We start from the raw sequence: 57,671 nt of genomic DNA on the forward strand, positions 1-57,671 counted from the left end.
CTCCTTCGGAGAATGCAAAGAGATGCGCAGAAAAAAAACAACCCGACAATTGCTTGTCGGGTTGCTGATATAAAATAGCACTCAAAAAATTAATAACGATAATGTTCAGCTTTGAACGGACCTACTTTAGAGATGCCGAGGTATTCAGCTTGCTCGTCAGTTAATTCATCCAGTTCAGCACCTACTTTAGCAAGGTGTAAACGAGCTACTTTTTCATCTAAGTGCTTAGGTAACACATACACTTTGTTCTCATAGTTCTTATGGTTATTCCACAATTCAATTTGAGCCAGTGTTTGGTTAGAGAAAGAGTTACTCATGACGAAAGAAGGGTGTCCGGTTGCACAACCAAGGTTCACCAAACGACCTTCAGCCAGAATGATTACATCTTTGCCATCAATATTATACAAATCAACCTGTGGCTTGATGGTATCTTTTGTATGACCGTAGTTGTTGTTCAACCAAGCGATATCAATTTCAATATCAAAGTGACCGATGTTACAAACGATCGCTTTGTCTTTCATCAAACGGAAATGCTTTTCAGTCAAGAGGTCGCGACAACCTGAAGCAGTTACAACGATATCCGCTTCTTTCACTGCATCAATCATTTTCTTTACTTCAAAGCCATCCATTGCAGCTTGTAAAGCACAGATCGGATCGATCTCTGTAACAATCACGCGACAACCAGCACCACGCAGCGACAATGCAGAACCTTTACCCACATCACCATAACCACCTACAACTGCCACTTTACCTGCCATCATCACATCAGTAGCACGACGAATCGCATCTACCAATGATTCTTGACAACCGTATTTGTTATCGAATTTAGATTTGGTAACAGAATCGTTTACGTTGATCGCAGGAATCGGTAAAGTACCTTTTGCCATACGCTCATACAAACGGTGAACACCGGTAGTAGTTTCTTCAGATAAACCTTTGATGTGCTGAATCAACTCAGGATATTTATCAAAAACGATATTGGTCAAATCACCACCATCATCCAAGATCATATTCAATGGACGATCAGCACCGCCAAAGAATAAAGTTTGCTCAATACACCAATCAGCTTCTTCCAAAGTCTGACCTTTCCATGCAAATACACCAATACCTGCAGCAGCTATAGCAGCAGCAGCCTGATCCTGTGTAGAGAAGATATTACAAGAACTCCATTTCACTTCAGCACCCAACGCCACCAATGTTTCAATCAAAACAGCAGTTTGGATGGTCATGTGCAGACATCCTGCGATACGAGCACCTTTCAAGGGCTGTGAAGCACCGTACTCAGCACGCAATGCCATCAAACCGGGCATTTCAGCCTCAGCCAGGCGAATTTCTTTACGGCCCCAGTCTGCCAGACTGATATCGGCCACTTTATACTTCAGGTTGAAGTCGATAGAAGATGTTAATGTAGACATATAGTGTTTTTATGAAGTGCAAATCTATATTTATAGCTGAATATTCTATATTATTAAATAAAATCAGGATAAAATAGATAAAAATGTAACTTTGAAAGAATAAAACATATAAATTATATGGCTAAACCTCGTCAAACAGCCGAATCCACTATGAGTCCATTGGTATTGGACGATAAGGATCTTGCCATACTCCGCATTCTCCAGCAAAATGCCCGGGCTACGGTAAAGGAAATATCTGATAAAGTATTATTGAGTACAACGCCTGTTCATGAGCGAATCAAGAGAATGGAAGAGCAGGGGGTGATCAGACAGTACGCTACTTTATTGGATCATTCCAAAGTCAAAAAAGGACTGATGGTGATCTGCTACGTTTCACTCAAACAACACAACCGCAATGCAGGAGAACGCTTTATCAAAAGTATTTTAGAAATGCATGAAGTGATCGAGTGCTATAATATTTCAGGTGAATTTGATTTCATGTTGAAAGTAGTAGCCGAGAATATGGATGACTACTACAATTTCCACGTGAATAAATTAAGTCAGGCAGAGAACTTAGGTCATGTGCAAAGTGTGTTTGTGATGGGAGTGATTAAACAAACGCATGTGTTGGTGTATTGAGCTGTGAGCTTCGAGCCACAAGCTGCAAATGGCGAATGGGTCATTGCAAATGGTAGTACAGTTTTATTACCCAATACTCCCAACCAGATCACCTGACTACCCAATTAACTAGTACCCATCTCGCCTCAGGCGAGACCAACTCTTTCGTTAAATTGGAGGTAGCCCCAGTTCTTTTAGAAACTGGTTATGCGTATTTCTAGCCTCTTCAATTTTCTGATCAAGATCCTTCAGCTTTTTATTAACCTCATGCAAGTCAATAACTTCCTCGTCAACAGAAGTGCTTACATAGCGGGAAATATTCAGGTTGAATTCGTTCTTTTCTATTTCATCCATTGAAACTCGACGGGAGTAGCGGGTTTCTTCTTTTCGGTCTTTGTAGGTGTCAACAATTTTATCAATATGCTCGGGCAGTAAACTATTTTGTCGTTTGCCCTTTTCATAATGGTCTACCGCATTAATGAATAAAACATCATCAAACTTTTTACATTTCTTCAATACCAGGATACAGACAGGAATACCGGTTGAGAAAAATAAATTGGCAGGTAATCCAATCACCGTGTCAATGTTTCCGTCTTTCAATAATTTGGTTCTGATACGTTCTTCGGCACCACCTCTGAATAAAACACCATGTGGTAAAATAATGGCCATGGCACCTTCTTTGCTGAGGAAATGAAAACCGTGTAAGAGAAAAGCAAAATCTGCAGCCGATTTTGGTGCCAGCCCATAACTCTTGAAACGAAAATCCTGCGCCATGGCTTCAGAAGGTTCCCAACGATAGCTAAAAGGAGGGTTGGCTACGATGGCATCAAATTCTAGCTTTTTAGCCGGATTCATTTCATTCAACAACTCCCAGTCATTCACTAAAGTATCTCCATGGTGAATATCAAACTCGGTATCCCTTACGCCATGCAGCAGCATATTCATGCGAGCGAGGTTGTAAGTGGTAATATTTTTTTCCTGACCAAAGATTTTACCGATGGTTCCACCGGCATCGGTTATTTTCTTGCGAACATTGAGCAATAGGGAACCGGAGCCACAAGTAAAGTCGAGCACTTTATCTATTTTTTTCTTTTTCCCTTTGCTTGGGTCCTGACTGTCGAGCGTAACAATCGCCGATAAAATGCCGGAAATTTGTTGAGGCGTATAAAACTCTCCGGCTTTTTTTCCTGAACCAGCCGCAAACTGTCCTATTAAGTATTCATAGGCATCACCTAAAATATCGGATGAAGTAGAGAATTGAGCGATGCCTTCGGCTATTTTCTGAATAATGATACAGAGTTTTTTATTGCGCTCAGGATAGTTTCTACCCAGCTTTTCTGAGTCGAGATTGATTTCAGAAAACAACCCTTGAAAAGCCCTGTCGAAGGACTGGGTTTCTATGTATTTAAAACCATCTTGTAAGGTTTTAAGTAATTCATCATTTTGCTCTCTAGCCAGTTCTGCTATGCTGTTCCAGGAAAATCTAGGTTCAATGACATAATGTATTTTTCTGCGCATTTGCATTTCAAACTCGGGTACATCATGTTGATTTTGCTCGTACCAGACTGCTAATGCCGTTTTTTTATTGGCTTTATCCGGTTCAGGATAATCTTTACCCAATTCTTTTTTGGCTGCTATTTCGTAGTTATCAGATAAATAACGAAGGAACAGAAAGGATAACATGTAATCGCGAAAATCATCGGCATTCATGGCACCGCGTAAATCGTCGGCTATGGTCCAAAGTGTTTTACCTAATTGAGTTTGATCTTGCGCTGTCATAATAATGTTTATTGATCAGTTGCTTTAGTCTCCTTTTCAACAAGAAGTGCCGGTAACTGAAACTGATATTTTTTCAGGAACTCTTGTAAAATTCGTTTAAAAAGTTCTTTATTATCCATATTCATTTCAACAGGTTCGTATAAGGAGTATTTGCCATGACTTAACAGGTTTAGTGCCCGAGCAAAAAGTATATCGTCTTCTAAACCCTTAATGCATTCCGAAAAATCATTCATGCCAAAAAAGGAAGATGTTTTTTCAAGAATGGTACGTAGAATATTGAAATGGTAAGTGTAAATTTGATCTGATTCAGCAGATTGTTTCAATTCACTCAATAATGCCACATGGTGAAAGAATGGGGTATCGTCTGTTTTCTGAAGCGTATAGTTGCCAGCGATCGTTTTATGCAAGAAGTAACGCGAATGGTTGTGTTTCTTCAGTTCATTGCACATTACATTAAAGAATAAGCTATGGTGTGAGGATAGGATAGTTTTTACTTTGCCAACACCCGTTTTTAGCAGTTGAGCTAAATGACTGGCCACTGCAATGGCATTGTTTTCATCCAGAGAAGAAATAGGGTCGTCTATGTACACATATTTCACCCAATCATAGGCATTGGCACCTTCAATACTCAGTTCGCAAATGGACAAGAATACACACCAGATAAAAATATTCTCTTCACCACGTGATATTTTTATATTGTCTACAATGGTCGACTTTTCTACCTGTTGACCGGCTTCCCATTTTTTCTCTAAGACTGTTCTTTTAAACTGTACTTCTAATTTATTGTAATCGATATCAAAACTAAAATCGGCATAACGCTCCAAGTGAGTGGAAATTCTTTCTTCCAAAGCTAGTTCTTTGAAACCATTGAAAAAATTGGATGCGCTATTTAATTTCAGTATCCGTGTTTGATCTTTGTCTAAATCGTTATCCCAACTAAACAGGTCTTCTGTAAATGCGTTGAAATATAAAGTATCGCGTTGGTCATCTCCCCCTTTTTTACCTCTTTCTTTAAACTCCATAGAGAGTCTGGTTTTGCCCGTGCCGTTGAAGGCATATACCAATACAAAATCACCGGTTCTCAGGTCGTCACGAAAACGGTCTACCAATTTAGGCAGGGAGGGGTAGCTTACTATTTTAGGCGTGCCACTCATGTATTTATTTCAGATGTATTGGGGAATAAACCTTGTAGTAAGCCTTTTTTGTGGAGTTTTAAGAATCCTACTTTTTGTTTTTGAGATAGTATCATTTCGTCAAGTGATGATAATGAAGATGCAATCTTTTGTTGCTCTGTAATTGATGGTAGATAAATACAAAACTTTGAGATGTCATCTTTAGTAAAACCTTTAATTGCCATACCTTGACTATATCCAATAAGAACACTAGTTTTTGATTTAAGATAGTATGCTATGAAAAATACATCACTTTTTTGTGGAGTAAAACTTGTGAAATCTTGACTTGTGCAAATTTGATTTTTAGAAACAGCCAATTTCCCAACTCCTACCCGTGAAACAAGTAAGATACTATTCACTGGAACTAGCTTAGTAGCAGATTTTTGTAATGCCTCATTAGAAATAAATCGACTTATTTTTATCAAATGAATCGATTCTTCATCTATATCTGAGCTTGATATCCATGGGATATCACCAGTCCAAAAGGATTCGATGTCTCTGCTCGGTGTTCCGCCTCCAGTAAAATTTCCGATTTCCCCTAAACTAGTATCTTCCCACTCTCCATTATCCTCAAACTCCTGAAACCTCAACCTAGGCACAGTCTCCCCCTCAGCAGGAAATAAATTTTGTAACAAACCTTTTTTATGTGCTTGTAGTATTTCCAGTTTTTGGGTTTCGGCGGTTATTATATCATCTAATGATGAAAGGCAGGCGGCGATTTTTTGTTGTTCTTTTTTTGATTGAGGAAAATGAATCTTCATATTCCTTAAGTCGGAGTTGTACAATCTACTTATTACTCCTCCATCAGATGTTTGCCATTTCAAAGTTGAATAGCAGTAAAATAAAAACTTATTAAGCATTAATGTTTCATCATTACCTATCCATACAATATTTGAATCTTGAAAATAGGCAGGAGAGCCATCATAAACCACCAATCTTCCGATTGTTCCAGAAGCCGATATTAGAATTTCCCCAATCTTAGGAAACGCATACTTTATTTTATACTTTTTGTATGTTTCTTCTGAAATGAAAGAATCCGCCAATCCGCCAAATGTTCCAATTTTATAAAATGGAACTCCGTTAGACGAATTATTAGTTGTTTCTTCTTTAAAAATGCGTTTACACATTAAAGGCTCACCAATAACACCTAGTTTGTCTGCATTCCATACAGTGTCTTTCATAAACTCAGGAAAGCGAAGTCTTGGTAAAATTTTATCTTTATTGTCTTTACTCATACGCATTCAATCCCGATATTTCTCGCCCGGTAACTTGTTTTTTTAATAAAGGACTTAGTTCTTCCATTAAAGAGAGCTCTCTTTTTGTTCTTTCTTTCCAGCCCAGCTCTAATGGTGCAAACAATTCACTTAAAGCAGCACCATCAAATATCATTCTGTTTAAAATAGTATCCGAAAAATCTTGTAACTTTTTTGTTTCCAGTCCATACTTTTCTGCGATAGTAGCCAGTGTTTTGGTTGTTTTTTCTGCTTTAAATTGTTGGTAACCTTGACTAATTTCTTTCTCTGTTAAAGGCTTTCCTTCTTCAAGCGTGTTAATATATTCAACCATATCGTCTTTTTCCTCCATCAGGTTGGCATGTGAGCTCAATATGCCAATCAACTGGTTCCGGCTCATTTTCTGTTTGCTGGGTTTATTTTGGGTGTAATTCGCAATCAAACCCATAATATAGTCGTAATCAATGATGGCAGAAGCAAACAACACGAATTCAAACTCTAGCTGTTGCACAGCGTCGTCACTATTTTTCTGTTGTATTTCCTTTAATTGTTTAGCTGTTTCCAAGTATGAGCTTCTGAAAGAGCGTAACTGGTCTTCCGATAAAAGTTCGTTGATCTGTTGCTTTTGTTCTTCACTCAGATCGGTGTATTGGTCTAACTGTGTTTTTAATCTTTGTACTTCTTTAAACCGGTTAATAAATTCTATACGGGCTGTATCGCCTTTGAGATTATACACAGCTTCCGGTTCGCTGGCTAGGTTGCTATGTTCCATAAATGCATCCATGGCCATCACGGCTTTCTTGTATAGCTCAATCACTTTTGGTGCAGGATCTACCAGCCATATTTCTTTGGCGCCTACGGCATTGTCTTTGCCTGAAAATATGGCAATGGCATTGTCTACATCGTCTTGCTGACTCTTGAAATCAAGGATATTGCCATAAGGTTTGGTATCGTTCAAGACCCGATTAGTACGGCTAAAAGCCTGAATGAGGCCATGATATTTAAGGTTCTTGTCTACATATAAAGTATTCAGGTATTTGGAGTCGAAACCGGTCAGTAACATGTCCACCACAATCACGATATCAATTTTGTTGGCATGTGGGTAATCGGCATTACTAAATCGCTGAAATTTAATGCGTTGCTGTATATCCTGATAATACAGGTCAAATTCATTGATACTGTGGTTGGTGCCGTATTGTTGGTTATAATCAGCAATGATCTGTTGTAGTGCTTTTTTCTTTTCTTCAGGAGCGGTTTCGTTATCTACTTTCTCTTGTTGCAGGTCTTCTTGTAATTGCAATACATCTTTATTGCCTTCGGCAGGAGGGGAGAAAACGCAAGTAATATTTAATGGAATATAGTTTTCATTCGTTTCTTTTTCTTTTTGTTGTAACTCTTTAAATTCTTTATAGTATTCTATCGCGTCATTGATGGAAGAGGTGGCGAGTATGGCATTAAACTTCCTGTTATTGGTAGCTGAATCATGTTTGTTAAAAATGGCATTGATAACAGCTGTTTTATGCAGGAGTCCTCCGTTGGGGGAAGTAGCAGTTGGCTTAAAATAGTCAATATGAAATCGCAATACATTCTTATCATCAATGGCATGCGTGATGGTATAGGCATGTAACTGTTTTTGGAAAATTTTTTCTGTTGTTACATAGGATCCAATTGTACCATCAAATTGTTTATAGGTAGCATTCTCATCAAAAATCGGTGTGCCCGTAAAGCCAAATAACTGTGCATTCGGGAAGAATTCTTTGATGGCTTTATGATTTTCTCCAAATTGTGAACGATGGCACTCGTCAAAAATGAATACAATACGTTTACTTCTCAAGGGTTCAAGTCGTTCTTTGTAATTGTTCTTATTGGTGGCATCTAATGCCAGTCCTAATTTTTGAATGGTGGTAACAATTACTTTGTTGGCATGATCCTCTGAAAGCATGCGCCTCACCAATGTTTCGGTATTGGTATTTTCTTCTACACAACCTTCTTGGAATTTATTGAATTCTTCACGTGTTTGTCGGTCAAGGTCTTTACGGTCAACCACAAACAAACATTTTTCAATATCCGGATTGTCTTTCAGTAGGGTAGAGGCTTTAAAAGAAGTCAATGTTTTACCGCTTCCCGTTGTGTGCCAGATATAGCCATTACCTCTGTTTTGTTGTATGCAGTCTACGATGGCTTTTACCGCATAGATCTGGTAAGGCCGCATCACCAGTAATTTTTGTTCGCTTGCCACCAATACCATGTATTTGCTGATCATCTGACTCAGGGTGCATTTGCTCAGAAATTTTTCAGCAAAATCATCTAAGAAGTTAATTTTTTGATTGTCTTCACTTGCCAATTTGTAAATGGGTAAAAACTGTTCATCTGCATTAAAACTAAAATGGGTATTGTTATTATTGGCAAAATAATAGGTATTGGAACGGTTACTTACAATAAATAACTGCATAAAGCAAAGCAGCGAATTGGTATAACCATTACCCGGATCCGTTTTATAGTCTACAATCTGCTGCATAGCCCTGCGTGGACTTACTTCCAGACTTTTCAATTCGATTTGAACTATGGGGATGCCATTAATGAGCAGTATTACATCATATCGGTGATGACTGTTATGGGTATTGATGCGAAGTTGATTGATTACTTCAAAATCATTTTTGCACCAATCTTTGATATTTACCAGACTATAGTGGAGAGGGGTATCATCTTCACGTGTAAAAGTGTTGATTTCACGCAGGCGTTTGGAAGAAGCAAAAACATCTGTATTGATGATCTCGTCTTTTAGTCTGGCGAATTCAGCATCTGTTAAATTGACGCGGTTCAGCGTCTGAAATTTTTGACGAAAGTTTTGTTCAAGGGATTCTCTATCACGTATATCGTTCCTATACGTATACTTTAAATCCAATAGCTTGGCTATTAATCCTTCCTCAATTTGTAGTTCCTTGGTCATTGAATGATTTCTGTCCATTCAAAGTTATTGTTTTTTTGTTCCCTTTATCTCAATATACGCCTGACGTGGAGTAAATACTAAATTTTTTTAAGGGTTTGAAAATGGAGGGAGTCGAAGGGTAATTAAACAGACGCATGTGTTGGTGTATTGAGCTGTGAGCTTAGAGCCGCATGCTGCAAGCTTCTAGCTGTGCGTTGATCAATGTAGAATAAGAAATTTCTTTTGTTGGGGGGTAAGTCGTTATATAGGTTCTTATAAATTTTGCTTTAAGTGTTGTATCAAAAAGCAGGAATAGTCTTACAACCCTCTATTTTGCGGATGAAAAAAACACCGTTGTATGCTTTTTGCCAGGGATAAGATTGGTTTCTATGTTGACTCATTGGTAAAGAACCTTTCATACTGAACGAAACAGGGAATTTCATCTTTTGATTTAGGTCAGTCCAATCAATAAAAGCATAATTCCAATGTTTAGGTAGCCAATTTTCGAAACTATTTTTAACAGGTTCTTCCGCTATAGTTGTATAATCAGGTCTGGTAGTCCAAACTGATGTTGCTTCTGCTGAAGTGAATCCTAATGCATAATAACTGTGTGGATTGTATTGAGGATCGCCCAATAAATGCCCTAACATATTTTCAGTATCAGCTCTATTATTTGTTTGATCAATCCTTTTAACGATATGCGCGTTGTGGGCCCAGATGATTATTTTCTCGTTAGGATATTTTTCATTAGCCAACCACATAATATTTTCAAACATTTGCGTATCTCTTATACTGAAATTTCGACGTTGTTCTTTCAATAAGTACGGAAGTATGTTTCTGTATGCTGCGAGTACATTATCAACTAAAACTTTCTCATCACTTGTCAATTGCTTTTTTTTCTGCGAACTGTATAAGTTTTCTAATGCAAGTTTACCTTTCTGACAAGCCTCGGGGTCGGCTTTTTGACCATTGAAAAATATGGCATGTAGGTTGTCTGCTACCTTTACTGACCATTCTTTTTCTATCTGAGTTTCTGTAATTTTTGATAAGGCGCTTTCAAGTTTTGGCTTAAGTTGAGTAAATGAGAAAGGAGTTTGTAATTGACAATCCATCCCAGCAATTACTAAAGGAGATTTTGTTGATTGGCTTTCCCAGATATAGTTGTATAAAAATGGGGCAGCTTTATCGCACCAAGACCACATGCCTGCAAGATTCTGGTAAAGAAATCTTCTGAGACTATCCTTGGTTTTGTCAACTTTTTCGAATCCGTATGTAAGACCGAAATAGTCTGATTCAAAAACTAAAACATTGAATCCCTTTTTCTCATGAAGATATTTTATGATTCTTCCTTTTGCTTCAAAAGTAGTGCCATCCCCATGCATTTGTTCTCCTAATGCTACAATTCGGGCATTTCCAATAGCATTGCCCAATACCTCCAGGTCATCAAAATTGGAACTGTCAATATGAATGGAAGTGATTTGGCGAGAAGTTTCCTGTACATATCTCTTGATTTCTTTTTGAGATGATGCAGTAGTTTGGCAAAAAAGTACCAGAAAAGCAATGAGTGAAAAAGTTATAAGAAAAGGTATCCGCATATTTTGAGATTAATGATGAATCATTAATTCCATAATAAAGTCATCCATAAAAAATCCATTGCCAATATCCAATTTCACTTCTTCAGCAATGGTGAATCCCATGCGTGTGTAGAAGTCTTTGGCAGCGTTCTGCTTATTGACTTGTAAGAAGAGTCGGGTATGATTTTTTTCTTTTGTGTATGCAATGACTTTTTGTAAGAGTGCTTTTCCTGCTCCTGATTTTTGAATGGTGGGAAGGATGTAGAGTTTATTCAGTTTACATCCTTGATTGCCTTCTTCTGAAACAGAAGCAAACCCAATCGGTTGATCATTGAGTTCTGCAAGATAAAACTGATGTCCCTTTTGCATTTGTTCCAACAATGCATCATCGCTGTAGATCATGTCTAACATGTAACGTATCTGTTCCTGCGATATGATTTTGCCATACGCTTCAGGCCAAGTGTTTTCCGCTAATGATCTAATGACACTTCTATCATTTGAATCGGCTTCTCTGATATGTAAATTGGCTGACATGTTACAGGTTCTTCAAACTCTCTTCAATGTTTTGAATACGCGCTTCTGCATCTGCTAATTTCTTTTGTTCGAGTGCCACTACTTCCGGTTTCGCATTTTGAACAAATCTCTCATTGCTAAGCTTTTTTAATACGCTTTCTCGAAACCTAATCTGATAAGCCAAATCTTTTTCTAATTCTTTCTTGTATTCGTCATTGTTTCCAATAATTTTTTCTATACAGAATTTCATATCACCTTTTAGAAAGAATGAATATGTCTTTGTGGTGTCTATTCCTTTATCATAAAAGAATCGTACATTTTCTTGTCTTTCAATTAGTGCTTCAATTCTTTTAATCGAGCCTTCTTGTTCTAAGGAACAAAAAGTGAGAAGCTCTACCGGCTCACTTTTTTTAATTTGTTGTTGAACTCTTACGCCACGAATAAAATTTTGTAAGTCTTGTGCAAAAAGACCAAGGTCAATTAATGTAATGTCAGGTAAGGGAGCACTTTTTATTTGTTTGATGCACAAGTCTTCTTTTTGCCCACGCAGTAAATGATAAATCTCTTCTGTAATGAATGGCATATAAGGATGCAATAATTGCATCATCTCTTCAAAATAGATAAGGGTTTTTTCGTACACCACTGGATCAACCGGTTGCTCAAATCCGGGTTTCGCCCATTCAAGATACCAACTGCAGAAATCATCCCATATCAATGAATACAAAACTTTCAAGGCTTCACTTAATCGGAATTGCTGCATCAGTGTTTCCACTTCTACTTTGGCTTGTTGTAAGCGCGATTCGAACCAATCGGTAGCGAAGGAGGAAGAAGGCTGTGAGTTGTGAGCTGTGAGTTGCGCGCTTTTTTCTATTCTGGTTTCCCAGCTTTTGATGAGTTTGAGTGCGTTCCAGAGTTTGTTGTTGAAATTGCGACCTTGTTCTAGGGAAGCTTCATCAAATAAAATATCATTACCCGCAGGAGAGGAGATCATGATACCAAATCTTACAGCATCGGCTCCATATTGATCAATGAGTGCTAGGAGATCAGGAGAGTTGCCTAAACTCTTACTCATTTTTCTTCCTTGCTTATCCCTCACAATACCCGTAAAGTATACATGCTTGAAAGGAATTTCTTTCATGTATTCTTCACCCGCCATGATCATACGCGCTACCCAGAAGAAAATAATCTCAGGGGCTGTTACCAATGTATTGGTTGGATAATAATATTTTACTTCTGCATTACCCGGATTGGACAATCCCTTGAACACTTCAAAAGGCCATAACCAACTGGAGAACCAAGTGTCCAAACAATCATCATCCTGTCGAATATCTTCCAATCTCAAATCTGCGATCTGTGATCTGAGATTTTCAAATGCTTCTTCTCTCGTAGTTGCTACCGCATAAGTGCCATCAGGAGCATACCATGCAGGGATACGATGTCCCCACCATAGTTGGCGACTGATACACCAATCTTTAATATTCTCCATCCAATGGCGATAGAGATTTTTGAATTTGGCAGGATGGAATTCAATTTCCCCTTCCATCACTGCTTTCAATGCCGGCTCAGATATCTTTTTCATATCTACCCACCACTGTAAACTCAGTCGAGGTTCTACTACGGCATCAGTTCGTTCACTGTATCCAATCTGATTGGTATAATCTTCAACTTTAACGATATGTCCTTTTGCTTCTAGTTCGGGAACAATTTTCTTACGTACTTCAAAACGATCTTCACCAATATATAACTGCGCAGCTTCACTTAGGGTACCATCATCATTCATCGTTTCAATGACTTCCAGGTTGTATTTCTGTCCAAGCTGATAATCATTCATATCATGTGCAGGCGTTACTTTTAAAGCGCCGGTTCCAAATTCTGTGGTCACATAATCATCAGCAATGATGGGAATTCGTCTTCCAATTAATGGAACAACCGCATACTTGCCATGTAAGTGTTGGTAGCGATCATCATTCGGATTCACACAAATAGCAGTATCCCCTAAAATAGTCTCAGGTCTAACCGTGGCGATGGTAATAAACTCTTTTTCTTTGGTACTACTGTCATCTGTCAACTCCAAACTGTCAACTACTTCATATCGAACATAATACAACTTGCTCTGAACTTCTTTATAAATTACCTCTTCATCACTCAAAGCAGTTTTTGCTTTGACATCCCAGTTGATCATGCGTTTACCACGATAAATCCAACCTTTTTTATGGAGGTCTACAAACACATTGATCACAGAACGATAGTAATCTTCATCCATGGTGAAAGAAGTACGGTTCCAATCTAAACTGCAGCCCATTTTTTTCAACTGCTGCAAAATGATGCCACCATATTTTTCTTTCCATTCCCAAGCATATTGTAGAAACTCATCTCGACCAATAGCAGATTTGGCAATACCTCTCTCGCGCAACATAGCTACTACCTTAGCCTCTGTCGCAATAGAAGCATGGTCGGTACCGGGTACCCAACAGGCATTTTTACCCTGCATACGGGCGCGACGAACCAGAATATCCTGAATGGTATTGTTGAGGCAATGTCCCATATGAAGCACTCCGGTAACATTGGGTGGAGGTATTACAACAGTGAAAGACTCCCTTTCGTCGGGTGTACTGTTGAAATAACCTTTACTTAGCCAATGTTGGTACCATCTGGCTTCAATATCTCCCGGGATATAATTCTTACTCAATTCCATTCCTGAACTCATTTTTAAGGCTGGCAAAACTACGAAAATAGTGGGGGAGTAAGAGGGGTTAAAAAAAACCACGCATTGCGTGGTTCATATATACAATACAAGGGGATTTCCTTACCAGATAAATACGGCTTCATTCCATTCCAATAAGGAGATAGCTGCCGGCTGTTGTTGTTCTGATTTTTCTTCCTTGGGTGCTTTTTTAAGCTGTTCCAACGCATTACGTTGCTTTAGAGACATAGAAGTACAACAGCTTGCTACTTTCTTTCCTGCTGTTTTGCAGAAATTGCGAACTTGGTGGGTACTGCAAGCAGTAAAAGCCATCAAGAGACAAATCAAAACAATATTCTTCATGTCAGTTGTTTTCTGGAACAAAGCTAACCTGCTCATGCAAACCATTAGGTTAACCATTGTTAATTATACCTAACGTTCTTTTATGAATTAGGTTACAGTTTTACCGCATTTTTTTCTGACTTATTAGTCTATGTAAGGGCAAAAACATTACAGTCTGCTGTATCAAAGCAGAAAAATCCAGAAAACAAAGGGGTGCAGCGAAAAAGCGCGTTTTTAGGAGCGACCCTTCCATTCGAGATAAGACAATACAACAACAGTAATCAGGATAATGGCTACGATGGCAGCATTACGTGCATTTTCACTAATGTGAAATTGTGATTTTGTGTTTGACATGGCAGGTAGATTTGGTACGTAAAAAAATTTTTACGGTCTTCCAGAGGATATTTTATATCGTTCAGAAGAAATCCAAGCTGTCAATAAAACCGGGGCTGTCGGGGGTGAATTGAATCTTTGTTTGTAAGATATGGTTTAATTCACGAATTTACAAGCCTTATTGTATGCAATTTGCTATTGTGGATATCGAGACAACGGGCGGTTTTCCGGAACAACATGGAATGACCGAGATCGCTATCGTATTACACAATGGTACCGAAGTGGAGGGTAAATATGAGACCCTGATCAATCCCCACCAAGAAATTCCACCCTATATCGCCAATATGACCGGTATTTCAGATGCCATGGTTGCCAAAGCGCCCTCATTTGAAACGGTTGCACAAGAAATTTATAACCTTTTATCCGGTCGGATATTTGTAGCGCATAACGTGAATTTTGATTATTCTTTTGTGAAGTATCATTTACAAAAAGCAGGTTATCAGTTACATGTGCCAAAATTATGTACGATCCGACTCAGCCGGAAAGTGTTTCCGGGGTTTCGAAAATATGGATTGGGGCATCTTTGCAGAGAACTGGATATTCCCATCACCAATCGTCATCGGGCAGGGGGAGATGCGCTGGCCACTGCGCAGATATTGGACATGGTGATACAGAACAATGGGGAACGTTTGATCAAAGAAATGCTGAAAAAAGACAATCATGGTCAAACCCTACCCGCACACTTGCCGGAAAAGCAGGTAATGGGCTTACCGCAAAAACCCGGTGTGTATTATTTCCATGATCAAAAGGATAAAGTACTCTATGTTGGTAAAGCCAAAAATCTCAAAAAAAGAGTGATCAGTCACTTTACCGGATTGGACATCAGTAAAAAAAGACAAGAACTTTTACGAACTGTCTATCGAATATCTTATGTGGAATGTCCAACAGAATTCATCGCATCCTTATTTGAAAGTGTTGAGATCAAAAGGCTTTGGCCGATTCATAATAAAAGTCAAAAAAGATTCGAACAAGTTTGGGGTATTTATCAGTTTGAAGATAATAGGGGTTATATCAGATTGGGGATTGATAAAAAAAGAAAACATTTGCAACCCATTGCTTGCTTCGCTTTACTGGCAGATGCACATCGTATGTTATGGAAACTGGTAAAAATGCATGATTTGCATCCAGCTTTGTGTTTCCTGGATCTTACCACACAACATGAATGGTCTGATGTGCAAGAATATAATCAACGTGTACGCACAGCACTTCAATGGGTCGCCGACCAGAAAGAAACGTTTGTGATTCGTGATCAATCTGCATATGTATTAGTCGAAAATGGTATTTTTTATGGAATGGGAACTCCATCTGCAGACATCGGAATTCATGAATTAGATACGTTGAAAGAGCATTTGACCATGTATCCTGAAAATGAAGCCATCCGTTCCATGATCCGTAATTATACGGAACGCTATCCCTCCAAAGTCATTCGCATCGCATAGATCTTCTGTGTTCTTCAGTGAACTCAGTGGCAATTAATTGCCGCTGTAGACAACTAAGAATACAGAAATATAGAGTGGCTACATTTTTTTGGTCATTATTACCTTCTTTGATTTTGATGTAACCATTGGTATTGAAACCTTTATACTTATATTCGTAACCCCTTATATGTATTCAAAACTGGAAGTACATGCTGGAAAATGAAGATTTCAGAAGGGTTTTTATGGCTATGCCCATGCCTTCCTTATTATTACGTGCAGATAGTCCGGTATTTACGATCATTGATGTAAATGAAGCTTATTTACAAGCAACAGGTAGTAGTGCTACTGATCTCTTGCACAAAGGCGTTTTTGAAGCTTTTCCGGATAATCCTGATCTGGAAGATGCGAATGGCGTGAGTAATCTTAGAACATCACTTGATCTAGTAGTCTGTACAGGATCTGCCCATAAAATGCCGGTTCAACGATTTGATATACCTATACGTGGAGGAAATGAATTTGTACTAAAATATTGCCTTACCCATAATGTACCTGTACTAGACCATGAGGGTAAAACATATTTTATCATTCACTCTGTTATAGATGTAACAGCCGAAATTGAGAACCGGGATAAAAATGAAATTGCAGAAAGAGATCTGAACAAAGCCAAGGATTTATTATTGCAGGCGGAGGATATTACACAAATTGGAAGTTGGGAATTGGATCTTTCTAATAATGAATTGTATTGGTCTGAAGGGGTATTCCGTATTTGCGGGTATGAACCGGGAGAAATGCAAATCAACTTTGCAACAGGATTAAGTGTCATTCATCCTGATGATCAGGAGATGGCCTTACAAGCAATGCAGCACACTATTGAACACGGAGATACTTATGAAATCATTAAAAGATTTATTCGCAAAGATGGTAGTATTCGCATCATTAACTCACGTGCAAAAATCATCTTAAATGAAAGAGGGGAAAAAGTAAAACTGGCCGGGGTATTCCAGGATATTACAGAAAGAAAAAAGACACAACAAGCTTTAGAAGACGCTTATCAGGAAAAGCACATGATTCTCGAGAGTATTGGAGATGGTTTTTTTGCAGTAGATAAGGAATGGAAAGTTCATTATTGGAATCAATCAGCTGAGCGAATTCTTGGACTGTCGCGAACAGAAGTGCTTGGAAAACATATCTATTCAATTTATCCGGAACAACAATATGCTACTTTTTATACCAACTGTGTTATTGCAGAGCGTGATCAAGTAACCATGCATTTTGAAGAATACGTGGAACCTCTAGGTATATGGATTGATGTGAGTGTGTATCCTTCTCCTTCAGGATTATTGGTTTATTTCAGAGATGTAACAGAACGAAAAGAGATTCAAAAGCAATTTGAATCAGTCGTTAATAATATGCCCGGTATAACTTATCGTTGTTTATTGGATGATAAGTGGAGTATGCTTTTTATTAGTAATGGCGTAGAAGCGATTACAGGATATCCGGCTGCCGATTTTGTGATAAACAAGACACGTACATTTTCAAGTATCATCCATCCGGATGATTTGAATGCTACTTTTATTATCGCAGAACCATTATCAAAAGGAGAAGTATTTAGTATTCAATATCGGATCATTTGTGCTGATGGTGATATAAAGTGGGTAGAAGATAAAGGAAGAGGTGTATACAATAATAGTCATCAATTAATATATATTGATGGAGTGATCATGGATATTACAGAACAAAAACAATACCAGGAAACCTTGCTACGACTCAATGAAGAGTTGAATAAACGAGCGCAAGATCTGGCTATTTCCAATGCAGAACTCGAGCAGTTTGCTTATGTGGCATCTCATGATCTGCAGGAGCCCCTTCGAATGATCACCGGATTTTTATCGCAGTTGGAAAAGAAATATAAGCATGAATTAGATGATACAGCCAGACAATATATCGGTTTTGCAACGGATGGTGCTAAGCGTATGCGAACTGTCATATTAGATTTATTGGAATATTCTCGAGTAGGGAGTGTTGATTATGAGAAAGAGCCGGTCAATATTCATCAGGTCATCGCTGAAATTTTAGAAATGAACAGAAATGATCTGATTCGAAGAGAAGCTAGGGTATTTTTTGATGGGATGCCATTGATCAGAGCAGCTAGAACACCTATTTCACAACTATTCCAAAATTTAATCACCAATGCACTCAAATATCAGTCGCCGGATCAGCGACCTGAAATAAAAATTACGGCTACTGAATATCCATCATACTGGCAGTTTGCAGTAGCAGACAATGGAATAGGTATTGAAAAAGAATATTTTGAGAAAATATTTGTAATTTTTCAAAGATTACATCATAGGAATGAGTATTCCGGAACGGGTATTGGACTATCCATTTGTAAAAAAATAGTTGACATGCACAATGGAAAAATTTGGGTGGAATCATTACGTGGAAGAGGCAGTACATTTTTCTTTACGATCGAGAAATAAAGGATCACATAGGTTGGAATTGAAAATATAAAATAACAAATTTGAAACCGATACACATTTTACTGGTAGAAGATAACGAAGGGGATATTCTACTCACAACTGAAGCATTGAATGACCGAAAAATTACCAATGAAGTAAGTATTGCCCGTGATGGGACAGAAGCCTTGGACTTTTTGAGAAAAACAGGAAAGTTTAGTGAAGCAGCAACCCCTGATCTGATTTTATTGGACATTAATTTGCCCAAGATGAATGGTCATGATGTGTTAGGTGTCATCAAAAACGATGATGAGCTAAAAAAGATTCCTGTAATTATGTTAACGACATCTTCATCAAAAAGAGATATCGATATGTCCTACGAAAAAGGAGCCAATTGTTATATCACCAAGCCGGTTGACATGGATGACTTCTTACATACGATATCTTCCATCGAAAATTTTTGGATATCAGTCGTTCAACTTCCTACACGTTAAGCAAATATCCATGGAGAAATACAACTGGCATGTACACATTCTGGTAGTAGAGGATAATCCCGGTGATCTTTTGCTAATAGAAGAGTTTCTAAAAGATGAGATTACTTTACCTGTCATTCATCATGCAACTGATTTTAAGACTGCTGAAACCTTACTCAATAATCAACAACTCAAATTCGATTTTATCCTTTTGGATCTTTCATTGCCGGATGGAATCGGAGAGGCATTGGTCAAAAAAGTAATGGCGATATCTGCTGAAACACCGCTGATTGTGCTTACGGGTTATACCGATAAAAATTTTGGTACAAAAGCGATTTCAATGGGGGTTTCTGATTACTTGCTTAAAGATGATCTCACTTCTTCACATCTTTTCAAAAGTCTTTTATTTACCAGAGAACGTAGTGCCTTCAATAAACAATTGACTGAATCGGAAAAAAAGTATCGTGATATTTTCCATTCAAGCCCACAACCCATGTGGGTATACGATTATGATACCTACCAATTCTTAGATGTGAATGAAGCGGCCATCAGTCACTATGGTTATAGTAAGGAAGAATTTCTTAAGATGACTATCTTTCATCTAAGAATCGAGGAAGATATACCTGAATTGAAAAGAATTTTGCAGTCAGCTATTGATCAGAATGAAAATCATATTAAGGGTATTTTCCAGCATCTAAAAAAAGATGGTACACTTATAACGGTTCAAATCCAAAGCAGTAGTATAAACTTTAATTATCGAAAAGCAGGCCTTGTATTAGCGATTGATCTTACTGAGCGATTGCAATATGTACAGGCCATTGAGCAGCATAATCAATTATTCAGAGATATTGCTTGGACACAATCACATAGTGTACGGGCTCCTTTGTCGAGGTTATTGGGGCTGGTTCATTTGTTAAATGAGATGGGAGAGCAGGTACCTGAAAAAGTTAAAGAAATCATCCGGTATATCTCAATTTCAGGGAATGAGTTGGATGATATTGTGAAAGAAATTGTACGAAAAGCAGAGACTACAGCGTTAAAAGATAAGTATACAAACAGTAATGTGGATTAACGGTGCAGATAATAAATCACCATTTTGTGGTAAAAACCTACTACAAGCTGTGAGCCAGGAGCTTCGAGCTTTTCTAAGTTAATTTTTAAGGATCAAATAACCTGCTTGGATATTTTAAGTATTTCTTTTAAACGGTGTATGACTAATATTCAAGGCTCGTAGCTCACAGCCTATTTCCTTCGAGAGTACAGTATAATAAATCCATGTTCAGTTTATCTGGTTTTGCCCTACATTCGCTGCCCGATTTTATTGTTTTAAAGTTTTAATTGGAATTAGCGTATGTCTGGTTTTACTCCCTCTATCGCAGGTAAACTGAATCTCAAACAAACACAAGTACAAGCCGTATTGGATCTTTTCGAAGAAAGTGCTACCATTCCCTTCATTGCCCGTTACCGAAAAGATAAAACAGGTGGATTGGATGAAGTGCAGATCCAACAAATTCAGGATGAAGCCAAGTTTCTCAAAGAATTTACAGAACGTAAAACCTTTATAGAAAAAGCCATTACCGAGCAGGGTAAAATGACAGAAGAACTTCAAGCTAAAATTGATAAAGCCACAACAATTGCAGCACTCGAAGATATTTATCTGCCTTATAAACCTAAGCGTAAAACCAAAGCGCAAACTGCCAGGGAAAATGGTTTAGAGCCGTTGGCAGATTTGATGTTAACGCAGCAGCAAGATGATGTACTTACAGAAGCTGCTAAATATATCAATGATAAGATAATAATCGTAGAAGATGCTTTACAAGGCGCAAGAGATATTATTGCCGAACTGGTGAATGAAAATGCAGAAGCGCGTGCCAAAATGCGTAAACTTTTTGAAGACACAGCTACCATACAAAGCAAAGTGTTGACCGATAAAGAAACAGAAGGAATTAAATACAAAGATTATTTCGATTTTTCAGAACCTATCCATAAAATTCCATCTCACCGAATACTCGCGATACTTCGTGGATTTTTGGAGGGTGTATTACGAATGAGCATTGCTCCATTAGAAGAAGATGCTTTGTATTTACTGGAACAGCAATACATCAAAGGCATGAACCCATGGTCTGATCATCTGCGAAAAGCGATTCGTGATGCATATAGAAGATTGATGCAACCCAGTTTGGAATCTGAATTCAGAACAGCTTTAAAACAAAAAGCCGATGAGGAAGCAATCACTGTATTTGCTGAAAATCTTCGTCAGTTATTATTGAGTGCACCATTGGGTAGAAAAAATATTCTAGCCATTGACCCCGGTTATCGTACAGGTTGTAAAGTGGTTTGTCTGGATAACAAAGGAGATCTTCAAACAACAGATTTGATCTATGTACATGAAAACAATCGTGTATACGAAAGTGAACATAAGATTCGGAAACTGGTAGAACAATTCAAAGTAGAAGCCATTGCCATTGGTGATGGTACAGCAGGAAGAGAAACCGAGCAGTTCATCAAGAAAATGCAATTGGGTTTGCCTGTGTTTTTGGTGAATGAAGATGGCGCTTCTGTTTATTCAGCTTCTGAAACAGCCAGGGAAGAATTTCCAGATCAGGATGTAACTGTTCGCGGCTCGGTAAGTATTGGTCGTCGTTTGATGGACCCATTGGCGGAATTGGTAAAAATCGATCCAAAAAGTATTGGGGTTGGACAATACCAACACGATGTCAATCAGTTTCGTTTAAAAGAACGATTGGATCAAACTGTGGTGAGCTGTGTAAACACAGTTGGGGTTAATTTGAATACCGCAAGCAAACATTTGCTGGCCTATGTGAGTGGTATTGGAGGAACCATGGCAGATAATATTGTTCGTTATCGTTCTGAGATCGGAGAATTTAAAGAGAGAAACCAATTATTGAAAGTGCCTCGTTTGGGAGCAAAAGCTTTTGAACAATGCGCAGGCTTTTTACGAATCAAAGAAGGGAATAATCCTTTAGATGCCAGTGCAGTTCATCCGGAAGCTTACCCTATTGTAGAAAAGATGGCCGGAGATTTACAGGTAGATGTCAAAGCATTGATCGGAAATGAAACATTGGTGAGCAAGATCGATCCCAAGAAATATGTGACAGAGCAGTTTGGAGAATTGACTTTGCGTGATATCCTGAATGAGTTAAAAAAACCCGGACTAGATCCACGTAATGAATTGGAGCAATTTGAATTTGCACAGATATACAAAATAGAAGATGTACATATTGGAATGATCGTACCCGGTGTTGTTACCAATCTTACCCGATTTGGGGCATTTGTCGACATAGGTGTAAAGCAGGATGGATTGGTTCACGTCAGTGAAATTGCCAATCGATACATCAGCGATCCCGGGGAAGCATTAAAGCTCGGACAAAAAGTGCAAGTGAAAGTAATGGAGGTAGACGTGCATCGCAAGCGTATTGCCTTATCCATTAAACAAGCAAGTGGGGAGGAAAGGGTACAAGGAGACAGGAAGCCAAGACGACAGGAAAGTTTCAAGCGTCAGGAAGAAGATTTGTCTGCGTTGAGTGTGAATGATGCTTTGAGCGCGTTGAAGAAAAAGTTTGGAAAATAGGAGGAGAAGAAACAAGAAACAGGAAACAAGAAAGTTTCAAGTAAACAGGGTACAAGTTTACATAGCGCCGGACTTTAGTCCGGCAAGAGAATAAGAGCGTTGATCAGGTGTAGTGTAGAAGTCACTATTTAATCTGACAGTTGGGAGTGGGGTCTTAAAATACGAGTTGATGAATGTTGCTTTTGACTAAAGGTGAAATTGCTGTGTAACTCCGTGTACAACTCTGCGCCACTGTGGTTAAAAATGTGTTGATGAACGGTTCATCTGATTACCAAACATACGCTATCTTGTTGCCTCTAAATTGTCATCATGAAAAAGATCGCATCGCTCATAGTAGCATTTTTTGTTGCTGCCACTTCCTTTTCACAGGATAAAGTGAATCCCATTATCAAAGATTTTGGTCCGGTATACGAAATACCGGATGCGATAGAAAAGCCGGATCCCAAAATGAACTATAAACTATTGGTAGATCTTGTTATGGCCAGTAGCAAACCTGATACCATTAACTTGGGAATTGAAGCTGCCTGTACCTTACTCAACTTACATGGAGTAGGAGGTGTACCCAAAGAAAAAATCAACATGGTCATTGCGGTGCATAATGCTGCCGGATACACCGTCATGAATAATGAAGCCTATAAAGCAAGATATAAAGTAGATAATCCGAATCTACCCATGATCAAAGCATTGGTGGATGCGGGTGTGAAGATCGTAGTATGTGGACAAACCCTCAAAAAAAGAGGTATTGATCCCTCCACATTAGCCCCCGGTGTAGGTGTTGCCACTTCCGCTTTAACCACCATTACAACACATCAATTGAAAGGCTACGCGACGATTAAATGGTGAGATGGTTTGGATGTCAGATGGCAGATGTAGGATTTCTGATGTGTAATCTTCTCTGAAAAAAGCGTGGCGAACACAATAAAAAGATTCCCCGCACTTTTTTACCTAGTACCTAGTACCTAGTACCTAGTACCTAGTACCTAGTACCTAGTACCTAGTACCCATAACCTATCCCGCCACCCATGTAATTTTCTGCTCAATCCAGCAACCAATTCATTTTCCTTAGTATCTTATCTCCCCAAAATCGTACCGAATGAGAAAACTATTTTTTTCAGGGATAGCAATTGCTTCTGCTGCCTTGATGACTACGTGGTTGCCGTCTGACAAAGGTGAGCTGCGTTTGCTTTCGTCTTTTTTTGCAGATTCTACTAAAAAAGACACCCCCGTGTATACCACTTTTAAAGACCTCCCATTAAAGCCGTCCAGAGAGATCAGCTTTAATACCAAAGAAGGTACTTGGATAAGTGTAGATGTAAGTCCGGATGGCAATACCCTTGCTTTTGATTTAATGGGTGATATCTATACCATGCCAATCACGGGTGGTAAGGCAACACCTGTTACCAAAGGCTTTGCGTATGAAACGCATCCTCGTTTTAGTCCGGATGGCAAAAAACTCTTGTTTACAAGCGATAGAAGCGGTAGTGATAATATCTGGATTTTGGATATGCAAAAGCAAGACACTCTTCAGCTTACAAAGACCAGAGTAGATGATTATGTCAATGCGGTATGGACACCCGATGGTAATTATGTCATTGCCAGCAGAGGGAGACGTTTACCGCGTTTATGGATGTTCCATGCAGATGGAGGTGGTGGTATTCAATTAAATGATGTACCCGGATCATTGAAAACTATAGATCCATTCGTAAGTCCGGATGGCGAAACCGTTTATTATAGTCAGCGTAATGGTTCATGGAATTACAACGCATTGTTACCACAATACCAGATCGGTACTTATGATCGTGATAAAGGTTTGACCAATACCATTACTACTCGTTATGGTTCTGCATTTACTCCCACATTGAGTAAAGACGGACAATGGATGGTATTCGGATCGAGGTATAATGACAAAACAGGTTTGGTGATTCGAAACCTGAAAAGTGGAGATGAAAGATGGTTGGCATATCCTGTTCAACGTGATGAACAAGAAAGTATTGCTCCGCAAGGTGTATTACCCGGTATGGCTTTCACACCTGATAGTAAACATTTGATTGCCAGCTATGGTGGTAAGATTTGGAAAATACCGGTGAATGGAGATGCGGCAACAGAAATACCCATGGATGTAGATGTTAAACTGGAATTGGGACCTCGTTTGTATTTTAATTATGACATCAAAGACACCACACATGCTTTGGCATCTCAAATTCGGGATGCAGTACCAAGTCCGGATGGCAAAAAATTAGCATTCACTGTATTGAATCGATTGTATGTGATGGATTATCCCAATGGAACTCCGGCGCGAGTTACCCATCACAACTTTACAGAAGCCATGCCGGCCTGGAGTCCGGATGGCAGACAGATTGTATTTGCAACTTGGGAAGAAAAAGAAGGTGGACATCTGTATAAAGTAACAGTTGGATCCAATCAAGTGACCAAATTAACGTCAGAAGCTGCATTCTATATGCAACCGGCATGGAGTTATAATCAACGCATTGCTTTCTTTCGTGGACCTAAACGTTTGTTCAAAGACGCAGAAGATCCATTCTTTAGTGGAGCAGAAGCAGAGATCGTGTGGATGAATGAAAATGGCGGTGATATCAAAGTGGTAGATATGGCGAGGAATAGAGGTAATATACATTTCACCAAAGACACAGAAAGAATTTTCTTGAATGGAGGTGGTGGGGCTTTGATCTCCATTCGTTGGGATGGTACTGATCTAAAAACACATGTTCGTATTACCGGTATTACCACTTTTGGTTCAGTATTGGATGGACATGGAGATGCGCACAATGAACCGGTATCGAATGGTAAAGAATATGTAATGGGAAGATACATGTCGGTGTCTAATCCATTGAATCACTGTATGCTTCCTGAGTCATCGGATGCCAGAGAACCACAGCCTATGCCATCAGCAGCAGGTATTATTTTAATGGCTCCGGTGGGTAACCAAGCTTTGGCGCAAGTCAATAATAATATTTATGTAGTAAACATTCCTGAAACGGGTAAAACTCCGAATATTAATGTTGCAGAACCTTCCGCAAGTATTTTTCCTTCGAGACAACTCACTGAGATCGGTGGTGAATTTCCTGCATGGGAAGAAGATGGAAAAAAAGTTCACTGGAGTTTAGGTAATGGACACTGGGTATATGATACAGAAAGAGCAGAAGCTGTAGAAGATTCTGTAAAAGATGCGAAGAAAGCAGAAGCTAAGCGTGCTGCTGATAGTATCAAAGCATTAACAGCAGCAGGTCCGGATGCAAAAAAATTAGCTGATTCACTTGCAAAGAAAAAAGCAGCGGATCTCGCAGCGGCTTTAAAAGCGGATCCTGCAAAAGCCAAACAGGATAGTTTGGATAAAGCAGAGCTCAAGAAAAAAGAAAAATATAGTCCGGCAGAAGTACAAGTGAAAGTATATTATGAAAAAGATACTCCAACCGGTACCATTCTGCTGCGTAATGCCAGAATTGTAACCATGAAAGGTGATGAAGTGATAGAACGTGGCGATATTTTGATCGTCAATAACAGGATCAAACAGGTTGGGAAAGGATTATCAGCTCCGGCGGGCGCCAAAGTAGTAGATTGTTCCGGAAAGACCATCACACCCGGATTTATCGATACCCATTCTCACATGTGGCCATTCTGGGGCTTGCATAAAAATACCGTTTGGATTTATGCTGCGAACTTAGCTTACGGTGTTACAACCACTCGTGATCCACAAACAGCTACAACAGATGTGTTGACCTATGGTGATATGGTAGAAGCAGGAACCATTCCTGGTCCAAGAATTTATAGTACAGGTCCGGGTGTGGGTTATTGGATGTATAACCTGCGCGATTTGGATCAAACTAAAAAAGTACTGGAGCAGTACAGCAAATATTACAAAACACAGTACATCAAAATGTATCTGACCGGCGTACGTCAACAACGTCAGTGGATCATCATGGCATCAAAAGAACAAAAATTGATGCCTACCACAGAAGGTGGATTGGATTACAAACTCAATATGACCCACATATTGGATGGGTATCCGGGTGTAGAACATGCGATTCCTATATTTCCATTGTATAAGGATGTTACTAAAACCATTGCCGAAAGCAAAATGGCACATACGCCAACATTGCTAGTGGCTTATGGAGGTCCATGGGCAGAGAACTATTATTACACTACTGAAAATCCATTGAAGGATCCGAAATTGAATCGCTTCACACCTTATGAGGAACTGAATGGAAAAGCAAGAAGAAGAACAGGTGGTAATGGCGGATGGTTTACACCGGAAGATCATGTGTTCCAGAAACATGCACAAGGCAGCAACAGTCTGGTACAACAAGGCGGCTTAGTAGGTGTTGGTAGTCATGGTCAGTTACAAGGTCTCGGTTACCATTGGGAACTATGGAGTGTGGCGAGTGGTGGAATGAGTTCGCTAAATGCATTGAAGACGGCTACCATTCTGGGTGCTACAGCATTGGGACTGGATAAGGATTTGGGAAGTATTGAATCCGGTAAGTTGGCAGATCTGGTGATCATGGATGCGAATCCCTTACAGAATATCAGAAATACCAATTCCATTCGCTACGTCATTAAAAACGGACGTATGTATGATGGTAATACACTGGATGAAGTATATCCAACCACCAGAAAATTAGATATCAGCTCCTGGACCAAAGAAGCACCGAAAGTGACGACGACGGTGAAGGAGTAAATATCTTTGATTTTTTGATCTTTGATTTCTTGATTTGATAGACTTGTGTAAACAAATTATTCATTGTCAAACAACATTCAAGAAATCAAAGATCAAGAAATCAAAGATTACATTTGAATACTATTCACTGCAGCCAAAGGAGCAGGTATATCTGTTTCATCTAACATTTCTCTGAGGTCGATTTCTATGGTTCTGCAAAGGGTGCTGATGGGTACATCGTTTGCGCCTCCTTCGAATGGGTTTTCGGTGGCTTCACCAATTTTTTCCATGGTATTAAAGACCCAGTTTACAATCACACTGAAAGGAATATTGAGCCAGATCATGTGTTCACCCAGTTGATGAAACTCTTGTAAAAGACCTAAGGGAACCACAAACGTAAAGAGGCGGATAAAGTATAAATTGATACTTGCAAATTGACGAGGATAAGGAAAGTTTTTGATGCGTTCGCAACGTCCCTGTGAATCATACAAAGCCACCAATTGATTTTCCATTTCTACAAAATTCAACGGGTCAATCAATCCTTGATCTTTTAATTGTCGAAGTCGGGCAGACTGTAAGCTAATCAGTTGAGTGGCACGATTCTTTTTACTCCATACATATTCAAAATCAGATACAGATAAATAGGGTTGTAAAGCTTCTTCAAAAGGCATCTGGTGTTCCGGTATGGTATAGAATCTTCTGTATTCAATATTGTAAGACTTATGGATGTTTTCCCAGGGTCTTGTTTCTCGCAGTTGATACCTCAATGCAGTAAGCCAGGCCAGATGACGATAGATCAATTCTTGATGGATGCTTTTGTTGAGTTGGGCATCTCCGGTAAAGTCTTTAACCATCATCGCCCATGACCGACTGGTATTCACAATACCACCCCAGATTTGTCGGGCCTCCCAAAGACGGTTATAGGTTTGTGTATTTTTAAAACCAATGATAAATGCTGCTGCAGTACCAATCATCGCAATGGGTACCCAAGGTATCGCCAACCACTTCCAATCCAATAATTGGTATAAAGCAGTAGGTATTGTAGCCAGTATGAATAGTCGATAAATATCTCTTCTCGTCCAGAAAAGAAACTCTTTTATTTTGTAATGGTTCCCGATATGCATTGGGAAAAGTTAGATAAAAAAATACATATGGGGAAGAAGTTTTGGATGTTGGGTGCAAGGTGCTAGGTGCCTAATACCCCGGATTCACTCCCGTATAATTAGCCGGCGTAATCGCTTTCAACTCTTTTTTCACTGCAGCACTCACTTTCAGCGACTGAATGAATTGCTGCATTGCTTTTTTGTCGATTTTATGATTGCCGCGTGTGAGATCTTTCAAAGCCTCGTAGGGGTTGGGGTAGTTTTCTCTTCTTAATATGGTTTGAATGGCTTCTGCAACTACTGCCCAGTTATTTTCAAGATCTTCTTTGATCTTGGGTTCATTTAGTAATAATTTACCCAATCCTTTTTCAATAGATTTAAAAGCAATAGCCACATGTGCTACCGGTGATCCGATATTACGTAAGACAGTAGAATCAGTCAGATCTCTTTGTAAACGACTGATGGGTAGTTTTGCAGACAGATGTTCAAGTAATGCATTGGCCATCCCTAAATTACCTTCTGCATTTTCAAAATCAATCGGATTGACTTTATGCGGCATAGCAGAAGAACCCACTTCACCCTTTTTAGTTTGCTGCTTGAAATAATCCATACTGATATAAGTCCAGATATCCCTGCACAAATCAATCAAAATATTATTGATGCGTTTGATGGCATCGAAATGAGCCGCTAAACAATCATAATGCTCGATTTGGGTGGTGAATTGCATTCTTTGTAAGCCCAATATATTCTCTACAAACTCATTGCCCAAAGCCACCCAATTCTTCTTTGGAAAAGCAATATGATGTGCGTTGAAATTGCCGGTAGCTCCTCCAAATTTGGCAGCATATGGAATGCTGGCAAACATTTCTATCTGATGATTAATCCGCTCTACAAAAACCATGATCTCTTTTCCCAGTCGAGTAGGAGAAGCCGGTTGTCCGTGTGTACGTGCCAGCATGGGCACATCTTTCCATTTTAGAGCCAGTTGGTAGAGATGATTTTGAAGATTCACCAGTGCCGGCAAATATTCATGCTCCATGGCATGTTTCCAACTCAATGGGATGGAGGTATTATTGATGTCCTGTGAAGTTAATCCAAAGTGAATCCATTCTTTTAAATCAGGAATACCTGCTTTATCCAACTGCTCTTTCAGAAAATATTCAACGGCTTTTACATCGTGGTTGGTAACTGACTCAATTTGTTTGATCTGCTGAGCATCATCGAAACTGAACTGATTGGCTACTTTTTGCAAATGTGCTTTTGCTTTTGCCGGTAATTTGAAAAAACGTTTGTCAGCCAGAAAAAAGAAATATTCAATCTCCACCAGCACCCTGTATTTGATCAGTCCGAATTCAGAAAAGTAATTGTCCAGATGCTGTACTTGTTTACGATAACGGCCATCGATAGGGGTAACAGCGGAAAGGTGGTTGAGTTCCATTGGGGAAATTGAGGTTATTTATTGATTATTGGTTTTCTTTGCATGCAAATTTAGCTGAATTGGACAAGAGAATAAGGATTGGAGCCGTTAGTTATTTAAATACCCGTCCACTGATGTTGGGGGTACGTAGATCCGGCTTAATGGATAAAGTGGAGGTAACCGAAGATTTTCCTGCGAATATAGCGGCTATGCTGCTCAATGATCAGGTTGATGTTGGTTTGGTGCCTGTGGCCATCATTCCACATTTACAAGAAGCGCATATCATTACAGATTATTGTATTGGAGCGGTAGGTGAAGTAGCTTCTGTGGGTATCTTTAGTGAAGTACCCATCGAAGCAATAGAAACATTGATTCTGGATTATCAAAGCCGTACCTCTGTTAATCTTGCTCGTATTTTGTTACAGGAGTTTTGGAAAAAAGAGGTTGCCATCGAGAATGCTACGGCAGATTATCGACATCGCATCAAGGGCACAACAGCAGCGGTTGTGATAGGAGATAGGGCATTGGCACAACATCAACATTCAAAGTACTATTACGATTTAAGTCTGGCTTGGCAACAACATACGGGATTGCCCTTTGTGTTTGCGGCTTGGGTATCCAACAAAGTATTGGATGAGGATTTCATTGACGCATTCAATCGTGCAAATGCCTACGGAATATCGCATTTGGATGAAGTGGTAAAGGATATTGAGTTTCCGCATTATGATCTCAAAAAATATTATTCCAAGAATATCAGTTATCAGTTGGATGCAGAAAAAAAAGCAGGATTACAGCTCTTTCTGCAAAAACTATCTGAACTTCCGAATCTGTCTTAAGTGATTTTTATGAACGGGATCTCTGTAATTACCATCTGTTTCAATAACCTGGCGGATCTGCAAAAGACCTGTCAGTCGGTGGATAAGCAGACCCGTCAACCGGAAGAACATTGGGTCATCAATGGTTCAACTACAGATGAAATTGCCAAATGGTTGGAACAAACACCTCAACCTGTTTATCGTAAATGGATCAATGAACGCGATAAAGGAATTGCAGACGCTTTCAATAAAGGAATCGATAAGGCTACAATGGATATTATCCATTTGCTGAATTCAGGAGATATCTATGGTGGTGATGATATTTTGGAAACAGTACAGGCATTCTTTCAATCGCATCCATCTGTTCAATGGATCAGTGGAAACATACAATTGATAAGAGGAGGAGAGCAAGTGGTGGTAGGGAAAGCTTTTGAAAAATCTAAGTTATACAGAGGCATGCGTAGTATTTCGCATCCAACTTGGTTTGTGAAAAGAGAAGCGTACCGACGCGTAGGTGGATATAGCAGCGATTATAAAATTGCTATGGATTATGATATGATGTGTAGACTGGCTCATGAATCCTATCTCTATCTTCCAAAAACCATTGCCATTTTTGATGACACGGGTATCAGCTCTTTACAGTATGTAAGATCATTGGAAGAAAGTAAGAAAGTGTATACTCGACATTTCGGAACTTCCTTGAAATTGATCTTATGGCAATGGCGATTGACAATCCTGCATCATCTTTTACAGAGCAGTTTTGGTCAATGGTTATTCCGCTTAAAAAAGAAAATGGGATTGGAAAACTGGTAACTAATCTGTTGTGCTCTTTATTTATTCGGAAAATAAAGAGACATATTAAAAACTGAAAAGCATAAGGCTGTCAAAATAAATAATTTTTAATCAGTCCCTGTGGACGGGCCTCATTGGGGTCGGTGTCAAGCGCAGCGAAGACAGATTATCCGCCGCGGCGGATGATTTGAGGTCAATGTCTGCCTAAGGCGGAGGAACAGGGACGGGGCCATTCGGCCCAGGAGTAATATCGAGTTCTGATAATTAGAGTGATTTTAAATAGCACAACATATTGGTAACTATTTATTTTCCTAAGAATGTATCTATTGTCTTGATCACTTTTTCCGGTAAAACATTCGCATAAGGTTCAGCAATTACAAATTCATATTTTGTCCTGACAAGATGCTCATCCGCTAACTCTTTTTCAATAGTATCCGGATAACAAGCATAGAAATGAGGGGCTATAGAACTTGGGTAGGGTGCAAACCTTTTATACTGAGAACCATTGAAGATGCCTATTACCGGACACCCCACTGCTGCTGCCAGATGTACAGATCCGGTATCCACAGAGAGTAATAAAGATGCTTGTGCCAATACCGATAACATATCTGTCAATGTGGTTTTACCGGTTAAATCGATAACAGGGTATTGATATGCTGAACAAAAAGCATCCGTATAAGTTTTATCATCAGCTGCACCACAAACTACCATGGTGAATCCTTGTGTACGGAAAAGATGTGCAGCTACCGCAATAAAATTATTGGTTGGCCATATTCGACTGGTACTTCTAGAGCCGGGAAATATGACGGCAAATTTTTGGGGTAACCCTTCAAAGGATGTGAGTAAAGGTTGAGGCACACGGGTATCTTCCACAGACGATTCAATACCGGTTACAAATGCAGTGAATAATTGATTCCTGAAGAATTCAAAAACAGGTTTCTCAAGATAGTCAAAAAGACGAGTGTATAATCCATGGTCATATCCTCTTTCATAAGGTTGAACACTTTCTGTATTGGCTACCATACCAATACGATGTTTGGCAGATGCGGCTTTCACGATACTGTCATCGTATCTTTTGTCTCTGGAAAAAGTTGGATTAATAACAGTATCATATCCCTGGCGATAGATCATCCTCAAAAAACGATACCTGTATTTCAAATCTTTCTTGAATCGTATCTTGTCGATCCAGAATGATTTGTGTACGACATCTGCATCAAATGTTTCGAATAAAGATTTCCAGCTTTTATTGCCTGCGAAATGGATGTCAAATCCATGATACCTTGGTGCAGCTGTAATCTCATTCAGAAAGTTGCGCCATAGCATATAATCTCCGATCTCATCTATTCGAACGATGAGGAGTTTCTTTTGAGCAGACTTCTGCCGAAAACCAATACTGGCGAGAAATCCGATGATGTCGTATATGATTCCTTTAATGCGGTTCAATGAATAAGTCGAATGATGCTCACAAATGTACACTTTGAAAAGATGATTTGACATAGACTCTTTCAAAGCAATTTTGCCGCCGATTCACAGATTTAGCGGTTGTATTTGCCTATTTTTACCGCATTAAAACAGTGTAATATGGGTTTTATAGGTGATCTGAAGAATCGTTTATACACCAAACTGCGTCGAACATTGAATCTGGAACAGATGGATACAAGACTTTCCCGGATCAATGATCTTCAAATTGAGCAGTTCTTGCTTGAACACCTGTATCGAAATCCACGGTATCAACAGCCTGATAAATTGAACCGATATGAGTTCCAGGCTTTTTCCCAAGTTGGGGATGATGGTATCATTGAAGAAATATTCAAACGCATAGGCACCACAAATCAATACTTTGTAGAATTCGGGGTAGAAGATGGAAAAGAAACCAATAGTACGTATCTTCTCTTCAAAGGCTGGAAAGGATTATGGATGGATGGCAGCGAAAGAAATATTGCATCCATTCATGCATCTTGTGCAAAAGCCATACAACGTGGCGATTTGAAAGCCATTCAGGCATTTATTACAGCAGAAAATATTGAATCTCTGCTTCAGCATGCAGGGGTACCAACAGAACCCGATCTTTTAGTCATTGATATCGACAGAAACGATTATCATGTCTGGAAAGCCATTCAACAATATCGTCCAAGAGTAGTCATTGTTGAATACAATGCCATCTTCAGACCCGGCTGTGAGTATGTAATTGAGTATGATGCGGGTGCCATGTGGGATGGTACCGGTAATACAGGGGCAAGTCTGGAATCCTTTTGCAAACTCGGTGCTGAAAAAGGGTATAAACTGGTGGGCTGTTGTTTTGCCGGTGTAAATGCCTATTTTGTTCGAGAGGATGTGATGGGGGATCATTTTATAGGCCCCTTTACTGCTGCCAATCATTATGAACCTCCTCGGTATCATCTGTACCATAAGCCGGGACATCCCAGAAAACTAGACCTTTAAAAGCTGAAATGAGTTTTATGAATGCATCATTTGTGATGTCGGTTCCACAATTACTTTGTTTTGCGTAAAAAAGCACTACCACTTTTATCAGGCATCAAAATGATATGCTCTCCGGTTTCTTTACAAAATTCATCAATCGCTTTTTGGGATCCATCCCAGTGTAAACTAGAGTAATCATGTAATAAAAACAATCCACCCTTGGGCATTCTCTGGTAAAAGAAGCTTAGTCCTGCTTTGGTAGGGGCATACAGATCACAATCCAAACTCACGATCGCATAAGATCTTGATGCATGATCTGAAGTAATGGTATCAGGAAAAAAACCTTTTACAAAATGACAGCAATCAGTAGCGGGGCCGATCACTTTTTTTACCAATTCAATCGATGTATTATTGAAGTCAGTATCTTTTGATTCATCAATCCCTTGAAGATCTTCTTTGCTAAATCCCTCATACGTATCAAATAAAAATACCTGTCTTTGGTGTTTCAATGCATAATGCGCCAGAATCGATGCTGTGTTACCACGCCATACACCAAGTTCAGCGAAATCTCCTTGGATACCTTCTGATAAAACCTGTTTGCAGTTGAGTATAAAGCTCCATAACCTGGCAGTATCACCGCCATTGTTTCTTTGATTATGAGCGGTAAATCTTTTTTGTAATTCTTTAAATTCAGGATGAGCTAGAAAAGCAGTATGTGAATCGGGTTGATAAGCCGTGAAAAAAGGTCCCCAATACGAGAAACCGATCCGAAAAATATTACCAAGAATTTCCTGTGTATGAATTCTGTTAAGCAATTGTTGTGTTGGGGTTCTTTTTTTGAAATACCCTTTTATGCTGATCAGAAATTTTTTCCATTCACTCATAACCATTCCTTAAGGTTGTAATAAATTTTCAGATGCTATAAACTGTGCTGCAAGTTCACTATCATCTTCATGAAACAAACAGATATCATAATAGGCAATACAGCTACCACCATCTTTTGCATAACGGTGAAGGTCCTCAAGGATACCTACCTGGTCAATAGGTACTTTCATCAGATATCTACCTTTATTATCAAATAGAATCACGTTTTTATACCCTACTTCACCCAAAGTTAAGAGGGTAGAAAGCCCCTCTTCCTGAATGGCTTCCATATTGGTTCTATTGTATTCAAAATAGATCACAGGTTTTTTTTCGCGAATGAGTTTTGCAGAACCTCTGATGATAATGGTATCGAAACCTTCACAGTCTATTTTCAATAATTTTAAAGTACGGTTTAACAAGTGTTCCTCTCCTAAAACTTCATCCAATGTTTTCAGATGAATCATTTCACCCTGTTCTTCATTGGGTATCAGTGTGGTATTCCATCCTGTTTTTTCCATGGAGATACGCTTACTCTCAATTTTTTCTCCTAAAAAAGTTTTAATCAGCGTCACATTTTTAAGTGACATGGTATTTTTTTTCAAAAAATCAAAAGCAAAATCATCCCCCTCAATGCCAATCACAGGCAGTTCAATGGCCGATTTAATGATGGCAATGGTATCACCAACATTGGCGCCAACATCTAATACAGAAAGTGAAGGATACTTACCTGCTATGCAAGCCGATAAGCGTCCTAACTGGCTATTGGCACTTGGGTCGTATTTGTAAGTACTGATTTGAGGATTATTACCAGGCATCTCCAATAAGTAATTGCCTACCATCACTTTTTTAATCCTGTTCTTTTTTTTATCACTGTGAACATTCACTTTGATGATGTCATATCCAAAAATTTGTAAGACAGACCTGATCAATTTACGCATAGCGGGTACTTTATAATGACTTTGCCTCCGGCAATATTACTACCTGTTCAGGAGATCTGATACAATCTTTTCAAATTGCGGTTGATAACAGAAGTCATACGCATTTGCGCCTTCAGGTACTACATTCGGACACTGATGGTATACTTCAAGGATCCTGGGTGTTTTCAAGGCTTCTGCCAGCGAAAAAGGAAAAGATTGATTTCCGATAAATAGTTTACAGCCTGCAATAATGGCTGCAAGGGCTGCAAAATCAGATACCGGCTGATATTGCAGATCCGGGATCTCTTTTTTCATCATCTCATATTCTTCAGGCACACCTACAAAAAACAGGTTTTCATAATTTGAAAGAAATGCGTAAGAGATTTCCGGTGCATGGTATCTGCTGCTTCGGGCGATCACAATTTTATCTGAGAAACGACTGTCCGGATTAATCTGTAACCATGGTTTACCAAGATCTGCAGTTACGGCAAATGTCAGGAAATACCATCTGGTGATACTGTACATTCTGTAATCAAATGGTAGAGATCGAAATGCGGTGAGATCATAATGGATGGGTTCACCCTTCCAGGCTCCGAAATATTCGATCTCAGGTTGCTGTTGCATTAACGGAGCAAACAATGCAACACTTTTCTCGGTCAGCATTACATTGCCATTGGGGTGACGCATCTGTTTGGTAAAATCGCGATTGGGTTGATGTAATTCAAAATATAAATGTATCTTTTTCCCATTGGCCAATGCCTTCATGGCAGGTATGGAATAAATGACATCCCCCGCATGTCCGGTATGTTTGAAATGTACAGCATTGCCGGTAATGGGAGTCAATGGCTTCAGTACCTGAGGAGCCACCGCCAAACCATTTTTAAAGCGCTGTTCTTTTTGACGATGATTAAAACTGAGCTTCCAGTCTGTCCATATTTTTTGTACGAATGACATCAGGTCTATTGGTGTTTGGTCACTTTCAATACGATCACGACATTATAGTCGATCTCACAATTACTACTAAAAAGAATTTCATAACTGATCCCGGAAAGCTCATTCATTCTTTGCAGCATCAGATCATAACCCATATTGGCATGAATATGATAAGGATTCATGGGTATGCCCATTTCTTTACAATACACTTCATATTTGGGTTGATCAGGAAATACCAAAATAAGGTTGCCGCCGGATTTCAGAATGCGGATGAATTTTCGCAAAGCATCACCGGTATCTGTAAAGTCTTCGATCAAATGGCTGGTATACACATAGTCATAGGTATTGTCCGGAACAGGAATTTCATTATTGATCACATCCACGCCAATATCCACTTTATCTTTTCCGGTATGTGTGTAGGGTTGAGGGAAATCAATGCCGTCACAATCAATCTTCATGATTTTGTCGCCACCAAAGCCAATATTACAACCTTTGCCATTGCAATAGGGAAGTACCCAATGTCGTATTTTGGATGTTTCTGATGGCGAAATGAATTGAATACCGAACCAGCGGCTGAGTGTTCCTTTTATTTTTCTTTCTCGGATAATTGCAAGACTCATGTCTAAATGTATAATTTATCTCACAATTTTTATCAGCTTCATCTTTTTAAATAGCACGGGGCTTAAGCCCCGTACTATTTAAAAATTCAATAATCCTTTTAAAGCATCAATCCTGAATCGAATAACAGGCCAAGATTTAGCAGGTTGTCCTTTTATAACATATAAAATACCCAATACCACAGCAGCACCCAATTTTAAAAAGTACTCCAGTATTTTCAGACAATAAGATAAGGTACTTATTTGCAAGGTTCTTACTTTTTCTCCACGTCCATAGCCACTGGCAACACGGTACAGATAAGCCGGGGTCAGTTTTGCTGTTTCTACAATGTGATGAACAATGATCTGTGGGTCATAATAAATCACTGCATCTTTTGCTTGTAGTCTTAAAAAAAACTCTTTGCCCTCACCACCAATTCTCAAAGTTCCTTTCACACCGGGTAAAGCAGTATTGAAGCCCCCAATTTCATCAAACAATGATTTTCTTACGATCATATTGGATTCTAAGGGATATTTCCCGGGTTGGAAAACGCATACATCGTTTGAATAATCAAAATTGCCCACCATGGATGAAACATAATGACTCATCCATTTGGGTTCTGAAGGAATATATTTAGGAATGATACGCCCACCTATTCCACCGGCATCAGGATGCAACTGGAAGAATTCGATGATTCTAAATAGATAATCAGGTGCTGCAATCGCATCATCATCCATAAAACATAACAAGGGCGATCGTGCAAGTTGAGCACCCGTATTTCTGGCAAAAGATGCACCTTGGTTCAGTTCATTCGCATATGTAATATGGATGGTAGCAAACCGAGCAATGCAATTCCTACAAACCTCTTCTGTATCATCTGTTGAATTATTATTGACAATAATGACTTCAAATGTTTCTTTGGACAGTATTTGTTCTGATAAGCTTTTCAAAGCTTCAGGAATATAGGCCGCCCTATTATACGTACAGATGATCACAGATATTTGTAAGGACATATTCATAAACTGCGTAAAGATACAAGTGCTTTTGCTATTATATTTTCCCAGTTATGGTGCTCAAAGAATACATCAGGGGTCATGGATGGATGATAGGGATTCAAATTGCTCATCGCATTCGCAAAAATATTCCAGTCATAATCCGGAATAATTTTTACTTTCTCTCCGGTCAATGTAGGAAGCAGACCCTTAACTCCGGTAGTAGTCGTAATCACTGTTTGATGACATGCCAATGCATCTACCAGTTTCGTTTTGATACCACCCCCCAGTGTCACCGGATTAATAGAACAATCTGTACCGATCATAAAAACATTGATATCATCTACAAACCCACAGTAGATAATTTCAGGCTGTTCTTTTAAGACCTGTTCCCATTGCTCAGATAAATCACATCCACAGATGAAAATTGTAAAAGATAATTTTTTTTCTCTTAGTCTAGGTAGCAACTCATAAACGATAATATGAAGTGCATCTGTATTGGGTGTGTAATTAAGCGTGCCATTGAAAAGGAATAATAAAGTGTGGTTGGGGATTTTGAAATATTCCATGATGCGTCTGCGTAGAATGGGCTTGCTGGTATCAATACCTGCCTCCGGTTTTACACCATACGTGATGACTGTACATTTTTCAGGTTTAAGCTGCCAGTTGGTAATCGCATAATTCAAGTCTTCTTCTGTAATGAAAAAACTATGATCTGCTTTGCGATGTACATATTTTTCATAACTGTGGTAGGTTTGCCAAAACAAACGCTGCATATCCCTGAAACGATGCGCTTCAATATTATGTGAACGAATCACAAAAGGCTTGCCGGTAAACCATCGCAATACTAACCCCAACCAACCAAAATAGGAGTGCTCAATGATGATGGTGTTCACTTGATGCTTCCGAATCAGCTTCATCAAACGAAAGAGGTAAATGATATTCAGTGGTCCCTTCCAATGATCAAAAAGAAAATTTTCAACTTGCGCACCCGGTACGGTATCGGTTTGATTGTTTTTAGCAACAGCCAATATGAGCTTGGTTTCTTTCGCCAATTGCTCATAAAATCCCTGCACACATTTTTGTCCACCCATCCTGGCAGGAAATACAGCATAAGAAACAATACCTAAAACAACGGGCGTATCCATCACACTTTTTCTTCCCTTTTTCTTCTGCGTGAAAAGAAAGCGGCAAGGATCAATAATATCCAGATCGGTGCAGAGGTGATAACGGCAATTTTTGCACTGTTGTAATAAGAAGCAGGTTTGAATTCAAACACAATTTCATGATTACCTGCAGGTATTGCCAATCCACGTAATACATAATTCACTTTTACAATCGGTGCTTCTTTTCCATCAATCGTTGCGGTCCAGCCACGATCATAGAATATCTCACTGAACACTGCAAACTGGTTGCTGTTGCTGCTAGAGCGATATCTGATCAGATCATTGTCATTCAATACCTGAACAATGCCGGCTGTTGAGTCAGCAACGGGTTCAAAAGGAATATCTTTTTTCGCCGTACTTTCTACAATGGCTGTATCAGCGGGAGAAAACTGATTCATGGCTTTCATCACCGAAGCTGCATCTTTCTCATAACGAATGCCTTTTACAAACCAAGCATGTCCCAATGCAGCCGGATTTACTTGTAATTCCGGTTGACCTGTTTGTTGATTCAGGACAATGAAATACTTTGTATTCAGCATATTCAGTACTGACATATTCATGGGCTGTTTATTCAGCTGAAAATTGATCAGGTCATTATAGATACTCAGTTTGGCAGGGTGATATCCGCCCACAGAGCGATGATGATAAGCCGTAAATGCATCCGTATAGGGGTCAACTGTCAGATTAAGTACACGTGGTTGAGTAGTATCTCTCAGGATTTCCTGGTCTATAGGAGTAGCTGCAAACTGACTTTCATTCACTACTTCTGCATCGCGGTAATCTTTTTCATTCAAATATCTTTTTCCAACAGTAAAGAGATCAATAGAACTCAATGCAACTATTGCCAGTAAGACATAAGAAGTTTTGAGTTTGTCTTTAATGAAAAGCCAAAGTAAACCGGCAGTTGCAGTAATGAATAAAATGGATCTCAACAGATCAGATCCGAAAAGAGAGCGCCTGTCATCTTTTAAGGCATTATAAAATCCATTGGCTTCATCCTGATTACCGCCAAGTGATTGTGTGAGATAGTTCTTGATCTGCTCATCTCTGCCGATATAATCGAAAGTCAAATAGAGCAATACTGCACCCAATACAATACCTCCTGTTGTGTACACGGCTTTCTTTAATGCAGCCAAAGCAGTGGCTTTATTTTTTTCTTCAAACAGAAATTGTTGCAATGCCATAACGGCGAGTAAAGGAAATAATAGCTGTGGAAGAATAAGAATAATACTAGGAGCTCGAAATTTATTGTACAAAGGAAGATAGTTGAAAAGGAAGCTATTGAACGACATGAAATTACTTCCCCAACTCATGAGTACTGCCAACACACACACTGCCAATATCCACCAACGATGCCAGGTTTGTAAGTATACCATTCCCAGGATGAATAAAAAGCAAATAACGGCACCGAGATAAACAGGCCCTGATGTCATGGGTTGTGGCCCCCAATAGGTAGGCATAGAACCCGCAAACTGCGCAGCCTGATCTTCAGGAATTCCTTTTTCCATGGCTCTTTTGGCGAGGTGCGAGCTTGCATCCAATTCTCCATTGCTACTGCCCCCATAAATACCCGGTACCAGAAAAGTATAGGTTTCTGCCAAACCATAGCTGCCGTAATAAAAAGCATAATCAATATCAAGCCCCTTGCTTTTAGTGGCTTGTCCGGTAGAATCCAATTTCACTGAGCCTCCACGCATAGTAGCTTTTGCATAATCGCTGGTAGTGGCTAGTGTAACAATATTAGGACCAACACCTAGAGCACCCATGGATAAAGCGAGTGCCAAAGAAACACCTAAGTGTTTATAATCTTTTTGCTTGATCCATTGAATGATGAATCCGATGGTCATACATCCCGCCACAAACAGAAAGTAATAAGTGACCTGTAAGTGATTCATGGCAATCAATAGGAAACTGAAAAGGGCTGTGAGTGCGGCGCCCCACCAATATTCTTTTTTATAAATGAGCCAAAGTGCGCCCAATAATGCTGGCATATAACCCATGGCTTGCATTTTGGTATCATGTCCAACAGCAATGATCACCGGGTCATAGGTAGCATATGCATAAGCGATACCCCCAAGAATACCGATCCAAGGTTTTGTACCAATGACCTGTGATAAAAAATAAAAGCTGATACAGAGCAAGAAAAAGAAACCAATGGGCTTGCCCATGAACAGCATAAACAGTTGATGGAAATAAATAGGGGTAATAGGGTTGGCTGCTTCCATGGCAATCTGATAAGCAGGCATACCACCAAAAAGGTTATTATTCCAAAGCGGATAATGTCCATGGGTTTCTTTGTAATTGAATAAGTCCTGCGCCATACCCTTCCAATGAGAGACGTCTAACTGCTCGATGACTTTACCCTCTAATGCAGGCTTGCAAAAAATAATGGCCACTAAAAGAAAGATACCCGCCGCTGTTAGATGCGGCAATACAGATTTCCATTGAAATTGCTTCATGATCGTTTTTTGAGCTATCAGCAAACCTACAGGAAAAATGTTTGATTTTTTCCTGTGAAGGCGGTCATTTACAAATAGTTTGATAGTATTTTGTGTAAAATCTGATACCCGAATTACAACGAAACAATTATGGCAGGATTTTCCTTTTTTTCCAGGTTTGCGTTTATCTGCAATCTCTTTTTTCTGATTTGTTTATTGGTCAATCTATTTGTAGTGGTAGATCAGGCTGAAAAGCTTGGTTTTCTGGCTGATACTGCCATAGCCATGGGCATGGTATTAGCTCCGGTATTGAATATGGGAGTGAACTTATGGTTCATCGTTTTGTTGCTTGGTAAGAAAGAAATCACAGTAGCAAAATGGCTAACTGCTTTTAACTTTTTGGTATTGGTGCTTCAAATCATTTACTTCCTGAATTAATCATTATGATCACACATATTTTACGCGATAAACCCACAAAACTATTTGTCAGTATCGCTGCTTTTTTTGTGGCGAATGCATTGATTGCTGAATGTATTGGAGGTAAAATATTTTCACTGGAAAAAGTATTTGGCTTGGATCCTGCCAATCTTACTTTATTTGGACAAACCGGACTCTCTTTTAATCTTACCTGTGGTGTTTTGTTATGGCCACTTGAGTTTGTGATTACAGATATTGTGAATGAGTATTATGGTCCGCGTGCAGTAAGAAGAATCAGCTATACGGCAGTTGTTCTCATTACTTATGCGTTCATCATGTTTTATGCTGCTATGAATATTCCTCCTGCTGATTTCTGGATTACATCCAAAGAAACAGAAGGTATTGCCAATATGCAGGATGCATTTGGTGGTATATTCGGACAAGGCATGTGGATCATAGCCGGAAGTTTGATTGCTTTTTTGGTGAGTCAGATTGTTGATGTGACAGTATTTCATAAGATCAAAAAAAGAACCGGACAAAAATGGGTGTGGTTACGTGCAACGGGTTCTACCTTGGTATCTCAATTGGTGGATAGTTTTATTGTACTGTTCATTGCTTTTAAAATTGGGAATGGCTGGAGCTGGAAGCTGGTATTGGCAATATGTTTGGTCAACTATCTCTATAAGTTCAGCATGGCAATTATCTTAACGCCACTGATCTATTTCGCCGAAAACAGAATCGATCAATACCTGGGTCATGAAACTGCCAGGAAAATGAAGTTGGCTGCAATGGGGAAGGAAGAGGAGTGAGGGTGGAGGTGCAAGGTATAAGGTGCTAGGTACTAGGGATTGGTTTGATTGGTCTACATTGCAAGAGCTCCGAATTCTGTCAATGCCCTAAACCGAGTACCTATTACCTAGCACCTAGTACCCTTCCTCAACATCCCCACCACCACCTTATCAATAGGCAACGTAACACTATCGGCGGTTAATTCATTGAGTGGGATCCAGCGGAAGACTTCACTTTCGCCATTGGGGTTGCTGGTTTGTTCCGGACTGAGGTCAAAAGGTTTTGTTTTGGTTTCAAGAAGGATGGGTTCTGCTGTATGAACCTTGTAATAAATGGAAACGATTTGGTCTTTATGATTGAATGCAGAAATCTGAAAGAAGTCGCTGGTATAAAAATGTTCTCCAATCTCAACATCTAATCCGGTTTCTTCTTTGAATTCTCTTTTCAAACAATCGCGAGTGCCTTCGCCAAATTCCAATCCACCACCCGGTAATTTGGTGATATAAGCACCACGAATAAATTCATCACTCACTAAAAGACGTTGTTGGCTGTCTAACAAAATTCCGTAAACGCGAATGTTGAATAAGGGCATATTAGAACCATTTCTTTTTCATGAAGTACCAACTGATCACCACTGCAATAGCGATCGATAAACCAATGGGTACATAGAATGCATAAGGAGAATGCGCCCAAGGGATATTGTCAACATTCATGCCATACAAACTAGCCACCATTACCGGAAGGGAAAGGATAATGGTGATAGAAGTGAGGCGTTTCATCACATTATTCAAATTGTTACTGATGATGCTGGCAAATGCATCTAAAGTACTCGTAAGTATATTGGTATAAATATTCGCCATCTCCAAGGCCTGACTGGTATCAACGATTAAGTCATTAAGAAATTCTCTTTCTTCCTCATTCAAACCTAAAAAATTGGTTCGTTCCAGTTTCATCATCAGCATTTCATTACTGCGGAGTGCTGTTACGAAATACACCAAGCTTTTTTGTATACGCATTAAGTTGAGTAAATCAACATTGCTATTGCTTTCATACAAACTTGTTTCATATTGATTTCTTCTATGATTGATCTCCTTCAAAAACTCCATGAAATTCTGCACCACTTTTTCGAAAACTTTCAAGATCATCATATTCTTCTTATCCGGATGTCTTTTTTGAAAAGAGTTCAAGAATTTTTTGATTGCACCATTGTCAAAAGAGTTGACGGTTACAATTTGCGTATGTGTTAAGATGATACAGATGGGTATGGTAATATAAAAAGCATCGCTATCATTAAAGGAGTTATTCTCTGTAGGCGTTTTGATAACAACAAATCGAACATTGTCTTCAATTTCATAACGTGGACGTTCATCAATATCCAATGAATCGCGCAAGAATTCAATGGGAATATCCAAGCCCTCAGATAATTCAATAAACTCTTCTTCTTTGAAAGGAGGCACCAAGTTTACCCAAACATCTCGATCACCTTTATCGATCTCTACTGTTTGTCCGTTTATATTTTTGAAGTATTGAATCATAATTTGATCTTTGATTTTTTGATTTCTTGATCTTTGATTTTTCTTGATTTAATTATATTTTTCAATCAAGAAATCATAGATCAAAAAATCAAAGAGTTATCTCTCCTTTAAACACAAAATCAGCCGGACCGCAAAGCCAGATATTGCTGAATTGTTGGTCATTGATTTTATCAAATTCTACAGCTAGTTTTCCGCCTTTTGTTTGTATGTCAACACGGTTAAATCCTTTTTCATTGTGCGCAAATACCAATGCAGCAGCAGTTACACCGGTTCCGCAACTGAAAGTTTCATCTTCAACACCTCTTTCGTAAGTTCTAACAATGATGTGTTTGGGTTCTTGTTCTACAAAATTCACATTGATTCCTTTCGCAGCAAAATCTTTACTATTACGTATGGTTTTTCCTTCGTTGTATACATCCAGATTCATGATATCCTGAACCGTTTTGACATAATGTGGTGAGCCGGTATCAAGTACAGTATCGCCATTATAATGTGTGATATGATCCACATCTTTCATTTTCAATCGAATCCATTTTTTATCATCTATCTCAGCTTCATGTTCACCATCGGAAGCAAGAAAGCGATAGGTGTTTTTATGGATACCCATATCATATGCAAATCTTGTTAAACACCTGCCGCCATTGCCACACATGCTACTTTCGTTGCCGTCTGCATTGTAGTATTTCATTTCAAAATCATATCCTGATAATGTGTTCAGTAACATTAATCCATCAGCACCAATGCCAAATCTTCTGTCGCATAAATGATTGATTTGTGCTGTCGATAAATGGATGTCGGCATTGCGATTGTCCATGATCACAAAATCATTACCGGTTCCTTGGTATTTATAAAATTGGACTGTCATGGTCGTTATTGTGTTGCTAATGTTTCCAATGTTTTCATAATGAGTTGTTCAATTGCAGCAGCACCATCCTTACTAAATTGTTTGTTCACTCGATTGGCAACAATAGCACTTAAACTCAAGCAATGATGTCCCAATAATTTACCCAAACCATAGATGCCACTGGTTTCCATTTCAAAGTTGGTAATGCGATGGTTGCCATATTGAAAGCTCGTGAGTTGATCAACCCAATCTGTATTGAATAAACCCAATCTTAATACCCTTCCTTGCGGGCCATAAAAACCCGGACAAGTAACCGTGATACCATGATGAAAGCCTTCTACAAAATGTTTCAATACAGAAGGACTTGCAGAAGCAATATAAGGAGATGCAATATTGTTGCCCAAACCAGTGTGTTGGATGAATGCACCCAATATTTCATTTTCCTCCGGATTGTTTTTCTGCTGATAAAAATTCAAGAGATTATCAATGCCAAGTCCATGGGTACTGACTACGAAACTATCAGCAGGTATATTTGCTTGCAGTGATCCTGAAGTACCTACTCTGATGATGGTGAGTGCTGTATGAGTAGGTTTAATCGTTCTGGTATTAAAATCAATATTGACCAATGCATCTAGTTCGTTTAGTACGATATCAATATTGTCTGTTCCAATTCCGGTAGACACCACGCTGATTCTTTTTTGACCAATACGACCGGTATGGGTAACAAACTCGCGGTGTTGGAATTTGCCTTCCACCTGATCAAAATGTTTACTCACCTCACTAACACGGTCGGGGTCACCAACTGTTATAACGGTAGGAGCGATTTCTTCAGGTCTTAAGTTCAAGTGATATACAGCACCACGTTGGTTGATGATCAATTCACTTTCGGCAATACGGTTCATACTGAATAGATTCACGCGGACAAATTTCGGGTTTTCAGATTTAGAATTTTGAAATTCCTTTGATTGCTTTATTTTCGCACCCTGCTACAGATTAGGTCCTGTGGCCGAGTGGCTAGGCAGAGCTCTGCAAAAGCTTCTACAGCGGTTCGAATCCGCTCGGGACCTCCTTAGAGGGTTCAGCTACTATCTGATCCCTCTTTTTTTTTCTAACTATTTGATTTTCAATTGTAGTTTTTTTATAGGTTCCTTTATCCTTTTTCACGTAATCTGTCCCGTTAAAAACACGTAGAAAAACATCGATTTTGGAAACCTAACCCATTCATTCTTTGTTTTTATTCGAATTTTAATCTATTTCTAATATGAATCTAACTTGCTGATAATAAGAGAGTGCAAAAGTTTTAAATTTTAATTAAATAATTGATTATTAATATTATGAAAATAATAATTTATATAAATATATATTGAAATATTGTCACATTTCAGTGCCATTTCATCATTCATAGCAGAAAATTCACATTTGTTGAGAAAAAAAGTGTGCAACCACTTTGCAGTTCACCTAATAACGGTTAGTTTTGGATATCATTAACAAATGAAGACTCAGATATTCACTCCGGGAATGTCTATTTCATTTTATATTTTTTCGAACTACACTTTTTAGAATTCCATATCCGAGACAAATCGTCTTTATCCTGTGTTGCCTCATCAGACCCAATGGTGTTGATGAAACATTAAGAGTATCAATTTGAGCCTTATGCGTTTTTTTACAAGGAAAGTTTGTCAATTATCGATCTTTACATTGCTAATACTTTCTACTGCTATCACGACCTTTGGTCAAGTTACTGCTGGGGCTTTAAGCTTTGATGGTGTGAATGACAAAGTATTAGTAAAACGCAGCACAACTTCTGGTGGTGTAAATATCGGCGATCCTTCTTTCAATATTACTGATGTCATTACTATTGAAGCATGGTTGAATCCGGAAAGTGGTGGAGGCTCTAATGTGCAGACTGTATTGTCAAAATCACAAAGATTTCCTGTTTCTGCTCAGAATGGATACATTTTTCCTCGTACCAATGACAATTGGAACAATATCGCTTTCTTATTGAATTTTAATGGAATGGGATGGAAGCAGTTAACCGCTCCATATCCAGGTAAAGATAGCTGGCATCATGTTGCCGCTACCTATGATGGTGCTTTTATGCGTATCTATATTGATGGTGTGATGATGAATGAAATGGCTGTAACCGGAACCATCACTGTAAATACCAATCCTGTAACCATTGGGTACCAAAACGGTTACACCAACGAATTTTACAGAGGTAAAATAGATGAACTAAGGGTATGGAATCGAGCATTATCGGTTTGTGAAATTGATACTAATAAAGGATGTGAGCTCAAGGATGAAAACAAATTGGTTGCTTACTACAAATTCAATCAAGGCTTGCCTGGAGGTGTTTCCAATATTTTAGAAACCAAGTTAAAGGATAAGTCTATATATAAAAATGATGGAGAACTTATTGATTTTGGATTATTGTCGAATACCTCTAATTGGATTGAAGGCATCGTAAATGGTACATGCGCAAATTTTGTTCCTCCTGTGGTTACCATTGGTAGTAATAGTCTTTCTGTCGGATTAGGTGGTACTTTAGAGTTGTCTGCCGGTGGTGGAGTAAGCTATTCATGGACCGGTCCCAATGGATTTACTTCCAATCAACAAAATCCCGTCATTAATAATATAACTGCAAATGCAGCGGGACTATATACCGTGACTGTAACAACAGCTTCAGGTTGTAGTGTGCCTGCCAGTATCAATATACAAGTATCTAATCCGGCACGTGCATTGAACTTTGACGGGCTGAATGATTTTGTTTCCATTCCTCATCATGCTTCTCTGAATCCTGCTACAGGCTTAACCGTAGAAGGATGGATATATCCAACTGATGGCATTTCGCCTTCACAAAGTGTAATCGGTAAATCCACCAACCAAGTACAGGGTTATATTTTCCCACGTACAGATGACGGCTGGAAATCATTCTCTTTTTATGTGCATCTGGAAGGACAAGGCTGGTCTATCATTTCGGCTGCTTATCCAAGCATCAACGAATGGCATCATGTGGCGGCAACATATGATGGGTTTACCATGAAGATTTACTTGGATGGAGAATTAAAAGCAACCAAAGCCATCACAGGTATTATTTCGTCCAACCAAAATCCGATTACCATTGGTGCACAACCGGGTTTCAGTGGAGAATTTTTTAAAGGTAATGTAGATGAGATTCGTATTTGGAATCGTCCATTGGAAGAATGCGAAATTGATAATAACATATCTTGTCAATTAAATCCTGCCATACAAAATGGGTTGGCAGCATATTATCGGTTCAATCAGGGACTAGCAGGAGTGAATAATATTACAACGACTACTGTATCGGATATTTCAGGTAACATTAATAATGGTACTTTAACCAATTTCACGCTTACCGGAAGCAATTCTAACTGGGTAGCCGGAAATGTGAATGATGTTGTTTGTAACCAGTTCGTACCCATCGCAGCAACCGCTTCTGTAAATGGTCCTATTCTTGAAGTAGGGAATACGGTTCAATTGACTGCGAGTGGTGGAACATCTTATTCTTGGACTGGTCCTAATAATTTTACATCCAACCAGCAGAATCCTAGCATACCCAATGCGCAAACTGTGCATAGTGGCGTGTATACTGTAAGTGTATCCAATGGAGGCTGTACTTCAAATATTAATACCAAAATTACAGTTGCCTTCAAAGCAGGGTCACTGGATTTTGATGGTGTGAATGATTTGGTGACTGTTCCCGCCAATAATAGCCTCAATATCACTGATAATATCACCATGGAAGCTTGGATCTATCCTACAGATGGTACCAACATGATCCAGAATGTGATGGGCAAGTCAACAGCAGGGGATAATAACGGATATATCTTCCCTCGTACAGATGATGGCTGGAAAACCATTTCTTTCTTCTTGCACTTGAATGGACAGTGGAAAGTATTGACGGCTCAATATCCGGGTATCAACCAATGGAACCACGTATCCGCTACTTATGACGGATTTTTCATGCGTATTTATATCAATGGTGCATTGGTCGCCAGCACTGAAGCTTCCGGTAAGATTACCACCAATGGAAATAACTTGGTATTGGGTCAACAACCAGGATTTGTAGAATACTATCGTGGTAAAGTAGAAGAAGCCAGGATTTGGAATCGTACTTTGAATCAGTGTGAAGTCATCAATAACATGAATTGCGAGTTGCAAGCCCAACAAACAGGTTTAGTAGCTTATTATAAGTTCAACCAAGGGTTTGTAAATGCACCGAATACCTCTGAGAATGTTCTATTGGATGCCAGTCCAAACGGTAACAACGGTACACTCTCAAATTTTACTTTGGATGGATTAACTTCTAACTGGAGCGATTTTAAAGTAAATGGTACATGTTCTACTTATGCAGAACCACCGGTTACTGCCCAGGCCAATGCTGCAGTATTTGGAATCGGTAGTACGATTCGACTGTTTGCCAATGGCGGTAGCGCTTACACTTGGACAGGTCCTAATAATTTCTCAGCAGTTTTACCGGATCCTTTGATCTCGAATGCACAGGCCATTAATTCAGGTACTTATACGGTAGCCGTTCCATTCATTAATTGTACGATCTATAGAAGCGTTCGTTTAAATGTGACGCCATTACCGGCTGTTCAAGCCAATGGACCTACTGTTATTTGTCCGTCTTCAATAGTTAAATTGTCGATGAGTACGGTAGGAACAGCGTATCAGTGGTATAGAAATGATGAACCTATTCTTAGAGCTGATAGTTCAGTACACTCAGCCAGTCAATCCGGTTCTTACCATGTTGCCGTAACCGTGAATGGCAATATACAGGTATCAGCACCGATAGAAGTATCAGTAGTAGATAACCTGGCACCGGTACCGAATATTGCTCAGTTACCTGTTTTACAATTAACAGCACCGGCAACAGCTCCAAAACCTACGGCATCTGATAATTGCTCAGGTACTGTTTTAGCTACTTCTGTTAATCCAATTACATTTACGCAAGCGGGTACCTATACCATTACATGGACATATAATGACGGTAATGGTAACATTGCCACTCAAACACAACAGGTAGTGGTTGAAAGAAACGATATTACACCACCTGTATTGAATAATTTACCGGCGAATATTACCGTGAATTGCAATACAGTTCCTACGGCACCTGTTGTTACAGCTATTGATGATGTAGATGGTGTTGTACCGGTAACTTTATCAGAATCAAGTACCCGTAATCCGAATGTCAATAGTCCGGATCACTACTCGTATGTCATTACAAGAACATGGTCTGCTGTAGACGGAAATAATAATACTGTTACTGCTACACGTACGATTACTGTTGTTGATAATCAAGCTCCTGTTTTCGGAACCATCAATAATATCGATGTTCCTACTGCACCGAATATGGCTGGAGCAAATGTGAGTTACAGTGTGAATGCTGTGGACGGTTGTAATAGCCCGGTGGCATACACTTATAGCATACTTTCCGGTTCCTTCTTTGCAATCGGAACAGCAACGGTGAAGGTTACTGCTGCAGATGTAACCGGAAATAGAAGTACGGTTAGCTTTACAGTACGTGTGTTTGACAATCAGGCACCATCCATTACTGCACCGGCCAATTTGGTGATCAATACAAATGCAGGGGTGAACTTTGCAACCAATGTTACTTTAGGATTACCAACCGTAAGTGACAACTTAGGGTCTGGTGTAACCATCACCAATAACGCTCTCACACAATATCCACTTGGAGAAACCATTGTAACCTGGACAGCTACTGATGCTGCGGGCAATTCATCTACTGCTATACAAAAAGTAACAGTAAAAGATGCAGAAGCACCGGTATTAACAGTTCCAGCTATCGTAACAACTGTTACCAATAATAACCAAGCATTTGCAACCAATGTAGATTTAGGTACTGCTACCGCAATGGATAACAGTGGTTCAGCATTTGTTACCAATAATGCACCCGGTCAATACTTGATTGGACAAACTACCGTGATCTGGACTGCTAAGGATGCGGCTGGAAATACAACAACGGCTACACAATTGGTAATTGTAGAGGATAAACAAGCGCCGGCACTGGTTGTTCCATCCGGCTTAACTGTTAGCACAAATCCGGGTGTTAATTTTGCAACAGGTGTGAACCTCGGAAATGCCTCAGGATCTGATAATAGTGGATTGGCTGTAACGATTACCAATAACCGTCCTTCAGTTTACAATCTGGGCATTAATACCATTACATGGATTGCTAAGGATGCTGCAGGTAATATAACTACCGGTATTCAAACGGTTACTGTAGTGGATAGAGAAGAACCAACTATTGCCGGAATAACCAATATTGTAGTAGATGCACCAATAGGTTCCAATACGGCTATTGTAAGTTCATTAGGAAATCCAACCGCTACTGATAACGTTCAACTTGTTTCTTTTACAAACAATGCAACAGGGAATGTATATCCAATTGGCACAACGGCTGTTGAATGGATCGCAAAAGATGCAGCAGGCAATCAATCAACAAGTATTCAGTTGGTGATAGTTCGTGATGCCACTCCGCCGGTATTGAATGGAGTACCTGCTAATGCAAACGTTAGTTGTTCGAATATTCCTACTGCAGCAACCGTAACTGCATCTGACAACTTTGATCAGAATGTAGTGGTAGCCTTTACGCAGTCATCTACCAAAGGAACCAATCCGACTCAATCATCATTCTATAATTATGTGATCACCAGAACTTGGACAGCGAAAGATGCCGCAAATAATCAGGTGTCTGCTACCCAAACGATCACGGTTACCGATACAGAGGCACCAACCTTGGCCCAGCCTGTGAATATTGCTACAAATAGTAGAGCAGGAACCTGTGGCGCAACGATAAACTATACGGTAACTGCCACTGATAATTGTGGAAGTCCAATTACTTATACATTTAGTAAGGCTTCAGAAACAGTATTTTCTGTGGGTGTAACAACTGTAACCGTTACAGCAGCCGATGCAAGTGGAAATAGTGTATCTCGCAGCTTTACCGTTACGGTTACTGATAATCAGGCTCCGGTGATTACAGCACCTGCCAATATCAATGTAACAGTAGGAACTGCTATTAACCTAGGTACTGCTACTGCTTCTGATAATTGTGGTGTACCTGTTGTAACCAACAATGCACCTAGTACTTTCCCTGTGGGAACAACCGTTGTAACCTGGACAGCAACCGATGCTGCAGGAAATACAACAACTGCCAACCAAACTGTAACAGTACTAGCATTAACCAATTGCAGCAGTTCTATCACGGTCATTCCGGAGAACAATACATTTACAGGCGGTATTCCAAATAATATTTATCTGGGATATGGACCACAGCGAGTAACATTAAGAGCGAATGCAACAGGAGGAACTTCTTATACGTATACTTGGTCTGTTGTTTCAGGGAATGCTTCTTTAAATAGCACAACAAGTAGTCAACCGGTATTTGCACCTGCACAAGCGGGAACCTACACTTTCGAAGTTCGTGTTAGAACGCAGGAGGGTTGTGTATCTGTTAGCAGAGTTACAATTTGTGTGAAAGATATTAGAGTGAAAGATGAAGGCAATGATGATGACTGCGATCACTCATCACATAGTAACAAGGACTGTAAACATAAAGATCACAAATACCATGCTGATTGTGATCATAAGTCACATAGCAGTAAGGACTGTAAAAATAAATCAAACAAATACGGTTATGATGATGACTGCAATCACTCATCACATACTAGCAAAGACTGTAAACATAAGGATCATAAATACCATGCTGATTGCGATCACAAGTCACATAGTAGTAAGGACTGTAAAAATAAACCTTACAAGTATGATCATGATGATGATGATGACTGTGACCATAAATCACATAGTAGTAAAGATTGTAAACATAAGGATCATAAGTACCATGCTGATTGTGATCACAAATCTCATAGTAGTAAGGATTGTAAGAATAAATCGAACAAGTATGGTCATTATGACCATGATGATGAGGATGACGGAAGTCAAAAAGTTTATTTCTGTCATGTGCCTCCGGGAAATCCAAATAACCCTCAAACGCTTAGAATCAGTATCAATGCGGTTGAGTCTCATCTGAGAAATCATCCGGGTGATAAGTTGGGCTCATGTGATCAACAAGGATGTACCGAAACCATTCCGACGACTACAAAGTCAAGTATATCCATTGCAAGTGTTATTACAGAAACTGCTTCTTCACCTGTGGTGAAAAAATTAGTACCTCAGATCACTAGTGAGTCGGATCTAAAGATCAAAGTAATGGGTAACCCAAGTCGAAGCTTCTTTACCATACAGATGGAAAGTAAACACGAATTACCAGTTCAGGTTCGCGTATTCGACATCCATGGTCGTCCATTAGAGTCCAAGGCGAATCAATGGCCAAACAGTACCATACAAATTGGTCACAATCTTGGATCAGGAACTTACTATGCTGAATTCCTGCAGGGAACCCGCAGAAAATTGATTCAATTGATCAAGGTCAGATAAATCGTTTTCGTAACCCAACCTATAGAAAACTAAAGAGAAGAGCAGTTCCAATAGAACGGCTCTTTTTCTTTTGGTATACTTCACTTGGTTACTACAATTTCATCGATAGTATTGATGGTGCTTTGTAGTAAAATCTGTACAAGCATTCTGTGCACTTTGCTCAAACCCGTTATTTTGCTAGATCGATTTCTACAAATTCTTGGTTCAACATATTTGTTGATGTAAAAAAATATTTTCATTAAGCAAGTGATGCATACCTGTTTGTAGTTCCGTTTCTACCATACAAACGATCGGTACTACCTTATTTTCATCATTACCGTTATTTGTCAAAGACTGCTATTGGACTCACTTTGTCCTATCCAAACAAAGTGATATTACTCCATGCAGTTGCAGCACAAATTCATTCATCAAATCGCAAACCAGGTTCGCAAAAACCTGTTCTTTTTGCTGCTGTTGCTGATGTCGAATGGCGTGAAAGCAGATTCAACATTTACCGTTATCAAAACCAAACAAAGTCTTAGTTTAAAAGCATCATCTCTTTGTGAAAATGCCTCTTTGCAGATCAGCGGAGTTTCACCCAAAGTAGAGCAGTTGTTATGGAAGCATAACGGACAAACATTAAAAAGCAATTATACACCTGCGTTAATTCAGACAGTTGCCGGAACAGCAGTAGAAGGCACACAAGAAGATGAATTTCGTTATCCTAGTGGTATTGCAGTAGATGCAGCCGGTAATATCTATATCGCTGATCAATTCAATCATCGTGTTCAAAAATGGATACCCGGTGCCAAAGTAGGTATTACCGTTGCAGGCGGTCGTGGTCAAGGTGATGCAGCAGATCAGTTGGATTATCCTATGGGTGTAGCACTAGATCAAGAAGGCAATTTGTATGTTTCTGATGTGGCCAATCAGCGTATCCAAAAATTTTCACCCTCAAATCCTTACGGTGTTACTGTTGCCGGTGGTAACGGAAGGGGTAATAAGGCCAATCAATTCAATATGCCTTTTGGTATTTGCTTGGATAAGGAGGGTAATATTTATGTAGCAGATAATTATAACCATCGCATCCAAAAATGGATACCCGGTGCAGTAGAAGGCATTACAGTAGCAGGAGGGAAGCAGGCTGGGAATAAAGCGGATCAACTTAGATACCCTAGCAGTGTAAAAGTAGATGCACTTGGAAACCTATACATCGCTGATGCGGCAAATGATCGTGTACAACTATGGGTAAAGGATGCAAAAGAAGGAATAACAGTAGCAGGTGGCAAAAGAGGTGCAGGCGCAGATCAGTTGTATTTTCCAACTGATATTGCGATCAATGATAACGGAGATCTTTTTATTGCAGATGAAACCAATCAACGTATCCAACGTTGGAGTAAAGGTGCTAAGCAAGGTGTAACTGTTGCCGGTGGACATGGATTGGGTAAAGCCATGAATCAATTCTCTTATCCTTATGGTTTATTCATTGATGCGCAAGAGAATATTTATGTAGCAGATCAATATAACCACCGTGTTCAATTGTTTCGTAATCCCGAAGCTGCCATTAGTTATCAGTTTTCTTTCAAAGCCACTCGTCCGGGTATCTATGAAGCGGAATTATTTTACAGAGATGGCCATACAGAGAAAGTGAATCCCATTGAAATTCATGAGATCCCTGTTCTGTCTCCGATCCAAACCGCTACCAACTTTTGCAGTGGTAATGTATACCAATTGAAGCATACAGTCCAAGGCGGTCATTGGTCTGTTAAAGAGTCTGCCATAGCTACCATTGATCAACAAGGTATACTTAAAACAATGGCTCCCGGAAAAATTACAGTTACTTATCAGGTACAATCAATAGCTGGTTGTGAGAGCAGCGTTAGCCAATCATTAGCGATAGCGGCAACACCACAACTACCAACCATTGAAATACAACCCTTATTGATACAACAATCATCCAATACATTTACTCCATCCTCTCAGCTTTGTGAAGGAAGCAGCATTCAATTGAAACCAATGGGTGGAAAGGGTTATTGGTCGGTAAGTGATAGCACGATTGCTTCTTTGCATCAACAAACATTGGTTGGAAAAGCTGCAGGCACTGTTACTATTCAGTATACACTGGAAGAAAATGGATGTCAAGCAACTGCACAAACAGCATTCACTGTTACGGCTGCTCCTCCTTCTATTGAGATACACGGATATAAAAAAGTAGTAGCAGGACAAACCATTCGTTTAATGCCCGAGACCACTGGGGGAGAGTGGGTGTCTGAAAAAAATGCATACCTGGATATTGATGCAGCCGGTTTTATCAGAGGATTACAACCCGGAGTAGCGAAAGTGCGTTATCAAAAAATACATAGTTCAGGTTGCTATGCAACCGCCACAATTGATATTACTGTTCAGCCACAAGTACCCATTGTAACAGATGCTACCTACGATGCCGGGAAATTCGGCAACAATATCAATGTTGAAAAGCAGGTAACCGCTTTACCCAATGCCTCACTTCAGTTTTATACTTCTGCAGCCGCAAATCAATCTCCTATACAACCATCGGTGATCAATCAAGTAGGTACCCAAACGCTTTGGGTGGCACAAGTTGTGAATGGAGTGTCTAGTCAACGTATACCTTTCAAAGTGACCGTTTCAACTATACCTGTACCTACTACACATGATCAGCAGTTCCATATTAAAGTAATGGGAAATCCTGCTACACAATTCTTTACCGTTCAACTGAACAGTAAGCAGACGCAATTACCAATTGCAATGAAAGTAGTAGATGCGCAAGGCAGATTGATCGAGCAAAAAAATCAGTTACAAGCCAATAGCACAGTTCAATTCGGACAAAACTACAGCGCCGGGCAATATTATGTGGAGTATACCCAGGGAATACAAAGAACTGTAGTGTCTCTTCTTAAGTTGGGAGCCAATCAACAACCTGCCAGCAGTTATGCTTACAAATCTTCGCTGTACTAATACTGTTATGCTGAAGTTGTGTCTTCTTTCCTGATAGGTGCTTAACTTCGCAGCACAATTATTAACCATGAAATATTCACAGCAGATAGGAATTGTAGCTGCATTTATATTGCTCGGATTATGTTTTCTCCCTTGGACGGTTATTGAAAGTAAGGGACTTACCATTTCCGGATTTGCTGCAGAAGGAACTAGTTTTGGCCGACCCGGATTGTTTCATGTGTTCTTTTGCACCGCTGCGATTTTATTTTTCGCTATACCTCGTATCTGGACCAAACGGACCAATGTTTTTATCGGCGCTATCAATTTGGCTTGGGCCATTCGAAATTATGTATTGGTTTCCAGCTGTATGTTCGGTGAATGTCCGGTAAAACAACCCGCACTGTATGGTATTCTTGCTTGTGCCATTATTATTCAAATCATGGTACTGTTTCCGAAAATACCTGTTGTGAAAACGGAAGAATCGTAAAAAGATACAAGAAAGAAGAGACAAGGCACAAGAAAGCTTCAAGCTGCAAGCTGCAAGCCACAAGAAAGCTTCAAGCCGCAAGCTACAAGCCACAAGAAAGTTCCAGGCTACAAGCTGCAAGCCACAAGGTTAGTTCTATATATCTATGTTTTAAGTAGCCAATACACAATTTCAAATAGCGCCGGACTTCAGTCCGGCGAAAAAGAGGTGAGGCTTGTAGCTTGCAGCCTGTAGCTTTCTTGTGCCTTGTATCTTGATTCTTGAATCTTTCTTGTGCCTTGTATCTTGATTCTTGAATCTTCCTTGTGTCTTGTATTTTATTTCTTGTTTCTTTCCTCAATTTAGTTTTTTCAAAGAGTCACCGATAATCCCCACACATTCCATAATCTGCTCTTTTGTAATGATCAAGGGAGGGGCGAAGCGGATTTTGTCGCCGTGCGTGGGTTTGGCAAGGAGTCCGTTTTCTTTTAACTCCATACAAAG

40 protein-coding genes and 1 tRNA gene (1 of these 41 only partly in view) are annotated in these 57,671 nt (G+C 39.3%); 17 read left to right on the top strand and 24 right to left on the bottom strand.

Annotation, left to right across the window (positions count from 1 at the left end; translation table 11 throughout):
- Positions 1–89: 89 nt before the first annotated feature.
- Complete coding sequence (gene ahcY, locus ACTIEV_RS04230) at positions 90–1,415, bottom strand: adenosylhomocysteinase (RefSeq protein WP_322195425.1); 1,326 nt, start codon at positions 1,413–1,415, stop codon at positions 90–92.
- A 117-nt stretch (positions 1,416–1,532) separates the two neighbouring features.
- Between ahcY and ACTIEV_RS04235 the strand changes: the two genes are divergently transcribed.
- Positions 1,533–2,033: an Lrp/AsnC family transcriptional regulator gene (locus ACTIEV_RS04235; RefSeq protein ID WP_322195424.1), complete on the top strand. Its 501-nt coding sequence runs from the start codon at positions 1,533–1,535 to the stop codon at positions 2,031–2,033.
- A gap of 147 nt (positions 2,034–2,180) precedes the next feature.
- Here the strand turns inward: ACTIEV_RS04235 and ACTIEV_RS04240 are convergent, their stop codons facing one another.
- From ACTIEV_RS04240 to ACTIEV_RS04275, 8 genes are all read right to left on the bottom strand, one after another.
- A complete protein-coding gene (locus ACTIEV_RS04240) occupies positions 2,181–3,791 on the bottom strand; it encodes a type I restriction-modification system subunit M (RefSeq protein ID WP_322195423.1) in 1,611 nt (536 codons plus the stop codon).
- Positions 3,792–3,799: 8 nt separating this feature from the next.
- Positions 3,800–4,945 (bottom strand): AAA family ATPase, encoded by a 1,146-nt coding sequence (locus ACTIEV_RS04245; protein ID WP_322195422.1) that lies wholly within the window; start codon positions 4,943–4,945, stop codon positions 3,800–3,802.
- Complete coding sequence (locus tag ACTIEV_RS04250) at positions 4,942–6,204, bottom strand: restriction endonuclease subunit S (RefSeq protein WP_322195421.1); 1,263 nt, start codon at positions 6,202–6,204, stop codon at positions 4,942–4,944. The genes ACTIEV_RS04245 and ACTIEV_RS04250 overlap by 4 nt, the downstream gene beginning before the upstream one ends.
- Entirely contained in the window at positions 6,191–9,145 is a 2,955-nt protein-coding gene (locus ACTIEV_RS04255) for a type I restriction endonuclease subunit R (RefSeq protein WP_322195420.1), read from the bottom strand. The genes ACTIEV_RS04250 and ACTIEV_RS04255 overlap by 14 nt, the downstream gene beginning before the upstream one ends.
- A 278-nt stretch (positions 9,146–9,423) precedes the next feature.
- Positions 9,424–10,554 carry an erythromycin esterase family protein gene (locus tag ACTIEV_RS04260; protein WP_322195419.1) on the bottom strand — a complete coding sequence of 377 codons (1,131 nt, stop codon included), beginning with the start codon at positions 10,552–10,554 and terminating at the stop codon, positions 9,424–9,426.
- Between the two features lie 174 nt (positions 10,555–10,728).
- Positions 10,729–11,232, bottom strand: coding sequence for a GNAT family N-acetyltransferase (locus tag ACTIEV_RS04265; RefSeq protein WP_439516175.1), 504 nt, complete (start codon positions 11,230–11,232; stop codon positions 10,729–10,731).
- A 1-nt stretch (position 11,233) separates the two neighbouring features.
- On the bottom strand, positions 11,234–13,918 hold the full coding sequence (locus ACTIEV_RS04270) for a valine--tRNA ligase (RefSeq protein ID WP_439516176.1): 2,685 nt from the start codon (positions 13,916–13,918) through the stop codon (positions 11,234–11,236).
- Between the two features lie 99 nt (positions 13,919–14,017).
- Positions 14,018–14,257 carry a hypothetical protein gene (locus ACTIEV_RS04275; protein WP_439516177.1) on the bottom strand — a complete coding sequence of 80 codons (240 nt, stop codon included), beginning with the start codon at positions 14,255–14,257 and terminating at the stop codon, positions 14,018–14,020.
- Between the two features lie 497 nt (positions 14,258–14,754).
- Between ACTIEV_RS04275 and ACTIEV_RS04280 the strand changes: the two genes are divergently transcribed.
- From ACTIEV_RS04280 to ACTIEV_RS04310, 7 genes are all read left to right on the top strand, one after another.
- On the top strand, positions 14,755–16,068 hold the full coding sequence (locus ACTIEV_RS04280; RefSeq protein WP_439516178.1) for an exonuclease domain-containing protein: 1,314 nt from the start codon (positions 14,755–14,757) through the stop codon (positions 16,066–16,068).
- Positions 16,069–16,256: 188 nt separating this feature from the next.
- Positions 16,257–18,527, top strand: coding sequence for a PAS domain S-box protein (locus ACTIEV_RS04285; protein WP_439516179.1), 2,271 nt, complete (start codon positions 16,257–16,259; stop codon positions 18,525–18,527).
- A 41-nt stretch (positions 18,528–18,568) separates the two neighbouring features.
- Complete coding sequence (locus ACTIEV_RS04290) at positions 18,569–18,997, top strand: response regulator (RefSeq protein ID WP_439516180.1); 429 nt, start codon at positions 18,569–18,571, stop codon at positions 18,995–18,997.
- Between the two features lie 10 nt (positions 18,998–19,007).
- Positions 19,008–20,048 carry a PAS domain S-box protein gene (locus ACTIEV_RS04295; protein WP_439516181.1) on the top strand — a complete coding sequence of 347 codons (1,041 nt, stop codon included), beginning with the start codon at positions 19,008–19,010 and terminating at the stop codon, positions 20,046–20,048.
- A 279-nt stretch (positions 20,049–20,327) separates the two neighbouring features.
- Complete coding sequence (locus tag ACTIEV_RS04300; protein WP_439516182.1) at positions 20,328–22,568, top strand: Tex family protein; 2,241 nt, start codon at positions 20,328–20,330, stop codon at positions 22,566–22,568.
- Between the two features lie 309 nt (positions 22,569–22,877).
- Complete coding sequence (locus ACTIEV_RS04305) at positions 22,878–23,411, top strand: DsrE family protein (protein WP_439516183.1); 534 nt, start codon at positions 22,878–22,880, stop codon at positions 23,409–23,411.
- 250 nt (positions 23,412–23,661) lie between these two features.
- The gene (locus ACTIEV_RS04310) at positions 23,662–27,264 is read left to right on the top strand and encodes an amidohydrolase family protein (RefSeq protein ID WP_439516184.1); all 3,603 of its coding nucleotides are present in this window, start codon (positions 23,662–23,664) and stop codon (positions 27,262–27,264) included.
- Positions 27,265–27,371: 107 nt separating this feature from the next.
- Here the strand turns inward: ACTIEV_RS04310 and ACTIEV_RS04315 are convergent, their stop codons facing one another.
- Complete coding sequence (locus ACTIEV_RS04315; protein ID WP_439516185.1) at positions 27,372–28,367, bottom strand: bestrophin family protein; 996 nt, start codon at positions 28,365–28,367, stop codon at positions 27,372–27,374.
- A gap of 70 nt (positions 28,368–28,437) precedes the next feature.
- Entirely contained in the window at positions 28,438–29,784 is a 1,347-nt protein-coding gene (gene purB, locus ACTIEV_RS04320; RefSeq protein ID WP_439516186.1) for an adenylosuccinate lyase, read from the bottom strand.
- A gap of 59 nt (positions 29,785–29,843) precedes the next feature.
- Here purB and ACTIEV_RS04325 point away from each other — a divergent pair, with 59 nt between their 5' ends.
- A complete protein-coding gene (locus ACTIEV_RS04325) occupies positions 29,844–30,599 on the top strand; it encodes a menaquinone biosynthetic enzyme MqnA/MqnD family protein (RefSeq protein ID WP_439516187.1) in 756 nt (251 codons plus the stop codon).
- Between the two features lie 9 nt (positions 30,600–30,608).
- Positions 30,609–31,391, top strand: a complete 783-nt coding sequence (locus ACTIEV_RS04330; RefSeq protein ID WP_439516188.1) for a glycosyltransferase family 2 protein — start codon at positions 30,609–30,611, stop codon at positions 31,389–31,391.
- Positions 31,392–31,673: 282 nt separating this feature from the next.
- Here ACTIEV_RS04330 and ACTIEV_RS04335 read toward each other — a convergent pair whose 3' ends face one another.
- The gene (locus ACTIEV_RS04335; protein WP_322195904.1) at positions 31,674–32,867 is read right to left on the bottom strand and encodes a glycosyltransferase family 9 protein; all 1,194 of its coding nucleotides are present in this window, start codon (positions 32,865–32,867) and stop codon (positions 31,674–31,676) included.
- An 84-nt stretch (positions 32,868–32,951) separates the two neighbouring features.
- Here ACTIEV_RS04335 and ACTIEV_RS04340 point away from each other — a divergent pair, with 84 nt between their 5' ends.
- Entirely contained in the window at positions 32,952–33,812 is an 861-nt protein-coding gene (locus ACTIEV_RS04340; protein ID WP_322195905.1) for a hypothetical protein, read from the top strand.
- A 50-nt stretch (positions 33,813–33,862) separates the two neighbouring features.
- Here the strand turns inward: ACTIEV_RS04340 and ACTIEV_RS04345 are convergent, their stop codons facing one another.
- From ACTIEV_RS04345 to ACTIEV_RS04375, 7 genes are all read right to left on the bottom strand, one after another.
- Entirely contained in the window at positions 33,863–34,675 is an 813-nt protein-coding gene (locus ACTIEV_RS04345) for a TylF/MycF/NovP-related O-methyltransferase (protein ID WP_322195906.1), read from the bottom strand.
- A gap of 9 nt (positions 34,676–34,684) precedes the next feature.
- Positions 34,685–35,593: an FkbM family methyltransferase gene (locus tag ACTIEV_RS04350; RefSeq protein ID WP_322195907.1), complete on the bottom strand. Its 909-nt coding sequence runs from the start codon at positions 35,591–35,593 to the stop codon at positions 34,685–34,687.
- Positions 35,594–35,632: 39 nt separating this feature from the next.
- Positions 35,633–36,526: a hypothetical protein gene (locus tag ACTIEV_RS04355; protein ID WP_439516189.1), complete on the bottom strand. Its 894-nt coding sequence runs from the start codon at positions 36,524–36,526 to the stop codon at positions 35,633–35,635.
- Between the two features lie 5 nt (positions 36,527–36,531).
- Positions 36,532–37,125: a class I SAM-dependent methyltransferase gene (locus ACTIEV_RS04360; RefSeq protein ID WP_439516190.1), complete on the bottom strand. Its 594-nt coding sequence runs from the start codon at positions 37,123–37,125 to the stop codon at positions 36,532–36,534.
- A 78-nt stretch (positions 37,126–37,203) separates the two neighbouring features.
- The gene (locus ACTIEV_RS04365) at positions 37,204–38,121 is read right to left on the bottom strand and encodes a glycosyltransferase (RefSeq protein WP_439516191.1); all 918 of its coding nucleotides are present in this window, start codon (positions 38,119–38,121) and stop codon (positions 37,204–37,206) included.
- On the bottom strand, positions 38,118–39,242 hold the full coding sequence (locus tag ACTIEV_RS04370; RefSeq protein ID WP_439516192.1) for a glycosyltransferase family 4 protein: 1,125 nt from the start codon (positions 39,240–39,242) through the stop codon (positions 38,118–38,120). The genes ACTIEV_RS04365 and ACTIEV_RS04370 overlap by 4 nt, the downstream gene beginning before the upstream one ends.
- Complete coding sequence (locus tag ACTIEV_RS04375) at positions 39,242–41,719, bottom strand: YfhO family protein (RefSeq protein WP_439516193.1); 2,478 nt, start codon at positions 41,717–41,719, stop codon at positions 39,242–39,244. Before ACTIEV_RS04375 ends, ACTIEV_RS04370 begins: the two co-directional genes overlap by 1 nt.
- A 129-nt stretch (positions 41,720–41,848) precedes the next feature.
- On the opposite strand from ACTIEV_RS04375, the gene ACTIEV_RS04380 reads away from it, so the two are divergent.
- Both ACTIEV_RS04380 and ACTIEV_RS04385 read left to right on the top strand, forming a co-directional pair.
- Positions 41,849–42,136 carry a hypothetical protein gene (locus tag ACTIEV_RS04380; protein ID WP_322195913.1) on the top strand — a complete coding sequence of 96 codons (288 nt, stop codon included), beginning with the start codon at positions 41,849–41,851 and terminating at the stop codon, positions 42,134–42,136.
- Positions 42,137–42,141: 5 nt separating this feature from the next.
- Positions 42,142–42,924 carry a queuosine precursor transporter gene (locus ACTIEV_RS04385; RefSeq protein WP_322195914.1) on the top strand — a complete coding sequence of 261 codons (783 nt, stop codon included), beginning with the start codon at positions 42,142–42,144 and terminating at the stop codon, positions 42,922–42,924.
- A gap of 107 nt (positions 42,925–43,031) precedes the next feature.
- On the opposite strand, the gene ACTIEV_RS04390 is transcribed toward ACTIEV_RS04385, so the two are convergent.
- From ACTIEV_RS04390 to ACTIEV_RS04405, 4 genes are all read right to left on the bottom strand, one after another.
- The gene (locus tag ACTIEV_RS04390) at positions 43,032–43,496 is read right to left on the bottom strand and encodes an NUDIX domain-containing protein (protein WP_439516194.1); all 465 of its coding nucleotides are present in this window, start codon (positions 43,494–43,496) and stop codon (positions 43,032–43,034) included.
- Between the two features lies 1 nt (position 43,497).
- Positions 43,498–44,439, bottom strand: coding sequence for a magnesium transporter CorA family protein (locus tag ACTIEV_RS04395; RefSeq protein ID WP_178889500.1), 942 nt, complete (start codon positions 44,437–44,439; stop codon positions 43,498–43,500).
- A gap of 88 nt (positions 44,440–44,527) precedes the next feature.
- A complete protein-coding gene (gene dapF / locus ACTIEV_RS04400) occupies positions 44,528–45,304 on the bottom strand; it encodes a diaminopimelate epimerase (RefSeq protein WP_322195917.1) in 777 nt (258 codons plus the stop codon).
- Between the two features lie 5 nt (positions 45,305–45,309).
- Entirely contained in the window at positions 45,310–46,185 is an 876-nt protein-coding gene (locus ACTIEV_RS04405) for a nucleoside phosphorylase (RefSeq protein WP_322195918.1), read from the bottom strand.
- Between the two features lie 94 nt (positions 46,186–46,279).
- Here ACTIEV_RS04405 and ACTIEV_RS04410 point away from each other — a divergent pair.
- The 4 genes from ACTIEV_RS04410 to ACTIEV_RS04425 all read left to right on the top strand — a co-directional run bounded on the left by ACTIEV_RS04410 (position 46,280) and on the right by ACTIEV_RS04425 (position 57,188).
- A tRNA-Cys gene (locus tag ACTIEV_RS04410) sits at positions 46,280–46,350 on the top strand.
- Between the two features lie 586 nt (positions 46,351–46,936).
- Positions 46,937–53,767 carry a LamG-like jellyroll fold domain-containing protein gene (locus ACTIEV_RS04415; protein ID WP_322195919.1) on the top strand — a complete coding sequence of 2,277 codons (6,831 nt, stop codon included), beginning with the start codon at positions 46,937–46,939 and terminating at the stop codon, positions 53,765–53,767.
- Between the two features lie 381 nt (positions 53,768–54,148).
- Complete coding sequence (locus tag ACTIEV_RS04420) at positions 54,149–56,722, top strand: hypothetical protein (protein WP_439516195.1); 2,574 nt, start codon at positions 54,149–54,151, stop codon at positions 56,720–56,722.
- Between the two features lie 67 nt (positions 56,723–56,789).
- On the top strand, positions 56,790–57,188 hold the full coding sequence (locus ACTIEV_RS04425) for a hypothetical protein (protein ID WP_439516196.1): 399 nt from the start codon (positions 56,790–56,792) through the stop codon (positions 57,186–57,188).
- Positions 57,189–57,524: 336 nt separating this feature from the next.
- Here the strand turns inward: ACTIEV_RS04425 and rocD are convergent, their stop codons facing one another.
- On the bottom strand, positions 57,525–57,671 hold the 3' end of the coding sequence (gene rocD, locus ACTIEV_RS04430) for an ornithine--oxo-acid transaminase (RefSeq protein WP_439516197.1). The gene runs 1,086 nt beyond the window's last position; 147 of the gene's 1,233 nt are visible here — the last part of the coding sequence; the start codon falls outside the window, past its right edge; it ends in the stop codon at positions 57,525–57,527.

It is taken from the genome of Sediminibacterium sp. (genome assembly GCF_051861365.1).
In the GTDB taxonomy this organism is placed as follows: domain Bacteria; phylum Bacteroidota; class Bacteroidia; order Chitinophagales; family Chitinophagaceae; genus Sediminibacterium.

Bases quoted from the DNA above. Each gene is read 5' to 3' on its own strand.
- ACTIEV_RS04340 (WP_322195905.1), top strand. From the start codon at position 32,952: ATGGGTTTTATAGGTGATCTGAAGAATCGTTTATACACCAAACTGCGT.
- ACTIEV_RS04375 (WP_439516193.1), bottom strand. From the start codon at position 41,719: ATGAAGCAATTTCAATGGAAATCTGTATTGCCGCATCTAACAGCGGCG.
- ACTIEV_RS04350 (WP_322195907.1), bottom strand. From the start codon at position 35,593: ATGCGTAAATTGATCAGGTCTGTCTTACAAATTTTTGGATATGACATC.
- ACTIEV_RS04295 (WP_439516181.1), top strand. From the start codon at position 19,008: ATGGAGAAATACAACTGGCATGTACACATTCTGGTAGTAGAGGATAAT.
- ACTIEV_RS04330 (WP_439516188.1), top strand. From the start codon at position 30,609: ATGAACGGGATCTCTGTAATTACCATCTGTTTCAATAACCTGGCGGAT.
- ahcY (WP_322195425.1), bottom strand. From the start codon at position 1,415: ATGTCTACATTAACATCTTCTATCGACTTCAACCTGAAGTATAAAGTG.
- ACTIEV_RS04310 (WP_439516184.1), top strand. From the start codon at position 23,662: ATGAGAAAACTATTTTTTTCAGGGATAGCAATTGCTTCTGCTGCCTTG.
- ACTIEV_RS04345 (WP_322195906.1), bottom strand. From the start codon at position 34,675: ATGAGTGAATGGAAAAAATTTCTGATCAGCATAAAAGGGTATTTCAAA.
- ACTIEV_RS04305 (WP_439516183.1), top strand. From the start codon at position 22,878: ATGAAAAAGATCGCATCGCTCATAGTAGCATTTTTTGTTGCTGCCACT.
- ACTIEV_RS04415 (WP_322195919.1), top strand. From the start codon at position 46,937: ATGCGTTTTTTTACAAGGAAAGTTTGTCAATTATCGATCTTTACATTG.
- ACTIEV_RS04390 (WP_439516194.1), bottom strand. From the start codon at position 43,496: ATGCCCTTATTCAACATTCGCGTTTACGGAATTTTGTTAGACAGCCAA.
- ACTIEV_RS04235 (WP_322195424.1), top strand. From the start codon at position 1,533: ATGGCTAAACCTCGTCAAACAGCCGAATCCACTATGAGTCCATTGGTA.
- ACTIEV_RS04255 (WP_322195420.1), bottom strand. From the start codon at position 9,145: ATGACCAAGGAACTACAAATTGAGGAAGGATTAATAGCCAAGCTATTG.
- ACTIEV_RS04240 (WP_322195423.1), bottom strand. From the start codon at position 3,791: ATGACAGCGCAAGATCAAACTCAATTAGGTAAAACACTTTGGACCATA.
- ACTIEV_RS04270 (WP_439516176.1), bottom strand. From the start codon at position 13,918: ATGAGTTCAGGAATGGAATTGAGTAAGAATTATATCCCGGGAGATATT.
- ACTIEV_RS04280 (WP_439516178.1), top strand. From the start codon at position 14,755: ATGCAATTTGCTATTGTGGATATCGAGACAACGGGCGGTTTTCCGGAA.
- ACTIEV_RS04370 (WP_439516192.1), bottom strand. From the start codon at position 39,242: ATGGATACGCCCGTTGTTTTAGGTATTGTTTCTTATGCTGTATTTCCT.
- ACTIEV_RS04285 (WP_439516179.1), top strand. From the start codon at position 16,257: ATGCTGGAAAATGAAGATTTCAGAAGGGTTTTTATGGCTATGCCCATG.
- ACTIEV_RS04425 (WP_439516196.1), top strand. From the start codon at position 56,790: ATGAAATATTCACAGCAGATAGGAATTGTAGCTGCATTTATATTGCTC.
- purB (WP_439516186.1), bottom strand. From the start codon at position 29,784: ATGGAACTCAACCACCTTTCCGCTGTTACCCCTATCGATGGCCGTTAT.
- ACTIEV_RS04300 (WP_439516182.1), top strand. From the start codon at position 20,328: ATGTCTGGTTTTACTCCCTCTATCGCAGGTAAACTGAATCTCAAACAA.
- ACTIEV_RS04360 (WP_439516190.1), bottom strand. From the start codon at position 37,125: ATGAGTCTTGCAATTATCCGAGAAAGAAAAATAAAAGGAACACTCAGC.
- ACTIEV_RS04335 (WP_322195904.1), bottom strand. From the start codon at position 32,867: ATGTCAAATCATCTTTTCAAAGTGTACATTTGTGAGCATCATTCGACT.
- ACTIEV_RS04385 (WP_322195914.1), top strand. From the start codon at position 42,142: ATGATCACACATATTTTACGCGATAAACCCACAAAACTATTTGTCAGT.
- ACTIEV_RS04265 (WP_439516175.1), bottom strand. From the start codon at position 11,232: ATGTCAGCCAATTTACATATCAGAGAAGCCGATTCAAATGATAGAAGT.
- ACTIEV_RS04380 (WP_322195913.1), top strand. From the start codon at position 41,849: ATGGCAGGATTTTCCTTTTTTTCCAGGTTTGCGTTTATCTGCAATCTC.
- ACTIEV_RS04405 (WP_322195918.1), bottom strand. From the start codon at position 46,185: ATGAACCGTATTGCCGAAAGTGAATTGATCATCAACCAACGTGGTGCT.
- dapF (WP_322195917.1), bottom strand. From the start codon at position 45,304: ATGACAGTCCAATTTTATAAATACCAAGGAACCGGTAATGATTTTGTG.
- ACTIEV_RS04395 (WP_178889500.1), bottom strand. From the start codon at position 44,439: ATGATTCAATACTTCAAAAATATAAACGGACAAACAGTAGAGATCGAT.
- ACTIEV_RS04245 (WP_322195422.1), bottom strand. From the start codon at position 4,945: ATGAGTGGCACGCCTAAAATAGTAAGCTACCCCTCCCTGCCTAAATTG.
- ACTIEV_RS04275 (WP_439516177.1), bottom strand. From the start codon at position 14,257: ATGAAGAATATTGTTTTGATTTGTCTCTTGATGGCTTTTACTGCTTGC.
- ACTIEV_RS04365 (WP_439516191.1), bottom strand. From the start codon at position 38,121: ATGAATATGTCCTTACAAATATCTGTGATCATCTGTACGTATAATAGG.
- ACTIEV_RS04420 (WP_439516195.1), top strand. From the start codon at position 54,149: ATGCAGTTGCAGCACAAATTCATTCATCAAATCGCAAACCAGGTTCGC.
- ACTIEV_RS04355 (WP_439516189.1), bottom strand. From the start codon at position 36,526: ATGTCATTCGTACAAAAAATATGGACAGACTGGAAGCTCAGTTTTAAT.
- ACTIEV_RS04315 (WP_439516185.1), bottom strand. From the start codon at position 28,367: ATGCATATCGGGAACCATTACAAAATAAAAGAGTTTCTTTTCTGGACG.
- ACTIEV_RS04250 (WP_322195421.1), bottom strand. From the start codon at position 6,204: ATGCGTATGAGTAAAGACAATAAAGATAAAATTTTACCAAGACTTCGC.